Here is a 57,671-nt window from a genome sequence, read left to right as displayed (position 1 = left end):
GCGGCCCGCGACCGCAACGAACAGACGCAGGTCCAGTACCTCGACCCCGGCCAGGACCCGCTGCGCCGCCGCCCCCAGCGCCAGGTGGCCCGGCCCCAGCAGCAGCCCCCGCGCCGCCAGGCACCCCCGCCCGGACCCGGCTACGGCCACCCGCAGCAGCAGCCCCAGCCGCAGCAGTACGCCCCGCAGCCCCAGCGGCCCCAGCCGCCGCAGCGCTACGCCCCGCCCGCGCCGCCGCCCCAGCCGCAGCAGCCCCAGCCGCCGCAGCGCGAGCCCCGGCAGCCGCGGCAGCGCAGCGCCAACCCGATGCGGATCCCCGGGCTCGGCTGCCTGAAGGGCTGCCTCTTCACGATCGTCATCCTCTTCGTCGCGGGCTGGCTGATCTGGGAACTGAGCCCGCTCCAGGAGTGGATCGGCACCGGCAAGGGCTACTGGGACCAGCTCACCGACTGGTTCAGCACCGTGACCGGCTGGTTCGAGAAGCTCGGCGGGAGCGGTTCCGGCACGAACTGACCGGAGCCGATGACTGAACCGATGACCGGAACCACCCCGCGGGGTTGGTGATTTGTCGACATCCGGCAGGTGATTTCGGCTTCCACGGTGAAGGTTGGCTCTCCGGACGCGTAGTTTTAGCGACAACACGCGTCGGTAGGAGCAGCCTTGGCACGGAAGATCGGCAGCCGGTACACCGCCCACCAGATCCTGGGGCGGGGCAGCGCCGGCACGGTGTGGCTGGGTGAGGGGCCGGAAGGTCCCGTCGCCATCAAGCTGCTGCGCGAGGACCTGGCGTCCGACCAGGAACTCGTCGGGCGCTTCGTCCAGGAGCGCACCGCGCTGCTCGGCCTGGAGCACCCGCATGTCGTCTCGGTGCGCGACCTGGTCGTCGACGGCAACGACCTGGCGCTCGTCATGGACCTCGTCCGCGGCACGGACCTGCGCACCCGGCTCGACCGTGACCGGCGCCTGGCCCCCGAGGCGGCCGTCGCGATCGCGGCCGACATCGCCGACGGACTGGCGGCCGCGCACGCCGTCGGCGTCGTGCACCGGGACGTCAAGCCGGAGAACGTCCTCCTGGACATGCAGGGCCCGCTCGGCCCCGGCGGCTCCCACCGCGCGCTGCTGACCGACTTCGGCGTGGCCAAACTCATCGACACCCCGCGCCGCACCAAGGCCACGAAGATCATCGGCACTCCGGACTACCTCGCCCCGGAGATCGTCGAGGGCCTGCCCCCGCGCGCGTCCGTCGACATCTACGCGCTCGCCACCGTCCTCTACGAGCTGCTGGCGGGCTTCACGCCCTTCGGCGGCGGCCACCCGGGCGCGGTCCTGCGCCGGCACGTCACGGAGACGGTCGTCCCGCTGCCCGGCATCCCGGACGAGCTGTGGCAGCTGCTGGTGCAGTGCCTGGCCAAGGCCCCGGCCTCGCGGCTGCGGGCCTCGGAGCTCGGCGCCCGGCTGCGCGAGCTGCTGCCGATGCTGGCGGGCATGCCCCCGCTGGAGGTCGACGAGCCGGACACCGAGTCCGCGGAGGACTCCGACCGCGAGGAACAGCCCACCGGACCTGCCCCGGAGCGGGTCCGGCGGCGGGGCGCGGTCCCCCTGGTGCCGGGCGCGAAGCCGGCCGACTCCAACCGCGACACCCACACCTCGATGCGCGTCCCCGCCCCCGACGAGCTGGCCGGCGGCGCTCACGGCACGGCCAGGGCCCCGCGCACCGCGGGCACCCCCCGCCCCGGCTCGGCCCGCAACCGCGCCGCGGCCCGGCGCCGCCGGGTGGCCCTGGGAGCGGGCGCGGTCGCCCTCGCGGCGGCGATCGGCGTCGGCGCCTGGCTGACCACGTCGGACGACGACGGCGGCGCACCTCCCCAGGACACGAAGAACTCCGCCCCGCAGACGCCCTGAGCAGCCGGCACCGGCCGCCCGGCGATGGCCGCCGGGCGGAGCCGTTACGCTGGAGGGCGTGGCAGTCGTCGACGTATCCGAAGAGCTCAAGTCCCTCTCCTCGACCATGGAGTCGATCGAGGCCGTTCTGGACCTCGACAAGATGAGGGCAGACATCGCCGTGCTCGAGGAGCAGGCGGCCGCGCCGTCCCTCTGGGACAACCCCGATGAGGCGCAGAAGATCACCAGCAAGCTGTCCCACCTCCAGGCCGAGGTGCGCAAGGCCGAGGCCTTGCGCGGTCGCATCGACGACCTGGGCGTCCTCTTCGAGATGGCCGAGGAGGAGGACGACCCGGACACCCGCGCCGAGGCCGAGTCCGAGCTCACGGCCGTGAAGAAGGCGCTGGACGAGATGGAGGTCCGCACCCTCCTCTCCGGTGAGTACGACTCCCGTGAGGCACTGGTGAACATCCGCGCCGAGGCGGGTGGCGTCGACGCCGCCGACTTCGCCGAGAAGCTCCAGCGCATGTACCTGCGCTGGGCCGAGCAGCGCGGCTACAAGACCGAGATCTACGAGACGTCGTACGCGGAAGAGGCCGGCATCAAGTCGACCACCTTCGCCGTCCAGGCGCCCTACGCCTACGGCACGCTCTCCGTCGAGCAGGGCACCCACCGGCTCGTGCGCATCTCGCCCTTCGACAACCAGGGCCGGCGGCAGACGTCCTTCGCGGGCGTCGAGATCCTGCCCGTGGTCGAGCAGACCGACCACATCGAGATCGACGAGTCCGAACTGCGCGTGGACGTGTACCGCTCGTCGGGCCCCGGCGGGCAGGGCGTCAACACCACCGACTCCGCGGTGCGGCTGACCCACCTCCCCACCGGCATCGTCGTCTCCTGCCAGAACGAGCGCTCGCAGATCCAGAACAAGGCGACCGCCATGAACGTTCTCCAGGCGAAGCTGCTGGAGCGGCAGCGCCAGGAGGAGCGGGCCAAGATGGACGCCCTCAAGGACGGCGGCAGCTCCTGGGGCAACCAGATGCGCTCTTACGTCCTGCACCCGTACCAGATGGTCAAGGACCTGCGCACCGAGTTCGAGGTCGGCAACCCCGAGGCCGTGTTCAACGGCGAGATCGACGGCTTTATCGAGGCCGGAATTCGCTGGCGCAAGCAGCAGGAGAAGTAAGTTTGTCGACAAGGCAACTGCCGCCACCAGGGCGGCAGTTGCCTTTTCCGTACCCCCATGTCCGGGTTTTACATCACACTCACAGGCTCAGACTCCCGGCAAAGCTCCCGTAGTTGGACACGGTGGCTGCAAACGGCCTTGACGTGTTCTTGAAAAATGGGAAGGGTAAAGCGCGGCATGCGTGTCTCTGGGGCGCATGTGAACCGGGGGGCCTTCACTGTGGCTTTCCCCGTCGAGCACAGCCCCGAGCGCTGCCTAATGACGATGAGCTACTGGGGGTAGCAACCACATGACGAAGAAGACGCGGATTCGTGTCGCGCGGATCGCCGCCGGTGCCGTGATCGCCGCCGGTGCCTCGCTGACCGCCGCCGGTGCGGCATCCGCTCTCGACCTGGGCGTGAGCGTCGGCCTCGGCGACACCGGCGTCGGGGTCGGCGTGAGCGCCGGCGACGAGGACCCGACGGACCCGCCGACCGAGCTCCCGACGGACCCGCCGACGGACCTCCCGACGGACCCGCCGACGGACCTCCCGACGGACCCGCCGTCGACCGAGGAGCCCACCGACGAGCCGACCGAGCCCACCGACGAGCCGACCGAGCCCACCGAGGACCCGACCGACGTCCCGTCCGACCCCGGCAACGGGAACGGCAACGGCGGCGGCAACGGCAACGGCAACGGGGGCAGCATCGGCGACGGCAACAACGCCGACCCCGACGGCGGCACCTCGCCGCAGGAGGAGGGCTCCTCCTCCCTCACCGAGATCGGCTCGGACTCCACCCCGGCCTCGCAGGCCCAGGCCCAGGGCAACGGCCAGGAGCTCGCCGAGACGGGTGCCGCGCAGACCACCTTCCTGGTGATCGGCGCCGCCACGATGATCGCCGGCGGTGTCGGCTTCCGTCTGCTGCCGCGCCTCGTGGGCGGCCGCGGCGGGGCTGCCGCCTGACGGTAGCCGTGGCCGTACGGACCGTACGGACAGCGCACCACCGAGGGCCCGGAGCGATTCGCTCCGGGCCCTCGGCCATGTCCTGGGGGCTGCGTACCGCCTTACGCGGTCTGGTGCGCCAGCAGGGCCACCGCGGCGATCAGCACCGTCAGCAGCGCGATCAGAGCCATCGGGTTCATGCCCGCGAGGAAGTTCTCCTGCTGCATCCGCTCACGGTTCGCGCGGCACACGGGGCAGCGGCCCTCGTTCACGGGGGACGCGCAGTTTGCGCACACCAGCCGGTCGTACGTCATGCGCTTGCCCTCCTTGCGCCGGTTCCACGTGTCCAACGTCCGTGGGGGTGGGAATGTTCCCCCCTCCACTTTGCCAGGTTCCGGCGGCCGTCGCGCGGCTGCGCATTTTCTGTGGTTGTACGCACAGTCCCCCCGCGCCTCTCGGGGCTCGGTATAAAACGGCACATCCATGGCGCAACCACTGTCGGTGACTGCGATGTCCCACCCGGGTCGCGTATGGTCACGCTCATCTACCCCCGGCGACCCGTGGTGCATCCGTGATCCGATTCGACAATGTCTCCAAGGTCTACCCCAAGCAGACCCGCCCCGCCCTCAGGGATGTATCCCTGGAGGTCGAGAAGGGCGAGTTCGTCTTCCTCGTGGGGTCCTCCGGCTCCGGAAAGTCCACCTTCCTGCGGCTGATCCTCCGCGAGGAGCGGTGCAGCCACGGACAGGTGCACGTTCTGGGCAAGGACCTCGCCCGCCTCTCCAACTGGAAGGTCCCGCAGATGCGGCGCCAGCTGGGGACGGTGTTCCAGGACTTCCGCCTGCTGCCGAACAAGACGGTCGGCGAGAACGTCGCCTTCGCGCAGGAGGTCATCGGCAAGTCCCGCGGCGAGATCCGCAAGTCCGTGCCCCAGGTGCTCGACCTCGTCGGGCTCGGCGGCAAGGAGGACCGCATGCCCGGCGAGCTGTCCGGTGGTGAACAGCAGCGCGTCGCCATCGCGCGGGCCTTCGTCAACCGGCCCAAGCTGCTCATCGCCGACGAGCCCACCGGCAACCTCGACCCGCAGACCTCCGTCGGCATCATGAAGCTGCTCGACCGCATCAACCGGACGGGCACGACCGTGGTGATGGCCACGCACGACCAGAACATCGTGGACCAGATGCGCAAGCGCGTCATCGAACTGGAGAAGGGCCGCCTCGTCCGCGACCAGGCCCGCGGTGTCTACGGCTACCAGCACTGATACCGCACCCGAGATCCACGGAAAGGCATAACCAGTCGCCATGCGCGCCCAGTTCGTCCTGTCGGAGATCGGTGTCGGTCTCCGCCGCAACCTGACGATGACCTTCGCCGTCGTCGTCTCCGTCGCCCTGTCGCTCGCCCTGTTCGGCGGGTCGCTCCTGATGAGCGACCAGGTCAGCACGATGAAGGGCTACTGGTACGACAAGGTCAACGTCTCGATCTTCCTCTGCAACAAGAGCGACGCCGAGTCCGACCCCAACTGCGCCAAGGGCGCGGTGACCGACGACCAGAAGAAGCAGATCAAGGCCGACCTCGACAAGATGGACGTCGTCCAGGCGGTCACGTACGAGACGCAGGACCAGGCGTACAAGCACTACAAGGAGCAGTTCGGCGACTCCCCGCTCGCCAGCTCCCTCACGCCGGACCAGATGCAGGAGTCGTACCGCATCAAGCTGAAGGACCCGGAGAAGTACCAGGTCATCGCCACCGCCTTCAACGGCCGGGACGGCGTGCAGTCCGTGCAGGACCAGAAGGGCATCCTGGACAACCTCTTCAAGCTGCTGAACGGCATGAACTGGGCCGCGCGCGCGGTGATGGCGCTGATGCTGGTCGTCGCGCTGATGCTGATCGTCAACACGGTGCGCGTCTCCGCGTTCAGCCGCCGGCGCGAGACCGGCATCATGCGCCTGGTCGGCGCCTCGGGCTTCTACATCCAGGCGCCGTTCATCATGGAGGCCGCCGTCGCCGGACTCATCGGCGGCACCCTCGCGTGCGGCTTCCTGCTGCTCGCCCGGTACTTCCTCATCGACCACGGACTCGCCCTGGCCGACCAGCTCACGCTGATCAACTTCATCGGCTGGGGCGCGGTGCTGAAGTATCTGCCGCTCATCCTCGCGACGAGCCTTCTGATGCCCGCGTTGGCCGCGTTCTTCGCGCTGCGCAAGTACTTGAAGGTGTGACGCATACCAAGAGGGGCCGTGCGGTCAACCGACCGTACGGCCCTTCCGCTTGTCCTAGACTCACCGGCATGTCAGGTCGTGACCCGTTCTGTCAGCCCCGTCGCATCCGTCGCGGGGCCGCCCTGACCTTGGTGTTCGCGAGCGTGCTCGTCGCCGGAGCGGCCACCGGGGCGTTGCCGCAGAGCCAGGGGAAGTCCGCCCCGGACGAGGCCCGTTCGGCCGGTCCGGCCGGGCGCCACGCGGACGTCGCCCGGGCCGCCGAGGAGGCCATGGCCGACGGCAAGTCCCCGGTCCAGGCCGCGAAGCGCGCCGTCAGCCGCAGCGGCGACCGCTGGGCCGCCGTCTACTCCCCGGGCGAGTACGAGGAGTTCGAGGAGTCCCTCGACGGCCAGTACACCGGCGTCGGCCTGTGGGCCCGCAGCGGACAGGACGGCCGTATCGAGGTGACGAAGGTGCGCCCCGGCTCGCCCGCCGCCACCGCCGGGATCCGCCCCGGAGACCTGCTGCGCAGCGTCGACGGCGAGAAGACCGACGGCCGTCCCGTCACGGAGGTCGTCTCCTTACTGCGCGGGGACGCCACCGACGCCCCCGCCGGCACCGCCGTCCGCCTCGGCCTGGAGCGCGGCACCCGCGCGTGGACCGAGACCCTGCGCCGGGCCCAGCTCTCCACGGACTCGGTGACCGTCCGGGAACTCGACGGCCGGGTGACCGTGATCAAGGTCGCCACCTTCACCAAGGACTCCGGCCACCAGGTCCGCGAAGCCGTACGGCAGTCCCCGCCCGGTGCCGGAATCGTCCTCGACCTGCGCGGTAACTCAGGGGGCCTGGTCGGCGAGGCCGTGACCGCGGCCTCCGCCTTCCTCGACGGCGGCCTGGTCGCCACCTACGACGTCGACGGCGAGCAGCGCGCCCTGCACGCAGAGCCCGGCGGGGACACCGCCAGACCGCTGGTCGCGCTCGTCGACGGCGGGACGATGAGCGCGGCCGAGCTCCTCACCGGCGCCGTACAGGACCGCGGGCGGGCGCTCGTGGTGGGCTCCCGCACCTTCGGCAAGGGCTCGGTCCAGATGCCGAGCCGGCTGCCCGACGGCTCCGTCGCGGAGCTGACCGTCGGGCACTACCGCACCCCCTCCGGCCGCGGGGTCGACGGCCGGGGCATCACGCCCGACCTGGAGACCGGCGAGGACGCCCTCCCCCGGGCCCGGGCCGTACTGCGCGGTCTGGCGAGCCCCTCGTAATCGACTTTCCGCAGGGCCCCTCCGTAGTGCGAAAATGGCGGCACTATGGCTAAGGAAAAAGGGCGCAAGCTGATCGCGCAGAACAAGAAGGCGCGGCACGACTACCTCATCATCGACACCTACGAGGCCGGCCTGGTCCTCACCGGGACCGAGGTGAAGTCCCTGCGCCAGGGACGGGCGTCGCTGGTCGACGGCTTCGTGCAGCTCGACGGGAACGAGGCGTGGCTGCACAACGTGCACGTGCCGGAGTACAGCCAGGGCACGTGGACCAACCACAGCGCCCGGCGCAAGCGGAAGCTGCTGCTGCACCGCGCCGAGATCGACAAGCTGGAGTCGAAGTCGGGCGAGACGGGCCACACCATCGTGCCGCTCGCGCTGTACTTCAAGGACGGCCGGGCCAAGGTCGAGATCGCGCTGGCGAAGGGCAAGAAGGAGTACGACAAGCGTCAGGCGCTGCGGGAGAAGCAGGACCGCCGGGAGACCGACCGCGCGATCGCGGCGGTGAAGCGGAAGCAGCGCGGGGCGTAGGGAATACGCTGGCACCGACCTGCGTTGGTCACGTACGATGGTGCCTGCACCCCACAGCGGGTGCGTGCCCCTCTCCGGAGGGGATTGTCAACACAACATGGGGATGATCGGTTTCGACAGCGGCTGTCGAAGCAGGGGAAGCGTGTCGAGGAAGCGGCAATGATCTCGTAAACCATATGTCGCAAAAAATAATCGCCAATACCAAGCGCGATTCCCAGGCCTTCACCCTCGCTGCCTGATAAGCAGTGAGCGAAGGTCCCTAATGGGTGTCAGCCCGGGAGTGTTCCCGACCCGGATCCTGGCATAAGCTAGGGAACTAAACCATCGAGCCCGGTCACGGGGTTCGATGGGAAATCAAACAGTGACTGGGCCTGTCGACGACTTGTTCGCGTGATCGCCGGGGCCGAGAAAATCGCAGCGAACTGCACACGGAGAAGCCCTGATTCTGCACCGTTGGACGCGGGTTCGATTCCCGCCATCTCCACTCATCCCATGTGGGCGAAGGCCCCGCCGCTTGTGAGCGGCGGGGCCTTTGTCATGCCGTCCGCCGTGACGTGCTCGCCCTTTCCGTCAGCCGGGGCGGCAGCAGCGTCGTCTCCGGTACGGGGACGCCGTGCAGTTTCTGCGTCAGGAGCTCCACGGCGCGGGCGCCCAGCTCGTCGGCCGGCAGGGTCACCGATGTGACCGGGACGGGGGGCGTCGTCGCCAGGTCGTCGGGGCAGACCGCGGTGACGGAGAGGTCGGCGGGGACCCGCAGGCCGAGGTGCTCGAAGGCCGTGATCAGGGGGGCCAGCAGCGGTTCGTTGTGGATGACCACGGCGGTGAGGGGGGGATGCTCGTGGAGCAGCCGTTCGGCGAGCCGGGGGGCCGTGGCGGGGTCGGGGTCGCCCGGGTGGACGGACGTGGTGAGGCCGTGCCGGGCGGCTGCCGCGGTGAAGCCCCGCATGAGGTGGTGGGCGTAGGCCGTCTGGCGGAGGTAGACCTCCGGGGGTGAACCGACGAGGGCGACCGTGCGGTGACCCAGCCCCGCCAGGTGGTCCACACAGGCCTCGCCCGCCGCCCTGAAGTCGAGGTCCACGCAGGTCAGGCCGCGCGGGTTCGCCGGTACGCCGATCAGGACCGACGGGCTGTCCAGGAAGCGGAGCCGGGGGAGGCGGGGGTCGTGGAGTCCGACGTCCGTCAGCAGCAGTCCGGCCACCGGCACCGTGCCGAGGGCGCGGGTCAGGCCCTCCTCGGCCTCCTCCTGGGTGAGGAGCAGGACGTCGTGGTCGTGCGCGCGGGCCGTCGTCACCACCGACACCGCCAGCCGCATCACCACCGGGGTGTGCACGCCGGGGCGGAGCGGCGCCGCCAGGGCCAGGACGTTCTGCCTGCCGCCGGCCGGGACGCGGGCGCCCGTGTGGGGTCGGTAGCCCAGGTCGCGGACGGCCGCCTCGACGCGCCGCCGGGTCTCGTCGGAGATCGGGCGCTTGCCGCTCAGCGCGTAGGAGACGGTGCTGGGGGAGACCCCGGCCCGTCGTGCCACGTCCGTGATCCTGACCATCAGCCGAGCTCCAGCGCGATACGCCCCGTACCGGGCGGGGCCTGGACCTCGCGGTCGCCGGCCGCCAGGCTCCAGGCGGCCGCTGGGGCGCCGCACACCGCCCGCAGGGTGTTCCCCTCGCGGGCGACCGTGAAGGTCACGTCCCCGACCTGCACCGTCACCTCGTCCCCGGGCCGCAGACCGTACGCCCGCAGCGTCACCCCGTCGGCGTGGTCGTAGTCCGGGCGGTCGTCCCGCGCGCCGACCGGGATCACAGCGCCGGGACGCACCAGCAGCGGCGCACTCAGGAAGCCGTGGCGTTCGCGCACCCAGCGCGGGCCGGTCACCGTCCCGCCGGTCAGGAAGTGGGTCCAGGTGCCCTCGGGGACGTAGTACGTGACGTCGCCCTCGTCGCTGAACACCGGGGCGACCAGCAGGTCCGGGCCGAGCATGTACTGCCGTTCCAGGTGCGCGCACCCCGGGTCGTCCGGGAACTCCAGCACCATGGCCCGCATCATGGGCAGGCCTTCGGAGTGGGCCGCGCGGGCCGTCTCGTACAGGTAGGGCATGAGGCGGAGCTTCAGCCGGGTGAAGTGGCGGGCCACGTCCACCGACTCCTCGTCGAACTGCCAGGGGACCCGGTAGGAGCTGCTGCCGTGCAGGCGGCTGTGCGAGGAGAGCAGTCCGAACGCCAGCCAGCGCTTGAACAGGGCCGGGGTCGGGGTGCCCTCGAAGCCGCCGATGTCATGGCTCCAGAAGCCGAAGCCCGACAGGCCCAGCGACAGGCCGCCGCGCAGCGACTCCGCCATCGACTCGTACGTCGCCTCGCAGTCGCCGCCCCAGTGCACGGGGAACTGCTGGCTCCCCGCCGTCGCCGACCGGGCGAAGAGGACGGCCTCCTGCTCGCCCCGGTGCTTGCGCAGCACCTCGAAGACCGTGCGGTTGTACAGGTACGTGTAGTAGTTGTGCATCCGCTCCGGGTCCGAGCCGTCGGACCAGACGACGTCGAGCGGCACCCGTTCGCCGAAGTCGGTCTTGAAGCAGTCGACGCCCTGTCCGAGCAGCGCCTCCAGCTTGGCGGCGTACCAGTCGCGGGCGGCCGGGGAGGTGAAGTCGACCAGGGCCATGCCGGGCTGCCACATGTCCCACTGCCAGACGCTGCCGTCCGGCCGCCTCAGCAGGTGCCCGAGCGCCTTGCCCTCGGCGAACAGCGGGGAGCGCTGGGCGATGTACGGATTGATCCAGACGGAGACACGCAGGTCACGGTCCTTCAGACGGGCCAGCATGCCCTCCGGGTCGGGGAAGACCCGCTCGTCCCACCGGAAGTCGCACCAGTTGTACTCGCGCATCCAGAAGCAGTCGAAGTGGAAGACGGACAACGGCAGTTCCCGCTCCCGCATGCCGTCGATGAAGGACGTCACCGTCTCCTCGTCGTACTTGGTGGTGAAGGACGTCGACAGCCACAGGCCGAACGACCAGGCGGGCGGCAGGGCCGGGCGGCCGGTCAGGGCCGTGTACCTGCGCAGGATGTCCTTCGGGGCCGGGCCGTGGATGACGTAGTACGTCAGCTCCTGCGTCTCCGCGCTGAACTGCACCCGGGAGACCACCTCCGAGGCGACTTCGAAGGACACCTTGCCCGGGTGGTCGACGAAGACGCCGTATCCCGCGTCGGTGAGGAAGAAGGGCACGTTCTTGTAGGCCTGTTCGCTGCACGTGCCGCCGTCGGCCTGCCAGATGTCGACGACCTGGCCGTTCTTCACCAGCGGGCCGAAGCGCTCACCGAGGCCGTAGACGGACGTGCCGACGTTCAGGACCAGCTGCTCGCGCAGGTGGTGGGCGCCCGAGGCGTCCCGCATGATGCCCGCGTTCTTGTGGCCGCTGCTGGTGAGCTTACGGCCGTGCGCGAGGAACTCGACGTGCCACGGCCCGCCGCGGGCCAGCCGGACCGACAGGTCGCCGGAGGTCAGGGTCGCGTGCTCGTCGTCGTACGAGATCTCCGCGGTGGTGTCCGACGCCGTGAGCTCGAACTCGGGGCCGCGGGGCTCGCCGCCGGTGAAGTGGGTGAGGGTCAGGCCGATGACGCCGGGCATGGGGGTGTGTGCCCGGACCGTCAGGACCGGGCCGGTCATCAGGTCGCCGCGGGAGCGGACGGTCCGGGTCGGTGCGTGGATCTCCAGGGCGCCGTCCGACTCGGTGACGTCGAGGGCCTGGGCAGGGTGGGCCGCGGTGACGCCCTCGCGCAGGAGCCAGTAGCCGTCGGTGAACTTCATGTGGGGGTCCCTACTCTCCCGGCGCACGACGTCGAAGCGCTTCGACGATCGAACGTATGCGGGGGGCCTGAGGGCGTCAATGGGGTGTGGGGATAACGGTGAAGCGATTCGAAGCGCCTCGCAGGGACAACACCAGGGCCACGGACGCCGCCGTCACCGGGACCACGTAACCCGCCGTCGGCGAGAAGTGCTCCACCGTCCAGCCGCCGATCGCGCTGCCGCAGGCGATGCCGCCGAGCAGTCCCGCCACCGCGAGGGTCATGCCCTCGTTCAGCCGGCCCTCGGGGGTGCGCTCCTGCACCAGCGTCATGGTGGTGACCATCGTCGGGGCCGTCGCCATCCCGGCGACCAGCAGCGCCGCCGCCAGGGCGAGGAGCGAACCGGTCAGGGCCGCGGCCAGCAGCGGCAGGGCCAGCAGCGCGGCCATCGCCGCCACGCACCGGGGCAGCCGGCCCGCGGCCGGACCGGCGGGCTTCACGGCGCCGTACAGCAGGCCCGCCCCGCAGGAGCCCGCAGCCTGGAGCGCGAGCACGACACCGGCCGCCGACTGCCGCCCCTGCGCGTCGGCGAACGCCAGTGTGACGACCTCCGTCGCGCCGAAGACGGCGCCCATCGCCAGGCAGACCGCGAGCAACGGGGGGATGCCGGGGGCGCGCAGGGGCGCCTTGCCGGGTATGCGCGCGTGGGCCGGGGGCTCCGTCGCACGCCGGGTCGTGAACAGCACCATGCCGGTCAGCAGCAGCACCGCGCCCACGAGCGTGCCCGCCTCGGGGAAGAACGCCCCGCACAGGAAGGCCGCGAGCACCGGGCCCAGCATGAAGCACAGTTCGTCCGCCGCCTGCTCGAAGGAGTTGGCGGTGTGCAGCGCCTTCGGGTCGCCGGCCAGCAGATGCGCCCAGCGGGCCCGGGCCATGCCGCCGGTGTTGGGGGTGGTGGCGGTGGCGGCGTAGGAGGCGAACAGGGTCCAGTCCGGGGCGTCGTGGCGCACGCACAGCAGCAGACAGAGGGAGCCGAGGACGGCGATCACCGTGGCGGGCAGGGCCACCCGGGCCTGGCCGTGCCGGTCGACGAGCCGGGCGGTCCACGGAGCGACCAGGGCGGTCGCGGCGAGCCCCGTCGCCGTGACGGCACCGGCGAGGGCGTACGAACCCCGGCTCCCGGCGATCATCACTACCGCGCTGACGCTGAACATGCCCATCGGCAGCCGGGCGATGAGGTTCCCGGCGGTGAACGCGCGGGTGCCCGGCAGGCGGAACAGGCGGCGGTACGGGAAGAGTTGCGGCATGCGTCCACCGTCGCCCGGGGACGATCAAGCGGTCCAACACCTGTTCCGCGCCCAGTCACGCACCTGGGTTGTGGATCCGGGACGGGGAGGCCGGAAAGGTGTGGCGGAAAACGTTCGCTCCTTGTTCTTCATACAGGAATATGGAGATTTCTCATGCTCCTCATGGCGCAGAGAAAAGATGCTCATTCGGGAAATTCCTTCACTCGTTTGCCGCGCATCCGCCGAAGTGGGCCGACGGTTAGTCGGTACATGACCGAGGCGACCAGGAAAGACGGCTGGGCGGTAACGCTCGGCCCGTACACCTACATTCCCGCTCCAGTGCACTCGTCGGCGACCGTCAACGGGACGCTCACCAAAGGGGGTTGCCCGGTCGCGCTGAAGGTGACCGAGCCGGTGCTGCGTGATTTCATCGACCGCATGAGCGCGCTGGAAAAGGATCTCGCCCGACGATGGATCAGCGCCACGGATTGGCCCGCTTTCGCGCTCGCGGAATAGTCGGGTCCGCCATGTACGACAAGGTAGAGGGCACCGGCCGGCATCGGGCTCCGGCCCGGGATTTCATCACCCCCCTCACACCACCGGACCCCACCTGGGATCCCGCCGAGGAACTGGCGTTCATCCTGGAGGAGGCCCTCGGGGAGCAGGCGGCGAGGATTCCCGCCCCCCGGGACGAGGACCTGGTCCCCGCCGCCGATCCCGAACCGGCCGCCGCCGCGGGCACCCACATGCGGCGGCTCCAGGACATCACCGAGGAACTGCCGCCGGTACGGGAAGTACCCCGGCGGCACCGCAAGGTCCCGGCCCGCAAGGCCCACGGCTTGCTCCGCGCCACCAGCTTTCTCGTCGCCGCCCTGGCGGCCGTCATCGCCTCCGCGGTGAGCCTCCTGAGCGGCATCGTCGCCTACGACCCTCTGCGGCTGGTCGCCGTGTCTCCCGCGGCGGCGGGCCTGCGCACCTGGTGGCCGCTGCTGGTGTACGGGCCCTGGCTGGTGGGCTCCCTGTCCGTCCTGCGCGCCGCGCTGCACCAGCGCCGAGCCGTGCACTCCTGGTGCGTGGTCCTGCTGTTCTCCTCCATCGTCGTGCTGCTGTGCGTCGTCCAGGCGCCCCGGACGATCCTCGGCATCGCGGCGGCCGCCCTGCCCGGTCTCGCCGCCCTGGCGTGCTTCCAGCAGGTCGTCCGCCAGATCACCCTGACCAGGCCGCCGATGCGGTCGGTGCCCCGTCACCGGCTGGGGCAGGCTCCGCCGGATGCGGGTGCGGAGGGCCGGAAGAACGCGGAGGGCCCGATGGGAGCGGACGTTCGGACGGGCGAGGTCGGGACGTCCCTGAACGACACGGGCTCCTGGGCCCGGGAGGGCCGTCCCTGAGGGCCACGCACCCCTGCGCCTCCGGCCGCTGTAGGTTCGCGGCATGTCCGGGCACCTCGATCACCGTCTGCTGCGCGGCTTCGTCGCTGTCGCCGAGGAGTTGCACTTCACGCGTGCCGCGGTGCGGTTGCACGTGGCACAGCAGGCGCTCAGCCGGGACGTGCGGCGACTGGAGCGGGAGCTCGGCACCGAGTTGTTCGTGCGCACCACCCGGCAGGTGACGCTCACCCCCGACGGGGAGCGGCTGCTGCCGTACGCCCGCCGGGTGCTCCAGGCGCAGGACGAACTGCTCGCCGCCTTCGACCAGGCCCGGCCGCTGCTGGTCGACCTCAACTCCCCGGGCCTGGTCACACCGCGCCGGGTGCTGCACGAGGCGCGTGAACTCGCCCCCCGCCACGAACTGATGGCCCGCTACGAGAGCGGCCTGACCGGAGCCGCCGGAGAACTGCTCGCCGGCCGGCTGGACGCGTCGTTCGGACGCTTCGCCGGGCTGGAACCGGTGCTGCGGGCCGGGCTCGACCACCAGCCCGTGCGGCTGGAGCCGATGGCGGTCGTGCTGCCGGACGATCACCGGCTGGCCACGTGGGACGCCGTGCCGCTCGCCGAGCTGGCCGGCGAGAGCGTCTACGCGGGCGCCGGCAACCCGCGCACACCGGAGTGGACCGGCCTCGCACGGCTGCTGTTCGAGGGGCGGGGCATCGACATCGCGCCACCCGCTCCGCTGGCCGTCGGGGACGAGGAGTTCCAGCGGCTCATGGCCAGAACGCGCAACCCGGTCCTGGCCGTCGTGGAGTTCCCGGCGCTCCCGTCGATGGTGGTGCGGCCCCTGGTCGACCCGGTTCCGCTGGCCCCCGTCTCCCTGGTGTGGCGCAAAGGCCTGACTCATCCCGCCTTCGACGCGCTGCGCCGCGCGGCGGCCCGGCTGGCTGCGGAAAAGGGCTGGTTGCGCAGGCCCGCGGGCGCCTGGCTCCCGGCCGGAGACGATGTCCTCATGGCGTCTCACGGTTGACACGATTCGACACGGCGCACACACGGAACCTGCGCGTGCGCTACATTCGATGCCTGAGCACGGTGTGGTAAGAGGGGGCGCTCGGACGGGTGGGGGCCCGATCCGACGGCGGGTGCTCAGGTCGGAAAGCGCACCTGAACCATCCCGTGGGGGGAAGTGCGTGCGCGTGAAACAGTGGCGAGAAGACGCCCAACCAGAGTGGCCCGAGGCCGCTATGGCTACCGGGGAACTCCCGTCGGACAGCGGAGCCCGGGACGGGAGAGCCACTCAGGTCTTCCCCGACCGTGATGTCCGGACGACCGGCCACCGGCTGCCCGCCGGGACGGAGATACTGCGCGGCATTCCGCGCCAGAGCGAGGGCGAGGCCGACTCGCTCGCCCTGCGGCCGGGGAACAGGACATCGGTCCGCGACCCCTGGCAGGAGCAGGAGGAAGCCGGAGCCGAACCGTCGGGGGACACCCCCGACGCCGACGGGCAGACCCACGATCCGCACGAGGTCACCGTCCAGCTCGACGCCGTACAGCTCGGGGACGGCTTCCTGCGGCAGGCCAAGGAGGGCCCGGGCGCCGAGGCCGCCGCCGACCGGCCCGTCTTCGTCGACGAGTCCGGCCGCCGCAGCCGCCGCTACCGCCGGATCGGCATGGCCGTCGCCCTGGCCTGCGGGGCCTACGCCGTCGTCATCGTCGCCACGCTGCTGTCGGGCAACTCCAACGCCCCCTGGCTGCCCGTGCCGGCCAAGGACGACAACCCGCCGGCCGGGCAGGTCGACACCCCGTCGCTGCCCGCCGAGTCGGCACCCACCACGGACCCCGGCGCCACCGCACCGGGCAGCACGCCGGCGACCGGCCAGGCCACGGCACCCGCGCCCGGCCCCAGTGCCGCAGCACCCGAGGCCACCGCCGGCACCGGCCGGCTCGGCACATCCGCCAAGCCCTCGCCGAGCGCGACCCGGACCGTGCCGGCGCCGGGCGGCAAGGCCACCGCCCCGGCCCCCACCAAACCGGCGGACCCGCCGAGCACGCCGGCCACCGACCCGACCCCGACGGTCGAGCCCACGGCCACGCCCACCGAGACGACGGGCACCGGCGGCGACGGCGGCACCGTCGCCGAGGGCCCGGCCGAGCCGCAGCCCGTCGCCGAGGGCCCGGCCGAGCCGCAGCCCGTCGCGGAGACGCCCGCCGCCTAGCCCACCGCGTCCGTGAAAGCGGCGCCCGCCGCCCGGGTGCCGCTCCGCCGTCCTTGTCGGCGGGGCGCCGCTCCACCGTCCTTCTCGGCCGGGCGTCTCTCCCGCAGCGGTCCAGGCCGGTGGGGGGACCCCCGAGCTCTCCGGAGCGGCGAGGGGCACCTCCCGATCACCCGCACCAACCTGCTCCACCCGCTCAACCCGCTCCACCCACTCGTCCCGCTCCCGCAGCGGGACCTCAGGACGCCGCTGAGTGCGCCCACCCTGCGCAGCCGAGACGTCCCCGACCGGCCGGGCCCGACCCACCACACCCACCGTCCGCCCGCCTCCGTCCCCGTACCACCCCATCCCGCACCACCCGGAGTACCACCACCCATGGCATCCCGTACCCGCCGTTCCGGGCCCTCGTCGCGAGCCCGTGGCGGCTCCAGGCGCCGGCGCCTGCCCATGCGTCTGTTGCTGCCTCTGCTCGTGCTCGTCGCGCTCGGCGCGATGCTCATGCTGCGCGGTTACGTGCACAGCGAGATCCTCGCCGACCACCGCGTCGGCCCGCCCGCGGCGAACGACCGCGTCCCGAAGGACATCCTGAAGGGCGGGCCCGTGATCGACACCCGCAACGGGAAGCCCGCCGCTCTGGACCTCCCCGACGGCGAACTGGTCCTGACCTTCGACGACGGCCCCGACCCGATGTGGACGCCCAAGGTGCTCGACGTCCTGAAGAAGCACGACGCCCGGGCCGTCTTCTTCATCACCGGCACCATGGCCTCCCGCCACCCCGACCTCGTCCAGCGCATGGTCGACGAGGGCCACGAGATCGGCCTGCACACCTTCAACCACCCGGACCTGTCGCTGCAGACCAAGAGCCGCGTCGACTGGGAGCTGTCCCAGAACCAGCTCGCCCTGGCCGGGGCGGCCGGTATCCGCACCTCGCTGTTCCGCCCGCCCTACTCGTCGTTCGCCCACAACATGGACAACAACACGTGGCCGGTCACCGAGTACATCGGCAGCAAGGGCTACATCACCATCGTCAACAACACCGACAGCGAGGACTGGCGCCGGCCCGGGGTCAAGAAGATCATCAGCAACGCCACGCCGAAGGGCGGCAAGGGCGCCATCGTGCTGATGCACGACTCCGGCGGTGACCGCTCCCAGACCGTGGCCGCGCTCGACGACTACATCTCGGGGCTCCAGGACAAGGGCTACCGCTTCCACACCCTCACCGGCGCCCTGGACGCACCGAGCGCGCACACCCGCGTCGCCGGGCTGGAGTCGCTGAAGGGCGAGGCGTGGGTCTTCCTGGTGCAGGCCTCCGAGAAGGTGACCGGGGTTCTCGTCGCCGGCCTCGCCGTCGTCGGTGTGCTGGTCTTCGGGCGTCTCGGGCTGATGCTGATCCTCTCCGTGGCGCACGCCCGGCGGGTCCGGCGCCGCGGGTTCAGCTGGGGCGAACCCGTCACGGAACCGGTGTCCGTCCTCGTGCCCGCCTACAACGAGGCCAAGTGCATCGAGCAGACGGTCCGTTCGCTCGTCGCCAGCGACCACCCCATCGAGGTGCTGGTCATCGACGACGGCTCCAGCGACGGCACCGCCCGTATCGTCGAGAACCTGGGCCTGCCCGGTGTGCGTGTCGTCCGCCAGCTCAACGCCGGCAAGCCCGCCGCCCTCAACCGGGGCATCGCCAACGCCAAGTACGACCTGATCGTGATGATGGACGGCGACACCGTCTTCGAACCGACCACCGTCCGCGAACTCGTCCAGCCCTTCGGCGACCCGCGCGTCGGCGCCGTCGCGGGCAACGCCAAGGTCGGCAACCGGGACTCGCTCATCGGCGCGTGGCAGCACATCGAGTACGTGATGGGCTTCAACCTCGACCGCCGCATGTACGACGTGCTGCGCTGCATGCCCACCATCCCCGGCGCGGTCGGGGCGTTCCGGCGCAGCGCACTGGAACGCGTCGGCGGCATGAGCGACGACACGCTCGCCGAGGACACCGACATCACCATGGCCATGCACCGCGACGGCTGGCACGTGGTGTACGCCGAGAAGGCCGTGGCCTGGACCGAGGCCCCGGAGTCCGTCCAGCAGCTGTGGTCCCAGCGCTACCGCTGGTCCTACGGCACCATGCAGGCCATCTGGAAGCACCGCCGGTCCGTCTTCGAACGAGGACCCTCGGGGCGCTTCGGCCGCGTCGGCATGCCGCTCGTGTCCATGTTCATGGTCGTGGCGCCGCTGCTGGCCCCCCTGATCGACGTGTTCCTGCTCTACGGGCTGGTGTTCGGCCCCACCGAGAAGACCATCGGCGCCTGGCTGGGCGTCCTCGCGGTGCAGGGCGTGTGCGCGGCCTACGCGTTCCACCTGGACAAGGAACGCATGACCCACCTGATCTCCCTCCCGCTCCAGCAGCTCCTCTACCGCCAGCTGATGTACGTCGTCCTGCTCCAGTCCTGGATCACCGCCCTCACCGGCGGCCGGCTGCGCTGGCAGAAGCTGCGGCGCACGGGTGCGGTGGGCCTGCCCGGGTCCGGAACCGGCATGCCCCAGCAGATGACGGAGAAGAGGCCGGTCGGATGACCATGCCGGTGACCACCGCGGCCGAGGCCGCTCCTCAGGAACGGACCTCCTCGCAGAAGCCCGGCCGCGACCGGTACTTCGACCTGCTGCGCGCCCTCGCGCTGTTCCGCGTCGTGCTGTACCACCTGACGGGCTGGGCCTGGCTGCCGCTGGTGTTCCCGTCCATGGGCGTGATGTTCGCGCTCGCCGGGAGCCTCATGGCCCGCTCGCTGAAGCGCCCGGCCGTGCAGGTGATCCGCGGCCGGATGCGCCGGCTGCTGCCCCCGCTGTGGCTGCTGGGCGTCGTCGGCGTCACCGGCATGGTCCTGCAGGGCTGGGGTCCGGACGCGGACGGGCACCCCGGCTGGTGGCTGCTCCACCTCACCTTCTGGATCGTCCCGCTCAGCGACCCGCCCTACGCGGAAGGGCTGCCCGGCGTCCACGGCTTCATCGGCGAGAACTGGGCCGCGGACCTCGCGGGCCCGCTCTGGTACATCCGCGCCTACCTCTGGTACGTCCTGCTGTCCCCGCTGCTGCTGAAGGCCCTGCGCGCCCTGCCGGTCGTCACGATCCTCGCGCCGATCGCCCTGGCCGTCGCCTTCGAGCAGGGCTGGCTCATCCTGCCCGGCGAGCGGATCCCCTCGGCGCTCACCGACTTCTCCACCTTCGGCGCCTGCTGGATCCTCGGCATGGCCCACCAGGAGGGCATCCTGCAGCGGCTGCCGCGCTACATCGTGCCGTCCGTCGCCCCCGTCATCGCCCTGGCCGGCCTCTGGTACGCCCTGCACCACGACTTCGGCACCGGGAACGACCTGGACAGCATGCCGCTGGCCCAGGCGCTGTGGTCCTTCGGCACGGTGTTCCTGCTGCTGCACCTCAGCCCGTCCTGGACGGAGTGGCCGCGGCGGCTGCGCCCCTTCGCGGGGACGATCACACTGCTCAACTCCCGGGCCGTGACCATCTACCTGTGGCACAACACCTGCATCCTGATCGCCGCGACCCTGTGGGACCGCCTGTGGGGCTTCCCCCTGCTGGAACAGAACGTGCCCGGCCTGCTGGAGAGCGTCTGGCCGGTGCTGCTCCTGGTGTGGATCCTCATCGGCGGCTGCGTCCTGGCCTTCGGCTGGGCGGAGGACCTGGCGGCCAAGCAGAACCCGCGGCTGTGGCCGACGAAGGAGCCGGGGGTGAGGGCTCGCGGGGCGCGGAGGCGGACGGTACCCGGCAGCTGAGCAGGGCCGCCGGTGTGGAAAACTGCCCGGGTTGCGCTTGTGAACAAAGTGGTCGGCGGGAGCGGTGGGGATGAGTAAGCGGCAGATGCAGAAGATGCTGCGGCTGATGGCGAGCGGGGAACCCGTCGAGCTCACCAGCCCGATGGCGTCCGTGAAGAAGCTCGCCCGGCTGGCCTTCGTCGCCCAGCAGTTCGGGTACGAGTACGCCGACGTCCGGCAGAGCAGCGGCCGCAACGGCGCGCTCACCATGCTGCTCCTGCCCGACCCGAGCCCGCAGGCCCGGGCCCGGGCCGGGCAGAACTGGGCGCAGTACCCCGACGCGGCCGACGGCGTCTCCGTACCGCCCGTCGTGCCGGACGCGTTCGAACTCCTCAAGGCCCGCATCAACTTCGACCTCACCGGCAAGAACGCCGAGAAGCGCATGGGGTACGGGGCCCTGGGCGTCTCCGTCGGCTGTGTGATCCTCGGCTTCCGTTTCGGGGGCGAGTCCGGCGACTTCGTCGTGGCCGGTGTGCTGTGGCTGCTGTTCATGGCGGTGTTCGGCATCGGCCTCGTGGTGACGCGCAAGCGCAACGTCAAGTTCGCGGCCCGGTTGCAGGCGGCCGGTTTCCTGCCGGTGACGGACGAGAACGGCCGGACGCGGTATCTGCCGCCGGGGGCCCAGCTGCCCGGGCAGGGCAATCCGTTCGCGGGCGGACCGTACGGGCAGCAGGCGCCCGGGCCGTACGTCCAGCAGGCCCCGGGCCCGTATGCCCAGCCGGCACCGTACGGCGGTCAGCCCACCCCGGGCCCCTACGGCGGTCAGCCCGCCGCCGGTCCCTACCCGGGTCAGCCCGCCGCCGGTCCCTACCCGGGTCAGCCCGCCGCCGGTCCCTATCCCGGTCAGCCCGCCCCGGGCCCGTACCAGGGCCAGCCCGCCCCCGGCCCCTACGGAACGCAGTCCCCGGGCCCGTACGGACAGCCGTACAGCCAGCAGCAGAACCCGCACTGGCAGCCTCCGCAGCACTGACGGGTCTCCGAAACCCGCCTGAATCTCTCATCCCGCCCGAGCCCGGGGTGAGAGCAAAGTTCCCTCGCGGACACCCGCGGTGCCACAGGCAGGAAACGCGTCCTCCCTACCTTCGGGGTCAGTCACTCGAAGCACGACCGAGCCCCGGAGCACAGTGGAGGCGTCATGACAGGCCCTGGCACGGCACCCGTACCCCCGAGCAAGGGCGGACGCTGGATCCAGCACTGGGATCCGGAGAACGAGACGTTCTGGAAGGAGACGGGCGAGAAGGTCGCCCGGCGGAACCTCTTCTTCTCCGTGCTCTCCGAGCACATCGGATTCTCGATCTGGACCCTGTGGTCCGTCCTGGTCCTCTTCATGGGCCCGGAGTACGGGCTCACCCCGGCCGACAAGTTCATGCTGACCTCGATGGTCACGCTGGTCGGCGCCGTCGTCCGCGTCCCCTACACCTTCGCCGTGGCGATCTTCGGCGGGCGGAACTGGACGATCATCTCCGCGGCCCTCCTGCTGATCCCGACCTGCGCCGCGTTCGCCGTGATGGAGCCGGGGACCTCCTTCTCCACGTTCCTGCTCGTCGGCCTGCTGGCCGGTATCGGCGGCGGCAACTTCGCCTCCTCCATGACCAACATCAACGCCTTCTTCCCGCTGCGGAAGAAGGGCTGGGCCCTCGGCCTCAACGCGGGCGGCGGCAACATCGGCGTACCGGTGATCCAGCTGGCCGCCCTCGCGATCATCGGCGCCGGCGGCGGGCCGCGCGTGCTGCTCGGGATCTACATCCCGCTGATCCTCGTCGCCGCCGTCATGGCCGCGCTCTTCATGGACAACCTCGAGAACGTGAAGAACGACACCGGTGCCGCCAAGGACGCCGCGCGGGACGCCCACACGTGGATCATGTCCTTCCTCTACATCGGCACCTTCGGGTCGTTCATCGGCTACAGCTTCGCTTTCGGGCAGGTCCTCCAGAACCAGTTCGGACGCACCCCGCTGGAGGCGGCGTACGTCACCTTCATCGGTCCGCTCCTCGGCTCGCTGATCCGGCCCCTGGGCGGCTGGCTGGCCGACAAGTACGGCGGCGCGAAGATCAGCCTGTGGAACTACGTCGGCATGGGCGCCGCCACGGCGATCCTGATCGGTGCCTCCATGGAGAAGTCGCTGGCGCTGTTCACCGCGGCGTTCGTGGTGCTGTTCGTGCTCAGCGGGCTCGGCAACGGCTCGACGTTCAAGATGATCCCGGGCATCTTCCAGAACAAGGCTCTGGCCAGGGGGCTGGAGGGTGAAGCGGCCGCTGCCTACGGGCGACGGCTCTCCGGGGCCTCCATGGGGCTGATCGGAGCCGTGGGCGCGCTCGGCGGCGTCGGCATCAACCTCGCCTTCCGCCAGTCCTTCCTCTCCTACGGCTCGGGCACCGGGGCGTTCGTCGCCTTCCTCGCCTTCTACGCGGTCTGCTTCGTGGTCACCTGGGCCGTATACCTTCGCCGTACGGCTCCCCGGGTACCCGTCACCACGGCGACCTCGGAAGCGAAGCCGCAGCTCAGCTACGCCGAGGTGTGACGTAACACCAGCGACATCAAGCCGATCCGGGCCTGTCACGAGCCGTTGACAGGCTCGATCGGCATGTAGGTACGCCGTACCCACGCAGTACGACGACTCGAGTGCGGGACGAGAGCCATGTACGAGGAAGAACAGCGACCGGACCACGGACCCCTGGCGGGGTTCACCGTGGGTGTGACGGCCGCGCGCCGGGCCGATGAACTCGGGGTGCTGCTGCAGCGACGCGGAGCCGCCGTCCTGCACGCCCCTGCCCTGCGCATCGTGCCGCTCGCCGACGACAGTGAACTGCTGGCCGCGACGAAGGAGATCACCGAGCGGGTGCCGGACATCGTCGTGGCCACGACCGCGATCGGCTTCCGCGGCTGGGTCGAGGCCGCCGACGGCTGGGGGCTCGGGGAGGAGCTGCTGGCGCGGCTGGGCGGCGTACGGATCATGGCGCGCGGGCCGAAGGTCAAGGGCGCGGTCCGGGCCGCCGGGCTGACGGAGGAGTGGTCGCCGTCGTCGGAGTCCATGGCGGAGGTGCTGGACCGGCTGCTGGAGGAGGGCGTCGACGGTCTGCGGATCGCCATCCAGCTGCACGGTGAGCCGCTGCCCGGGTTCGTGGAGGCGCTGCGGGAGGGCGGGGCCGAGGTCGTCGGGGTGCCCGTCTACCGCTGGATGCCGCCGGAGGACATCACCCCGGTCGACCGCCTGCTGGACGCGACGGTCGGCCGGGCCCTGGACGCGGTCACCTTCACCAGCGCCCCCGCAGCGGCCTCCCTGCTCTCCCGGGCCGAGGAGCGCGGACTGCTCGACGAGGTCCTGGCGGCGCTCGGCCATGACGTCCTGCCGGCCTGCGTGGGCCCGGTCACCGCCCTGCCCCTGCAGTCCCGCGGCATCGACACGATCCAGCCGGAGCGCTTCCGGCTCGGACCCCTGGTGCAGCTCCTCTGCCAGGAACTCCCCGCGCGGGCCCGCTCCTTCCCCGTCGCCGGGCACCGTGTGGAGATCCGGGGCCACGCCGTCCTGGTCGACGGCCACCTCAAGCTGGTCCCGCCCGCCGGCATGTCCCTCCTGCGCGCCCTCTCCCGGCGCCCCGGTTGGGTCGTGGCCCGCGCGGACCTCCTGCGCGCCCTGCCAGGCTCCGGCCGCGACGAACACGCGGTCGAGACCGCCATGGCCCGCCTCCGCACGGCCCTCGGCACCCCGAAGCTGATCCAGACCGTGGTCAAGCGGGGCTACCGCCTGGCCCTGGACCCGAGCGCGGAGACGAAGTACGCGGACGCGTGATCCCGTCCGGGGGTTGAGCCGAAACGCGCCAGACCCGGCCGCCCGGCCCGAGCGGGATGCCTTGCGCCCAGGGCCCGTCGGAGTGTGAGACGCCGGCCCCGGAGCCCGGCCCGAGCGGGAGGTGGCCCGTCGGAGCACGGCCTCCGGCCCCGGCGTGGCCTGAACGCGCGTCCCCTGCGGGCGGCCGTCGCGACGAGGCGTGTGCGAGGGGTTTCCGGCGTCGTAGCGGGCAGGCACTGTAAGAGGGAGCGGTTTACCGGCCCTCTCACTGGCGTCTCACCCAAGCCCTCGCGACCGGGGTGAACCCTAGGCGGTGACAGGCACATGGCACTGGGTACGGCCACGGCCCCCTACGAGCTGCGCTTCGATGCCGGGCGGACCTGCCTGGACCTGCTCTCCACCACGCACCCGGAGGAGCGGCTCGACTCCGTCGACGTGCTGCGCGCCTGGATCACCGGCTCCGGGCTCGTCCCGGCGGACACCGCCCTGACCCACGCGGACACCGGCTGGCTGCTCTCCTTCCGCGAACTGCGTGCCCAGATCGACCGGTTGGTCCGCTGCCGGCCGAGACCCGGCGTCGCGACGTACGACCTCGCCCTCGCCCGCGTCAACGATCTGGCCCGCACCGCGCCCCCGGCCCCGCGTGCGGTCCGCGGCGAAGACGGCCAGCTGCTGCGGCGGTTGGACGGCCCGCCCGGCTGCGCCGCCCTGCTCGCGGCCGTCGCCCGGGACGCCGTGGACCTGCTGACCGACCCCGTCGCCCGCGCGGCCCTGCGCCAGTGCGAAGGCGACAACTGCCCCATCGTGTACCTCGACACCTCCCGGGGCCGCAGGAGGCGCTGGTGCTCCAGTGAGGTCTGCGGGAACCGCGAAAGGGTCGCCCGGCACCGTCGCCGCGCGGCACTCTCCCGCGCCTGAAACGGAATTGAGTGGTCCGTGCACTCAATTTCCCTGTCCTAAATGCGACTTCTGCGACCGCACTGTCGAAGTGATTTCGATTACATGCCGTTTACCTACGCCACCGTAGGGAAGGCCTGGCTTGATCTTGCCGATGTGGCGGAAATGTAAAGAACGCGGGGTGGGAATGTGGCCCCATGTCCAGCTCGTCACGTCATCCCGAAGAAAACTGTCACGTCTCTTTGAACACCCAACGGCTCGCGTCCGTACGGCTTGTGGAGCGACCGACTGGGGGAACCCCCGGACACCGGAGGTGGGCGTGCGCAAGGATTCCGTCGTGGCCAATGAACGTGCACCGAGGGCCCGACATCGCATGTCCCAGCCCTCGGAACCCGATGAGGAGCTGATGCGTGCGCTCTATCGCGAACACGCCGGACCCCTGCTGGCATACGTCCTGCGTCTGGTCGCCGGAGACCGGCAGCGCGCCGAGGACGTCGTCCAGGAGACGCTCATCCGTGCCTGGAAGAACGCCGGTCAGCTCAACAGAGCGACCGGATCGGTACGCCCCTGGCTGGTGACGGTCGCCCGGCGCATCGTCATCGACGGCCACCGCAGCCGGCAGGCCCGGCCGCAGGAGGTCGACCCGTCGCCGCTGGAGGTCATCCCCGCGGAGGACGAGATCGACAAGGCGCTGTGGCTGATGACTCTCTCGGACGCACTCGACGACCTGACGCCCGCCCACCGGGAGGTGCTCGTCGAGACGTATTTCAAGGGGCGTACCGTCAATGAGGCGGCCGAGACCCTGGGCATACCCAGCGGCACCGTCCGCTCCAGGGTGTTCTACGCCCTGCGTTCCATGAAGCTGGCACTGGAGGAGCGGGGGGTGACGGCGTGATGAGTGTTTACGGGGGTAACCAAGGGTTCGGTACGGGAGGCATGGGTATGTCTGGCCCCATGCAGGAATCTCCGGTGCCGAACGAGCACGAGACCGTCGGCGCCTACGCCCTCGGCATCCTCGACGACGCCGAAGCGACCGCATTCGAAGCCCACCTCGCGACCTGCGAATGGTGCGCCCAGCAGCTCGACGAACTGGCCGGCATGGAGCCGATGCTCGCCGCCCTGGCCGATCTGCCCGGCTCCGGCAGCACCCCCGCGATCGGCGAGTCGCTGTCCGCGAAGCCCCGGCCGCGCCTGGTGGAGAAGCTGGTCGACGAGGTCGCCGACCGCCGCGCCCAGAAGCGCCGCCGCAGCTTCTACATGGTGGCCGCGGCCGGTGCGCTGATCATCGGCGGACCCTTCGTCGCGGTCGCGACGAACGGCGGCGACGGCGGCAGCGGCGGAGCGGAGAACCGACCGCTCGCGGCGAGTCCCGCGAAGGCCGCCTTCGAGGGCATCTCCGACAAGATCACCGCCACCGACCCGAACACCAAGGTCTCTGCGACGGTCGCCGTGCAGAAGAAGGACTGGGGCACGGGCGCGGTCCTGGAGCTGAAGAACGTCAAGGGCCCGCTGAAGTGCGCCCTCGTCGCGGTCGGAAAGAACGGCGAGCGCGAGACCCTGGCCTCCTGGTCCGTCCCGGAGTGGGGCTACGGCATCCCGGACGCCGAGACGGACAAGGCCAAGGAACCCCTCTACGTCCAGGGCGGCGCCGCGTTCGACCCGAACCAGATCGACCACTTCGAGGTCGTGGAGTTCGACGGCAAGCGCCTGGTCGAGGTCGACGCATAGGGCTGTCCGGACGCCCGGCAGGAGCCATTGGGGCAACAGGTCCCGCGCCTGCCCGCCAGCCCGTAGCTTCCAGGGGTCCCCTTCGCGTACGGTTGACGGCTGCCCAGCACGTCAGAAGGGGGCCCGGTGGCCGCTCAGGCTCACAGACAAGACGCGGTCGGTTCGGTGCACGATTCGGTTCGTGACCAGGAGATCCGCGTCGAACAGGAACACCTCGACCGGGTGTACCGGCGCCTTGAGGAGAAGATCCACGAGGCGGAGTTCCTGATGCAGGACGCGGCCCGCCGCGGGCAGGTCGGCACCCCCGGCGCACTCGCCGAGCGGGACGCGCAGGTCTTCCGCGCGGGCATCCACCTCAGCCGGCTCAACAACGAGTTCGAGGACTTCCTCTTCGGCCGGATCGACCTGCTGACCGGCAAGGACGGCAAGAAGGGCCCCGACGGGGCGTACACCGCCGTCGAGCCGGCCGAGGGGGCCGTACGCCCCGACAGCACCGCCGACATCGCCGAGACCCTGCACATCGGCCGCATCGGCGTCCTCGACCAGGACTACGCGCCGCTGGTGATCGACTGGCGGGCCCCGGCCGCCGCCCCCTTCTACCGCTCCACCCCGGTCGACCCCGGCCGGGTCGTCCGCCGCCGTGTCATCCGTTCCAAGGGCCGCCGGGTTCTGGGCGTCGAGGACGACCTGATGCGGCCCGAGCTGACGGCGTACCTCGACGGCGGTGAGCTGCCCGTCATCGGCGACGGCGCCCTGATGGCCGCGCTGGGCCAGGCCCGCAGCCACACCATGCGCGACATCGTCGCCTCCATCCAGGCCGAGCAGGACCTGGTCATCCGCGCCCCCGCCGCCTCCGTGACGTACGTCGAGGGCGGCCCGGGCACCGGCAAGACCGCCGTCGCCCTGCACCGCGCCGCCTACCTCCTCTACCAGGACCGTCGCCGCTACGCCGGGGGCATCCTGATCGTCTCGCCGACCCCGCTGCTCGTCGCCTACACCGAGGGCGTGCTGCCCTCCCTCGGCGAGGAGGGCCAGGTCGCCATCCGCGCCATCGGCTCCCTGGTCGAGGGCAGCGAGGCCACGCTCTACGACTCCCCGTCCGTGGCCCGCGCCAAGGGCTCCTCCCGCATGCTCAAAGTGCTGCGCAAGGCCGCGCGCGGCGCCCTGGAGCTGAACGACCCGCCGGAGCGGCTGCGCGTGGTCGCCTTCGGCCGCCGCCTGGAGCTTCAGGCCCGGGAACTGGACGGCATCCGCCGCTCCGCCCTCGGCGGCACCGCCCCCGTGAACCTGCTGCGCCCCCGCGCCCGCAAGCTCCTCCTCGACGCCCTGTGGGAGCAGTCCGGCGCGGCCGGCCGGCACTCGGACCCCGAACTCGCGGCTGAGCTGCGTTCCTCCTTCGACGAGGACATCACCTCCGAGGACGCCTTCATCGCCTTCCTCGACGCCTGGTGGCCGGAGCTGACCCCGGCGGCCGTCCTGGACGCCATGGCCGACGAACGGCGCCTCGGCCGCTGGGCCCGCCGGATCCTCAACCCCGGCGAGGTCCGCAAGGTCGCCCGTTCCCTCAGGCGCGAGGGCCGCTCGGTGCACGACGTCGCCCTGCTCGACGAGCTCCAGGCCGTCCTCGGCGCCCCGGCCCGCCCCCGCAGGAAGCGCGAACTCGACCCGCTCGACCAGCTCACCGGCCTGGAGGAGCTGATGCCGGTGCGCGAGGAGTCGCAGCGCGAGCGTGCCGAACGCCTCGCGCAGGAGCGCGTCGAGTACGCCCACGTCATCGTCGACGAGGCGCAGGACCTCACCCCGATGCAGTGGCGCATGGTCGGCCGCCGCGGCCGGCACGCCACCTGGACGGTCGTCGGCGACCCCGCCCAGTCCTCCTGGTCCGACCCGGACGAGGCGGCCCAGGCCCGCGACGAGGCCCTCGGCACCCGCCCCCGCCGCCGCTTCGAACTCACGGTGAACTACCGCAACCCGGCCGAGATCGCCGACCTGGCTGCGAAGGTCCTCGCCCTCGCCATGCCCGGCTCCGTGTCACCGAAGGCGGTCCGCTCCACCGGCGTCGAACCCCGCTTCACCGTCGTCGAGGACACGCTCGGCGCGACCGTCCGCGACGAGGCGGCCCGGCTGCTGGACCGCGTCGACGGCACGGTCGGTGTGGTCGTCGCCATGCAGCGCCGCGAGGAGGCCCGCCGCTGGCTCGCCGGTCTCGGCGACCGGGTCGTGGCGCTCGGCAGCCTGGAGGCGAAAGGCCTGGAGTACGACGCGACGGTGGTGGTCTCCCCGGCGGAGATCGCCGACGAGTCTCCGGCCGGCCTGCGCGTCCTCTACGTCGCGCTGACCCGGGCCACCCAGCAGCTCACGGTCGTCTCGGCCGACCGGGACGAGCCCGACGCGGCGGGAATCCCGGACCTGCTCAGGGACTGAGCGGGGATACCCACGTGCCGGCGAAATGAACTCCCGGTACGGGAATGGCCTTACGGGATCTGTTTGTTAGCCTGGATGTGGCACCGGCCCGATCCAAGCCCCCGGGCCCAACCTTCGTCGCTACGAGCGACCACTTGCCGCGAGGCGAGCATGGCGGGCCGGTGCCACTTGACTGAGAAGAGACCCACGTCCACGTGACGTGGGTCTCTTCTTTCTGCCCCATTCCGCGAACAAAACGTTCGCAATCGAGGGCGGCTACCTGCTACTCAGCGGTAGGTGCGACGATCGGACGGCACAACTCAGCGTCAGGTGAAAGCAGAGGAAGTCGGCCATGGCAACGGCGCCCAGCGTCTCCTACTCGATGACGGTCCGGCTGGAGGTGCCCGCGAGCGGAACCGCCGTCTCGCAGCTCACCACCGCCGTGGAGTCCTCCGGAGGCTCGGTGACCGGCCTCGACGTCACCGCATCCGGTCACGAGAAGCTCCGTATCGACGTCACCATCGCGGCCACGTCGACCGCGCACGCGGACGAGATCGTCGAGGAACTCCGCGGCATCGAGGGCGTCACCCTGGGCAAGGTCTCGGACCGGACCTTCCTCATGCACCTCGGCGGCAAGATCGAGATGGCGTCCAAGCACCCCATCCGCAACCGTGACGACCTGTCCATGGTCTACACGCCGGGCGTGGCCCGCGTCTGCATGGCGATCGCCGAGAACCCCGAGGACGCCCGCCGCCTCACCATCAAGCGCAACTCCGTTGCGGTCGTGACGGACGGCTCCGCCGTGCTGGGCCTGGGCAACATCGGCCCGAAGGCCGCGCTGCCCGTCATGGAGGGCAAGGCGGTCCTCTTCAAGCGGTTCGCCGGTATCGACGCCTGGCCGATCTGCCTCGACACCCAGGACAGCGACGCGATCGTCGAGATCGTCAAGGCGATCGCCCCCGGCTTCGCGGGCATCAACCTGGAGGACATCTCCGCCCCGCGCTGCTTCGAGATCGAGGCCCGGCTGCGCGAGGCGCTCGACATCCCCGTCTTCCACGACGACCAGCACGGCACCGCGATCGTCGTCCTCGCCGCGCTCACCAACGCGCTTCGTGTCGCCGGCAAGACCATGGAGAACCTCCGGGTCGTCATGTCCGGCGCGGGCGCGGCCGGTACGGCCATCCTCAAACTGCTGCTCGCCGCGGGCGTCAAGAACGCCGTCGTCGCCGACATCCACGGCGTCGTGCACGCGGGCCGCGAGGACCTCGTGGACGCCGCCCCGGACTCGGCGCTGCGCTGGATCGCCGACAACACCAACCCCGAGGGCCTCACGGGCACGCTCAAGGAGGCCGTGCGCGGCGCGGACGTCTTCATCGGCGTCTCCGCCCCGAACGTCCTCGACGGCGACGACGTGGCCGCCATGGCCGACGGCGCCATCGTGTTCGCGCTCGCGAACCCCGACCCCGAGGTCGACCCGGCAATCGCCCGCCAGACCGCGGCCGTTGTCGCCACGGGCCGCTCGGACTTCCCGAACCAGATCAACAACGTGCTGGTCTTCCCGGGTGTCTTCCGCGGTCTGCTGGACGCGCAGTCCCGCACCGTCAACACCGAGATGATGCTGGCCGCCGCGACGGCTCTGGCGGACGTGGTGACCGAGGACGAGCTGAACCCGAACTACATCATCCCCAGCGTCTTCAACGACAAGGTCGCGGGTGCGGTCGCCGGAGCCGTGCGGGAGGCCGCCAAGGCCGTCGGCGCGACGGCGGGCAGCGCGTCCGGCGTCTGAGGCCGGGTCCGTCCGGGCCCCCACGGGGGCCCGGGAGCCGCCGGCGCCCGGACTGTGAGTAACCCCACGGCGGCCCGGGAACCCGGCGCGTCGCAAGAACCCTGTCAGCAGCGCAGCTATCGTGGCGCCAGGCTCAGGCCCTCTTTTCGTGTGACTCCCCAAGGGTGTTCTCACGACTCCTGCGGGTGCCGGATTGGCTTTCCCGCCGCAGGTAGGGGCAGGATGCGTCCCTGGGCGCGAGGGTCTGACGACGGACCCGGGTCCGGGGACTCATCGAGGACCCTGGCAGCATCGGCTTCGATCTGACGCCTCAACGGCAAGATGAACACGGGAGTAACAACATGAACCGCAGTGAGCTGGTGGCCGCGCTGGCCGACCGCGCCGAGGTGACCCGCAAGGACGCCGACGCCGTCCTGGCCGCGTTCGCCGACGTCGTCGGCGACATCGTCTCCAAGGGCGACGAGAAGGTCACCATCCCCGGCTTCCTGACCTTCGAGCGCACCCACCGTGCCGCTCGCACCGCCCGCAACCCGCAGACCGGCGAGCCCATCCAGATCCCCGCGGGCTACAGCGTCAAGGTCTCCGCGGGCTCGAAGCTCAAGGAAGCGGCCAAGGGCAAGTAACCCTGCCGTTCGCACGCCGACGGTGTGCGAACCACAGTGAGTGACATCAAAGGGGCGGCCACCCGAACCGGGTGGCCGCCCCTTTGGCGTCTTCGCGTGCGCTACCCGAGCGCCTTGCCCGGCAGCTCCACCTTCGCGCCGAGCTCCATGAGCTTCTCCATGAAGTTCTCGTAGCCGCGGTTGATGAGGCCGATGCCGTGGACCCGGGAGGTGCCCTGGGCCGCCAGCGCCGCGATGAGGTACGAGAAGCCGCCACGCAGGTCGGGGATGACGAGATCCGCGCCCTGGAGCCTGGTCGGGCCCGAGACGACCGCGGAGTGGAGGAAGTTGCGCTGGCCGAAGCGGCAGTCGGAGCCGCCCAGGCACTCGCGGTACAGCTGGATGTGCGCGCCCATCTGGTTCAGCGCGGACGTGAAGCCGAGGCGGGACTCGTAGACCGTCTCGTGGACGATGGACAGGCCCGTGGCCTGCGTCAGGGCCACCACCAGCGGCTGCTGCCAGTCGGTCTGGAAGCCGGGGTGGACGTCCGTCTCCAGGGCTATGGACTTCAGCTGTCCGCCCGGGTGCCAGAAGCGGATGCCCTCGTCGTCGATCTCGAAGGCCCCGCCCACCTTCCGGTAGGTGTTCAGGAACGTCATCATCGAGCGCTGCTGCGCGCCGCGGACGTATATGTTCCCCTCGGTCGCCAGCGCCGCCGACGCCCAGGACGCGGCCTCCAGCCGGTCCGACAGGGCGTGGTGGGTGTAGCCGCCGAGCTTGTCGACACCGGTGATGCGGATCGTCCGGTCGGTGTCCATCGCGATGATCGCGCCCATCTTCTGCAGCACGCAGATGAGGTCCTCGATCTCCGGCTCGACGGCCGCGTTGGACAGCTCCGTGACGCCCTCCGCGAGGACGGCCGTCAGCAGCACCTGCTCGGTCGCGCCGACGGACGGGTACGGCAGCCGGATCTTCGTGCCGCGCAGCCGCTGCGGCGCCTCCAGGTACTGGCCGTCGTCCCGCTTCTCGATGCGGGCGCCGAACTGGCGCAGCACGTCGAAGTGGAAGTCGATGGGCCGGCCGCCGATGTCGCAGCCGCCGAGACCGGGGATGAAGGCGTGGCCGAGGCGGTGCAGCAGCGGACCGCAGAACAGGATCGGGATGCGGCTCGAACCGGCATGGGCATCGATGTCAGCGACGTTGGCGCTCTCCACGCGCGTCGGGTCCATCACCAGTTCGCCGGGCTCGTCACCCGGACGGACCGTCACACCGTGCAGTTGCAGCAGACCCCGTACGACCCGAACGTCGCGGATGTCCGGAACATTGCGCAGCCGGCTCGGAGCGCTGCCCAGCAGCGCTGCGACCATGGCCTTCGGTACGAGGTTCTTCGCACCGCGGACACGGATCTCGCCCTCCAGCGGGGTTCCGCCGTGGACAAGCAGGACATCGTCGTTGACGGTCATGAATCTCGCGTTCCATGGAGTCGGGCAGGGGCCAGGAGGGAAAGGGTAATCGCCCACCACCCCCCTTCCGTAAGCCTGAGTGAGACCCAGCCACGTCATAGCTCTGTCACAACACGAACCGTTCCGTGCCGGGCACATGGGGTCACGGCCGGTTTCGTGCGCGTGGGACGCATCAGTGCGCCCTGAGCTGCGTTCCCTCCCTGTGCCGCATTGCCTCCCCAAGCGAAGGGGGAATGCGGGATCATGTCTGCCATGACCGAGGTGTCCTCGCTCACAGGGCGGTTGCTCGTGGCCACCCCCGCCCTGGCGGACCCCAACTTCGACCGCACGGTGGTGCTGCTCCTCGACCACGACGAGGAGGGCTCCCTCGGTGTCGTCCTGAACCGCCCCACCCCGGTGGACGTGGGCGACATCCTGGAGGGCTGGGGAGATCTCGCCGTGGAACCGGGCGTCGTCTTCCAGGGCGGCCCGGTGTCGCTGGACGCGGCCCTCGGGGTCGCGGTCGTTCCCGGCGGTGCCTCCGGCGAGACCACCCCGCTGGGCTGGCGCCGGGTACACGGCGCGATCGGCCTGGTCGACCTGGAGGCCCCGCCCGAGCTGCTGGCCTCCGCCCTCGGCTCCCTGCGCATCTTCGCCGGGTACTCCGGCTGGGGCCCGGGCCAGCTGGAGGACGAGCTGGTGGACGGCGCGTGGTACGTCGTCGAGTCGGAGCCCGGCGATGTCTCGTCCCCGTCTCCCGAGCGGCTCTGGCGCGAGGTGCTGCGCCGCCAGCGCAGCGAGCTGGCGATGGTCGCGACGTACCCGGACGACCCTTCGCTCAACTGATGCGTGTGAGCTTCAGTACCCTTGGCCCTATGAGCACTCTCGAGCCCGAGCGCGGGACTGGTACGGGGACCCTCGTTGAGCCGACGCCGCAGACCTCCCACGGTGACGGTGACCACGAGCGCTTCGCCCATTACGTCCAGAAGGACAAGATCATGGCGAGCGCCCTCGACGGCACCCCCGTCGTGGCGCTGTGCGGCAAGGTCTGGGTGCCGGGCCGCGACCCGAAGAAGTACCCCGTGTGTCCCATGTGCAAGGAGATCTACGAGTCCATGAGCTCCGGGGACGACGACAAGGGCGACAAGTAGGCCCTGCCCGCGGGGCGTGAAGCCCCCAGGGTGCGTTTTGCGCGCCCTGGGGGCTTTTGTGCTGTCCGGGTGTTGCACGGGGTGCGTCTGCCGGTCACAGAGTGGTTGAGACCTCTTGTGGGCGTGTTCATACAGTCCCTAGCCTCCGATGTGTTGTGCACAGCGAAACCGTCATTGCGCATGTTGCAACACTCTCTCGGAGGAGCACTCCATGAAGCTGTCCGTCCGATGTGCCGGGCTCACCGCGCTCGCCGCTCTCCTCGCCACCGCCTGCGCGCCCCAGACCTCCTCGAACTCCTCCTCCGACAAGGACGAGAAGACCGGCACGCTGCGCGTGTGGCTCTTCCAGGAGGTCGGCAACGCCCCCAAGGAGAAGGTCGTCGACTCCGTCGTCGCCGGCTTCGAGAAGGCCCACAAAGGCACGAAGGTCGTCGTCGAGTACATCCCGATCGACACCCGCGCCCAGCGCGTCAAGGCCGCCTTCAACGACCCCGCCTCCGCGCCCGACGTGATGGAGTACGGCAACACCGACACGGCCGGCTACGTGAAGGACGGCGGACTCCTCGACGTCACGAAGGAGTTCGGCGACTGGAGCGAGGCGAAGGACACCGACCCGACGGCGAAGCAGTCGGTGACGGTGGACGGCAAGCTCTACGGCGCCCCCTTCTACGTCGGCGTCCGCGCGCTCTACTACCGCACGGACGTCTTCAAGGAGCTCGGCCTGTCCGTCCCGAAGACCATGGACGAACTCGCCTCCACCGCCCGCGCGATACGCGCCGCCGAGCCCGAGCTGTACGGGCTGGTGGTCGGCGGCGCCTACACCTACGGAGCGATGCCGTTCGTGTGGGCCAACGGCGGTGAACTCGCCAACGGCAAGAGCGGCTCGTACGCGTCCGGTATCGACAGCCCCGAGGCCCGCAAGGGCATCAAGGCGTACACGTCCCTGTTCGGCGACGACAACTGCCCGGCCGCCAAGTGCGCGGGCATGGGGGGCAACGACACGATCTCCGCGTTCGCGGCGGGCAAGGCGGGCATGGCCATCGGCGGCGACTTCAGCCACACCGCCGTCGAGGCCGGCAAGGTCAAGGGCAAGTACGCCGTCGTCCCGCTGCCCGGGGTGAAGTCCGGCTCGATCGCCCCGGCCTTCGCGGGCGGCAACAACATCGGCGTCCTGAAGAGCACGTCCCACCGCACGCTGGCCGTGCAGCTGATGGAGCAGCTCGCCTCGAAGAAGACCCAGGGCGAACTCTTCGACGCGATGGGCTTCCTGCCGACCTTCACGGACGTCCGCCAGCAGGTCGCGCGGCAGGAGCCGTTCGTGAAGCCCTTCGTGCGGACCCTGTCCGCCGGCACCAAGTTCGTCCCCGCGTCACCCGCCTGGGCCCAGATCGACTCCTCCCTCGTCCTGCCGACGATGTTCCAGGAGGTCATCAGCGGCAAGAAGGACGTCGCGAAGGCCTCCGACGACGCCGCCAAGAAGATGAACGACGCGTTCGGCTCCGCCGGGTGAAGCCGATCAACGACCGCGGTTCCGTGAAAACCCCCATGACCACCGCGGCGCCGACCGTGCGGGCCGGCCGGTCCCCGCGTGAGGCCGTCGACGCACCGGGCCGCCGCACCGCACGGGGGGCCGCCCGCCGCACCGGCGGCCGGACGCCCTGGCTGTACCTCGCGCCCGCGCTCGTCGTGCTGGGCGGGCTGCTCGTCTACCCGATCTACCAGCTCGGGCTGATCTCCCTCTTCCAGTACACCCAGGCGCAGGTCAGCGGCGGTGAGCCGGCCACCTTCGAGGGGTTCGGGAACTACACCGAGCTGTTCGGGGACCCGCGGTTCTGGCAGGTGCTGCTCGCCACCGTGCTGTTCGCGGCGGCCTGTGTCGTCTCCACGCTCGCGGTCGGCTGCGCCCTGGCCGTGCTCCTCACCCGTGTGCGGGCCCTGCCGAGGCTCGCGCTGATGCTGGCCGCGCTGGGAGCGTGGGCGACTCCCGCGGTGACCGGCTCGACCGTCTGGCTGTTCCTCTTCGACCCGGACTTCGGCCCCGTCAACCGGATGCTGGGCCTCGGCGACCACTCCTGGACGTATGGCCGAATCAGCGCCTTCTTCCTCGTTCTACTCGAAGTGGTCTGGTGCTCCTTCCCGTTCGTGATGGTGACCGTGTACGCGGGGATCCGCGCCGTACCCGGCGAGGTACTGGAGGCCGCCTCCCTCGACGGCGCCTCGCAGTGGCGCATCTGGCGCTCCGTACTCGCCCCGATGCTCCGGCCGATCCTGGTCGTCGTCACCATCCAGTCGGTCATCTGGGACTTCAAGGTCTTCACCCAGATCTACGTCATGACGGGCGGCGGCGGCATCGCCGGCCAGAACCTGGTCCTGAACGTCTACGCCTACCAGCAGGCCTTCGCGTCCTCGCAGTACGGCCTGGGCTCCGCGATCGGCGTCGTGATGCTGCTGATCCTGCTCGCCGTCACGCTGGTCTACCTGCGGCTGCTGCGCCGGCAAGGGGAGGAACTGTGAACCTTCCACGCGCCCGTGTGCGCCGCCCGGGCCGACTGGCCGCCGAGGCCTCCGCTCTGCTGATCGCGGTCGTCGTCGCCTTCCCCCTCTACTGGATGGTGCTCAGCGCCTTCAAACCGGCCGGGGAGATCGAGTCGAGCGAGCCCAGGCCGTGGACGCTCGCGCCCTCCCTGGATTCCTTCCGGCGCGTCTTCGGGCAGCAGGAATTCGGCCGCTACTTCCTCAACAGCCTTCTCGTCGCGAGCTGTGTCGTGATCGCCTCCGCGCTCATCGCGTTTCTCGCCGCGACCGCCGTCACACGATTCCGCTTCCGCCTCCGGACCACCCTTCTGATCATGTTTCTGGTGGCCCAGATGGTGCCCGTGGAAGCGTTGACGATCCCCTTGTTCTTCCTCATGCGGGACGCCGGTCAGCTGAACACGCTGGGTTCGCTGATCCTGCCCCACATCGCCTTCTCACTGCCCTTCGCGATCTGGATGCTCCGGGGGTTCGTGAAAGCCGTCCCGGAGGCCCTGGAGGAGGCGGCGTACATCGACGGGGCGAGCAGGGCGCGATTCCTCTGGCAGATCCTTTTCCCGCTCGTCCTGCCGGGTCTCGTGGCCACCAGCGTGTTCTCGTTCATCTCCGCATGGAACGACTTCCTGTTCGCCAAGTCGTTCATCATCAGCGACACCTCGCAGTCGACGCTGCCGATGGCCCTGCTCGTCTTCTACAAGCCCGACGACCCGGACTGGGGCGGGGTCATGGCCGCCTCCACGGTGATGACGATCCCGGTCCTGGTCTTCTTCGTACTCGTACAGCGCCGTCTGGTCTCCGGGCTGGGCGGAGCGGTGAAGGACTGACGTGACCGAACTGATTCCGGCGCCCCGCAGTGCCGTCGCCGGTCCCGGCGAGGTGCGGCTGACGCGCCGCTCCCGGGTCCACGCCGGCACCGGGACGGAAGGCGTCGGCCGCTGGCTGAGCGCCGCCCTCCGGCAGGCCACCGGCCTGCCGCTGTGCGAGGGACGGGACCCCGGCGAAGCGGAGGGCGGCATCGGGCTGCGACTCGGCCCCGGGCTCGGCCCCGAGGAGTACCGCCTCGTCAGCGACGGCAACGGCGTCCTCATCGAGGGCGGCAGCGCGGCCGGTGTCTTCTGGGGCGCCCAGACCCTGCGGCAGCTCCTCGGCCCCGACGCGTACCGCAGGGCCCCGCTCGGCCGCGACCGCGCCTGGACCGTGCCGTACCTGACGATCGAGGACGGCCCCCGATTCCGCTGGCGCGGCCTGATGCTCGACGTCGCCCGGCACTTCATGCCCAAAGAAGGGGTCCTGCGTTACCTCGATCTGATGGCGGCCCACAAACTCAACGTCTTCCACTTCCATCTGACGGACGACCAGGGCTGGCGCATCGAGATCGAGCGGCATCCGCGGCTGACGGAGACCGGCTCCTGGCGCAGCCGTACCAAAACCGGCCACCGGGCCTCGCCGTTGTGGGAGGACAAGCCGCACGGCGGCTACTACACCCAGGACGACATCCGGGAGATCGTCGCCTACGCCGCCGAGCGGCATATCACCGTCGTCCCCGAAATCGACGTACCGGGCCACTCGCAGGCCGCCATCGCCGCGTACCCGGAACTCGGCAACACCGACGTCATCGACACCACCTCCCTCTCCGTCTGGGACACCTGGGGAATCAACCCGAACGTACTCGCCCCCACTGACAACACCCTGCGCTTCTACGAGGGCGTCTTCGAGGAAGTACTCGCTCTGTTCCCCTCGGAGTTCGTCCACGTCGGCGGCGACGAATGCCCCAAGGAACAGTGGCGGCGCTCGGAGACGGCCCAGGCGCGCATCAGGGAACTCGGGCTCGCGGACGAGGACGCGCTCCAGTCCTGGTTCATCGGGCACTTCGACACCTGGCTCGCCGAGCGCGGCCGCCGGCTGATCGGCTGGGACGAGATCCTGGAAGGCGGGCTGGCCGAGGGCGCCGCCGTGTCCTCCTGGCGGGGCTACGCGGGAGGCATCGCCGCCGCCCGGGCCGGCCACGACGTCGTCATGTGCCCCGAGCAGCAGGTGTACCTGGACCACCGTCAGGACCCGGGCCCCGAGGAGCCGGTACCGATCGGGTGGGTGCGCACGCTGGAGGACGTCTACCGGTTCGAGCCCGTTCCGCCGGAGTTGACGCCCGAGGAGGCCCGGCACGTGCTGGGCACGCAGGCCAACCTGTGGACCGAGGTGATGGAGGACCACGCGCGCGTGGACTACCAGGCCTTCCCCCGCCTCGCGGCCTTCGCGGAGGTCGCCTGGAGCGCCCTGCCGGCTCCGGCGGCACGGGACTTCGCCGATTTCGAACGCCGGATGACCGCCCACTACGGGCGGCTGGACGCCCTGGGCGTGGCCTACCGGCCACCCACGGGCCCGCTGCCCTGGCAGCAGCGCCCCGGGGTGCTGGGCCGCCCGATCGACGGGCCCCCGCCCAGCCGGTAGGGCCGCCGCCCAGCCGGTAGGGCCGGCGGTCGCGACGCCGGGCGACCGGTCCTGCCGTCCGTCGCGACCGAACAGCTCGAACAGGCCACGGAAAAAGCGCACAAGGGTCACCGAAAGTGCCAATCGGCATGCACTGGGGAACCTGTGCGAAAACGGACCATCTCGCCGGTGAGGTGGGCGAATGCCTCCTAGCGGACCCGTGTCTTCGGCTCTCGCCAAGATGTGCCAGAGTTGCCACGTCCGCCCTGTCAGCACGTACCGTACGGCAGCACAGGTGGGACCAGGTGGGGCAGCGGGAAGGGGCAGCCGGTTTGACCACGCACGCACCGCAGGCGGGGCAGGCCGTCACGCTGCCCACGACGCTGGACGAGGCCGTCGCGGCGCTCACCGCCATGCCCGCCGCCGTGCCCGTCGCGGGCGGCACCGACCTGATGGCCTCCGTCAACTCCGGGCAGCTCAGGCCCGCCGCGCTGGTGGGACTGGGCCGGATCAGCGAGATCCGCGGCTGGCAGTACCTGGACGGTCACGCGCTGCTCGGCGCGGGCCTCACGCACGCGCGCATGGGCCGCCCCGACTTCGCGGCCCTGATCCCGGCGCTCGCCGCCGCCGCGCGCGCCGCCGGCCCGCCGCACATCCGCAACGCGGGCACCCTGGGCGGCAACATCGCCTCGGCCGCCCCCACCGGGGACGCGCTGCCGGTGCTGGCGGCCCTGGAAGCGACCCTGATCATCGCGGGCCCGGGCGGAGCCCGCCGGGAGATCCCGGTCTCGCACCTGCTGGCCGGGATGGACATGCTGCGCGCCGGCGAACTCATCGGCTACGTGCGCGTGCCGCTGCTGCACGCTCCGCAGGTCTTCCTGAAGGCGACCGGCCGGACCGGCCCGGGGCGGGCGGTGGCGTCGGTGGCCCTGGTCCTGGACCCCGCGCGCCGGGGTGTGCGCTGCGCGGTGGGCGCCATAGCGCCGATGGCGCTGCGGCCCCTGGAGGCCGAGCAGTGGGTGGCCGGCCTCATCGACTGGGACAACAACCGGGCGCTCGTCCCGGAGGCGCTGAACGCCTTCGGGGAGTACGTCGCCGCGGCCTGCATCCCCGACGCGGCGCCGGCCGAGGACGGCTCGGTCGCGCAGCTTCCGCCCGCCGTACTGCACCTGCGGCGCACCGTCGCCGCGCTGGCCCGACGAGCACTGGGGAGGGCGCTGTCGTGACCGACGACCAGCACGGAGAGGGCACGCCCCGGGGCGGCAGCCGCTGGGACCCGCTGCCCCAGGGCGAGTACGACGACGGCGCCACCGCCTTCGTCGAACTCCCCGAGGGGGGCGTCGACGCCCTGCTGGCCGCCGACAGCCCGCTGGCCGCGCCCGGCCATGGCTACGTACCGCCGCAGATAACGGTCAACCCGGCCTCCACGGCCGGAACCGACCCGGCCGCCACGGGCGCGTGGCCCGTACCGGGCCCACCGGTCGACGGGCCGCAGTGGCACGACCCGAACGCCGGGCACCCGCAGCACGGACACGAGCACGGCGCGCACCAGCAGCAGGGCCACGACGTGCCCGAACAGCCGTACGGCGGCCCCGACGCGCCGTACGACCCCGGGACGCCCTACGGCTCCGGCGCGACGGCGCCGCAGCACGGCGGCGACGACCGGTTCACGTACAACCCCGGGGCGACCGGGCAGTGGAACTTCGAGGAGACCGCGGCGGCAGGTGCCGCGCCCGGCCATGACGTGACCGGGCAGTGGTCCATCCCCGTCGCCGGGGGCGACCTTCCGGACGAGTCGGGCGAGTTCACCACGTCCTCGCTGGTCGAGCAGTGGGGCGGCACCCCGCCGGCCACGCTGCCCGGCGGCGCGCCCGCGCCCTGGGCGACCCAGGCCGCGGGCCGGCCGTGGGGGCAGGAATCGCAGGACATGGCCGGGCAGGAGGAGGCCCACCCGGGCTACCCCCACGAGCACGGTCACGAGCAGGACCACGGGCAGCAGGACCACGGGCGGCAGGGCGACGCCGGACCGGCCTCCGGATACGCACCGGAGCAGCAGGCCGCCGGGCCGCTGCCGCGGGAGGAGGGCCCGGGCGAGGCCGGACCCGGACACCCGCACGACGCCCACGCGCCGGGAGCCCACGAGGACACCGGCCCCGCGCACCGGCCGGGCGAGGTCGGCCACGCGCCCGAGCCGCCTGCGGTCGCCGGCCACGCGCCGGAGCCGCCCGGCACGGATCACGCGCCTCAGCCGTCGGAGTACGCGCCGGAGGAGCCTGGGGCAGCGGCCGGCCACGCGCCTGAGCCGTCCCGTTTCGCCGACCACGGGACCGACCACGGGACCGACGTCGGGACGGTCGGGACCGACCACGGGGCCGGCCACGGGTTCGAGCCCTCCGACTTCCCCGAGCACGGACCGGAGGCATCCGCCCCCGACGGTCACGCTTTCGGGCAGCGGTTTCCCGGTGCCCCCGGCGGGTTCCCCGGGGAACCCGCGCCCGAGGCACACCCGGAAGCCCCCGCGCCCCCGCAGGACGCCCAGGAAGCCTCACAGCCCGCTCCCGGCCCCGGTGAGCCCTCCGAGGACGCCGAGGACGCCTCCGGGGCCCCAGAGGCCGCCGACGACCCCTCCGAGCCCGCTGCCGGGGCCCTCCCGGCCTCCGCGGACGCCGACGGCGACACCGGCCCGGAGACCGCCGACGGCGAGAGCCAGGACGACCCGGCCCCGGACGAGACCCAGGCTGCCGGGACGGTGGCCGAGCCGGCCGGCGCCGCCCCCCACGACGTATCGCCCGCCGCGCCCCAGGAGGAACACCCCCTCGCCTCCTACGTCCTGAGCGTCAACGGCACCGAACGCCCCGTCGCCGACGCGTGGATCGGCGAGTCCCTGCTGTACGTGCTGCGCGAGCGGCTCGGACTCGCGGGCGCCAAGGACGGCTGCTCGCAGGGCGAGTGCGGTGCGTGCAACGTCCAGGTCGACGGACGGCTCGTGGCGTCCTGCCTGGTCCCGGCCGTGACCGCGGCCGGCAGCGAGGTCCGCACCGTCGAGGGCCTGGCCGAGGACGGACAGCCGTCGGACGTGCAGCGGGCGCTCGCGCGCTGCGGCGCCGTGCAGTGCGGCTTCTGCATCCCGGGCATGGCGATGACCGTGCACGACCTCCTGGAGGGCAACCCGGCGCCCACCGAGCTGGAGACCCGCCAGGCGCTGTGCGGCAACCTGTGCCGCTGCTCCGGCTACCGGGGCGTGGTGGACGCCGTCAAGGAGGTCGTCGCCGAGCGCGAGACCCACTCCGCGCCCGCCGACGGCGACACCGACGAGGCCCGCATCCCGCACCAGGCGGGCCCGGGCGCCGGTGGCGTGAACGCGTCGGCCTTCGGAGCGCCCCCGGAACCGCGCACCCCGCAACCGCACTCTCCAGAACCGCACTCCCCGGCACCGCACGACCAGCCCTACGGCCAGGACGGAGGCCCCGCGTGAGCAACGAAGCAGCCACCGCCCAGGCCGCACAGGCCGCGGAGGCCGCCCCCGCCCCCGAACCGCTTCCGCACGGCATCGGCGCCTCGCTCCCGCCCGCCGACGCCCGTGCCAAGACGGAGGGCACCTTCCCGTACGCCGCCGACCTGTGGGCCGAGGGCCTGCTGTGGGCGGCCGTGCTGCGCTCCCCGCACCCGCACGCGCGCATCCTGTCGGTCGACACCACCCACGCGCGCGAGATGCCCGGCGTCCGCGCCGTCGTCACCCACGAGGACATCCCCGGCAGACCGCTGCACGGCCGCGGCACGGCCGACCGCCCGGTCTTCGCCTCGGAGATCGTGCGCCACCACGGCGAGCCCATCGCCGCCGTCGCCGCCGACCACCCGGACACCGCGCGCATGGCCGCCGCCGCCGTCATCGTCGAGTACGAGGTGCTCGACCCGGTGACCGATCCGGAGCAGGCCTTCGAAGCGGAGCCGCTGCACCCCGACGGCAACCTGATCCGGCACATCCCGCTGCACCACGGCGACCCGGAGGCGGCCGGCGAGATCGTCGTCGAGGGCCTGTACCGCATCGGCCGCCAGGACCCCGCGCCCATCGGCGCCGAGGCCGGCCTGGCCGTACCGCGCCCGGACGGCGGGGTGGAGCTGTACCTCGCCTCCACCGACCCGCACGCCGACCGCGACGCGGCCGCCGCCGCGTTCGGCCTGGAACCCGAGCGCGTCAAGGTCGTCGTGACCGGCGTCCCCGGCGCCACCGCCGACCGCGAGGACCAGGGCTTCCAGCTCCCGCTCGGCCTGCTCGCGCTGCGCACCGGCTGCCCGGTGAAGCTCACCGCCACGCGCGAGGAGTCCTTCCTCGGCCACGTCCACCGGCACCCCACCCTGCTGCGCTACCGCCACCACGCCGACGCCGAGGGCAGACTCGTCAAGGTCGAGGCGCAGATCCTCCTCGACGCGGGGGCCTACGCCGACACCTCCTCCGAGGCCCTGGCCGCCGCCGTCGCGTTCGCCTGCGGCCCCTACGTCGTCCCGAACGCCTTCATCGAGGGCTGGGCCGTACGTACCAACAACCCCCCGTCCGGCCACGTACGCGGCGAAGGCGCCATGCAGGTCTGCGCCGCCTACGAGGCGCAGATGGACAAGATCGCCAAGAAGCTCGGCCTCGACCCGGCGGAAGTGCGGCTGCGCAACGCCCTGGCCACCGGCGACGTGCTGCCGACCGGCCAGACCGTGACCTGCCCGGCCCCGGTCGCCGAACTCCTCCAGGCCGTACGGGACTTCCCGCTGCCGGCGCTGCCCAAGGACGCCCCCGAGGACGAGTGGCTGCTGCCCGGCGGCCCCGAGGGCGCGGGCGAACCGGGCGCGGTGCGCCGGGGCGTCGGCTACGGCGTGGGCATGGTGCACATGCTCGGCGCGGAGGGCGCGGACGAGGTCTCCACGGCGACCGTGAAGGTCCACGACGGCGTCGCCACGGTCCTGTGCGCGGCCGTCGAGACCGGCCAGGGCTTCACGACCCTGGCCCGGCAGATCGTCCAGGAGACGCTCGGCGTGGACGAGGTGCACGTGGCGCCGGTCGACACCGACCAGCCCCAGGCGGGCGCGGGCTGCCGCGGCCGGCACACCTGGGTGTCGGGCGGGGCGGTGGAGCGCGCGGCCAAGATGGTCCGCACCCAGCTCCTCCAGCCGCTCGCCCACAAGTTCGGCATGTCGACGGAGCTGCTCCAGATCACCGACGGCAAGATCACGTCGTATGACGGGGTCCTCTCGACGACCGTCACCGAGGCGCTGGACGGCAAGGAGCTGTGGGCCACCGCCCAGTGCCGCCCGCACCCGACCGAGCCGCTGAACGAGGCCGGGCAGGGCGACGCCTTCGTGGGCCTGGCCTTCTGCGCGGTCCGCGCGGTGGTGGACGTCGACATCGAGATCGGTTCCGTACGGGTCGTCGAACTGGCCGTCGCCCAGGACGTGGGCCGGGTCCTGAACCCCGCCCAGCTGACGGCCAGGATCGAGGCGGGTGTGACCCAGGGCGTGGGCATCGCCCTCACGGAGAACCTCCGCACGCCGCGCGGCATCGTCCGCCACCCCGACCTGACCGGTTACGCCCTCCCGACCGCCCTCGACGCGCCCGACATCCGCATCGTCCGGCTGGTGGAGGAACGGGACGTGGTCGCCCCCTTCGGGGCCAAGGCGGTCAGCGCGGTGCCGGTGGTGACGTCCCCGGCGGCCGTGGCGTCCGCCGTGCGGGCTGCCACGGGCCGCCCTGTGAACCGGCTCCCGATCCGCCCCCAGGCCGCGGTGGTCACCGAACGGGGCTGAGGGGATTCCGCGGAAAGGGAACGCGCGGGGGTGCTCCGAGCGTCTTGTGAGGTGACGCGGCGTGGTCGCCGGGCGCGCGTCGCTGTTCCGGGGCGTTGTCAGTGGTGGGGCGTACTGTTCTGAGCAGTGGGGAACGGCTGCCGGGCTTCGCCGGGCGGTCTGCCGTGCTCCGCCAGGGGACGGTGAGCAAGCACATGCGGGGGAGCCCATGAGTACGACCGACGCCGGTTCCGCGGTGATCACCCTGACAGAGTCCGAGCTGGACCCGTGGGTGACGCACGCGTCCACGCGGCACTGGCTGACCGGCCCCGGACTGCCCGGCGACAGCGGCGTATTGAGCTTCGCGGAGCTGAGCCGCGAGGGCCTGCGCACGGTCGCCGACTCCACGGGCGACCCGGACGACCGCCTTTCGGCGGAGCTGCGCGAGCAGCTGGTCATCGGCGGACTGCTGGGCCCCGCCGGCCTGGAGACGGAGTCGGTCCTGCTCGACGGCGCGACGGGCGAGATCTCGACGACGTACGTCCTGCACGACCGCCCCGACCTGATGGACCGCCGCCCCCTGGCCCCCTCGCTGCGGACGCTGGTCCGCTTCGCGGAGGCCACGGACGAACTGGCGGGCCTGCGCGGCCAGTTCGCCTCCTATGCGGGCCGCTTCGGCCCCAAGGCGGTGGCGGCGGCGTCCCAGCACCTGCTGGCGGTGTTCCGGGACGGCGCGGACGGCGAACCGGCCCCGTTCTGGAAGATGGCGGCACTGATCCGCCCCCTGTCCCTGGTGGCGGGCCGGGGCGGCGTGTCCGGCCTCTCCCTGGACCTCCCGCACCGCCTCCTGGACCAGGAGTTCGGCCCCGGCAAGGTCGCGCGCTTCGAGGACGTCGACTTCCCCGCGACCCTCACGCACGAACCGACCCGCCGCTTCCTGCGCGAGGTGGGCCTGCCGGAGGACGCCCACGTCTTCTCCCTGGACACGGACGTCCCCCTGGCGACGCTCGCCGAGTACTACTCCGACACCGGCGCACCGGCCGAACTCCCCGCCGGTGCCCACCGCCTGATCCGCCTCGGCCACCTGGTCGAGGACAACAGCCTGGTCGTCGACGGCGCGACGGGCGCGGTCCTGAACTGGAGCGAACCCGAGGCGACGCTGTACCCCCTCAACACCGACGTGTCGACCCTCGCCTTCACGCTCTGGCTGCTGCACCGCGAGCGCGCGATAGACGCCCAGTCGTCCCACGAACTGACGACCGACACCTACGACCAGCTGGCCATGACGATGCTCCAGGTCCTGTCGACGGTGGACCCGACGGGTGCGACCGCCGGCGGAACGGTCCGTCACTACTGGACGGACGCGTTCCAGGACGAGGCGGGCGGGGTGCTCTGACGGCCCTGCCGTCAGGCGGACCTGGCGGCGCTGCGTCGGCGCACGGCGAACACCAGGCCGCCGCCGATCACCGCGGCGGCGGCAGCGGCACCGGCGAGGAGCGGGGTGCCGTCGGAGCCAGTGGCGGCGAGGTTGCCGCCGGTGGTGCTGCCGGTCGTGCTGCCCGTGGAACCACCGGCCGAGGTGCCGTCGGAGGCCGTGGCCGAGGGTGAGGCCGTGGCGCCCGTGCCGCCGGCGGCCTGCCCCTCGGGGGCGTTGCCGTCCCCGCCGTCGCCGGTGCCACCGTCCGCGCCGTCCGAGGGGCTCGGCTCCGGCTCGTAGTCGCTCGGCAGGTCGATGCTGATCACGGCGGTGTTGTTGGCCCGGTTCGTGTCGTACTTCGGGGCGATGTCGTAGACGGACGACGCCTTGACCTCGCCCTTGGTGTCCTGCGCGGACTCCTTGATCTTCAGCGTGAACGTGTAGGCGAGGGACTGACCGACGTCGAGGGTCCCGCCCTGCGGCCAGCACACGTACTTGGGCTTGCCCGGGGTTCCCTGCGGCCCGCTCGGCCCGTCGATCCCGAACGGCGCGCAGTCCTTCGGCACCCCCACGGCGACGGTGCCCGGCGGGATCTGCACCAGCAGGCCCGGAAGGTCGTCGCTCTCCTGGTTCTGCACCCAGCCGGGACCGTCGTTGCGCAGGGTCGCCGTGATCGACTGCTCCTCGCCGGCCAGCGCCTCCATCTCCTCACCGACGGCGACGAGATCGGCGGTGTTGTCCGCGGTCAGGGTGAGCCGCCGGTAGCTGTCGTCGTACCCCTCGCCCGGCGCTTCACCGCTCGCGCTCGTGCCGTACTCGACGGCCTCCATCAGAGCGCTGTCCAGCGCCTTGAACCGGACGGGCGTGGTGACGGAGGCACCGGGCTCGACGACCGTGTCGAGTTCACAAACCGCCTGCCGGATCTGCTCTTTGACGGTCGAGTAGGTGCAGCCCTTCACCTGCTCGGGAAAGTCCAGCCCGCGCGTCAGACGCACCCGGAAGGTGACCCCGTCCACGGCGGCCGTGCCCTTGTTCGTGAGGGTGACGGACTTGTCGTACACCTCGCCCGGCTTGGGAGCCGCCGACGGCAGCGCCGACACGACCAGCTCGGGCGCGCCCTCCTCGGCGTGCGCCAAGGGCGCGGCGACAGCGGGACCGGCGACGGCGATCACGGCGGCGGCCAGGACGGCTGCCGGGGGGCGGAGGTGCACGGTGGTTCTCCTCGTCGGGTTTCCTCGTCGGCCCGGAAGGCACGACGACCGGAGCGTGGGCTACCGGTCATGTTCTGGACACGCGAGGGGTGCTCGGGGTTGTGCACGACTTTGCCCGGAGTCTCAGGACGAGGCGGGCGGGGCGGGGTGGCAACCGGGCGTGCGGCGGAGAGCGGTCCAACCGTCCCAGCCGCGCTGCTTCAGCAACTCGATGAGCCGGCGGGCGGCCGGCACGGTGTCGAAGGCGAGCGTGTCCATCAGCTCGACGAACGTCGGCTCGAAACCGGCCGGGCCGCCGAGGTACTCCTCGCCCCGCTCGTCGGCCAGCTCGGTGAGGTAGGCGGCCACCCGGTCGGCCAGCTCGACCAGCGCCGGGTCGTCGTCACCTCGTCCGAGAGCCTCACTCAAGTCCAAGTAGAAAGCGGTGAACTCCGGGTCCCCGATCTGCTCCTGCTTGCGCGCGATCCACTCCGCCACCCGCCCGGGTGAGCGTGCCGCCAGCGGGATCCAGCCGTCCCGTTCGGCCTGGACGATCCGTTCGTCGACGCCGAGCGCCCGCAGCCGGTCGAGGAACCCGACGACCTCGGAGGGGAGGGCCAGACCGTCCCCCGGAGAGAGCCGGGCGATGCGCTCACGGTGCCGCTGCCGCTCCTGGATCTCGGCCTCCAGCCTCCTGTCGATGTCCGCGACGGCCGTGGCGAACTCCTCCTCACCGGCCTGGAGCAGCTCCCGCACCCGCGCGAGGGGGACCCCGGCCTCGGCGAGGGTACGGATCCGCAGCAGCTCCACGACGGCACCGGCGTCGTACCGCCGGTAGCCGGAGTGGTCCCGCTCGGGCTCGGGCAGCAGTCCCTTGGCGTGATAGTGCCGCACAGCGCGGACGGTGACTCCGGCGTACGCCGCCAGCTCGCCGATGGTCAGCATGGAGCCAGTCTGCTCCGGATGATCTCGGCGACGTCAGGGGCATGCGTGAAGACCAGCCGGTGGTCGGCGTCGATCCAGTCGGCGGAGATGTGCGGCTGCTCGTGCATGAGCCGCTCCACACCGGCACGCCACAGGCGGTTGTGCCGAGGGGCGCGCCCTTCGAGGCTGTCGCCGGCGATCGCAGTGGACATGATGGCGTGCACGGGCAGGTCGATCTTCTGATACCGGTCGAGGATCCCGCCGCGGACCACGTCCATCTCCTTGCCCAAGCCGAAGATGTCCTCGGCGGTGAGCGACCCGTGACGTGCCGCCTCGGCCTCCGCGATGGCCCGGAACTCCGTGAGGTCGGCGTCGGTGAGGAACGGCTCCGGCAGCGGATTCGCCCCGTCGATGAGCACGAGCCCGGCGATGGTCCCAGGACACGCGGCCGCATAGTGCACGGCCAGGTCCGCGCCCAGGGAGTAACCCACGAGCACAGGTGACGAGGGCAGGTCGAGGTCCGCCAGCACGGCGACGAGGTCACCCAGGAAGGCATCGAAGGAGTACCGCTCGGCGGGGGAGGCGAGACCGTGCCCCCGGAGATCGAAGGTCACGACATCGTGATCGCGCCGCAGCAGCGAGACCAGCTCGTACAGGTCGGCCTGCGTGCAGTTCAGTCCCGGACACAGCACCAAGGGGCGCCCCCGGCCGTCACGTGACACCGGGATGGAGACACCGTCGTGCCGAACGGTGTAGCACCGGATGCCGCTGTCGCTTCTCACAGTCATGCGGACATGCTGGAGGGCTGACCGTGCGTCAGGGTCAATCCCGGGTGGGGAGGGCGATCCGATCGGCGGGCGTCCGGCGATGGAGGCGGGCGCTTCTGTCCCTGAATCGCCTGTCGGCCGTCTGGCAGGATCGACGCGTGACCAGTGGACCTGGGCGGCCGGACCGCATGAAGTACGTCCTGTTCGACGTCGATGGCACATTGATCGACGCGGTGAGCAACCAGCGCCGGGTCTGGGAAACCTGGGCGGAGCGCTACGGGCTGGACGCGGACGAGGTGTACCGGGTGGCCCTGCGGACACGGCCCATGGAGACGTTCGCCCAGGTCGCTGCCGACCGTGACCCCAGCGAGTGCCTGGCCCTGCTGCATGACTTGGAGGACGAGGACGTCCGGTCCGGCGTCTATACGGCTTTCCACGGCGCGTCGGAGTTGCTGCACGGTCTGCCGCCGGGGGCCTGGGCGCTGGTGACCTCGAACTACGAGCACCGGGTGCGCGGCCGTTTCGAACGGACGGGCCTGCCTGTGCCGGAGGTGATCGTCGACGCGGCCGCTGTGGAGGAGGGCAAGCCCTCGCCGGTGCCTTATCTGCAGGCTGCCGCACGGCTCGGTGCGTTGCCGGCGGACTGCTTGGTCATCGAGGACGCCCCGTCCGGAGTGCGGTCCGGGATACGCGCCGGTATGACGGTGTGGGGCGTGAACGCCGCTGCCGCGGTGGAGGGCGTGCATCGCCACTTCGCCAGTCTGCGCGAAGCGGTCCCGCACATCCTGGCCTGGACGTCCGGGCCGCGAGGGAGTGCCGCTGTCTGAGCCCGCGCTGCTTCGGCGTCACCAGGTCGGCGCCCCGGGGGCCATCCCATCCATGCGCTTGCCCGGTCATCATCGTTGAGGCCGTGGCGGGATTCGAACCCACGTAACTCGCTTTGCAGGCGAGCCCCTGAACCACTCGGGCACACGGCCGTGTTCTCACTCGGTGGAGTGACCGTAAGGCGGGATGGAGCCCGGCTCAAGGGCCTCAGGTGGGCTGCAATGTGACTGCCATACGCAGTTCATGAAGGTGTGGCCGAGAAGTGGGGTCTACGACCAAGGTCTCAGGGCCGAACCGCCTTGAGACAGGTGTCAACGTCGGGTGTGGACCTTACGCTGGCGGGCATGACCGTCCCGAAGCCGCGTGATGCCGATGTCGAGGAAGTCGTTGATCCGCCCTCCGTGGCCGAGCGGGACGAAGGCGTGCTGGGGGCGGCGTACCGGGCGTTGAGTGTCGGGATCGTCTCCGTCGTGCTGCTCATCGCCTTCGAGGCGACCGCCGTGGGGACGGCGATGCCCGTCGCGGCCCGGGAGCTGGACGGGGTGTCGCTGTACGCGTTCGCGTTCTCCGGGTACTTCACGACCAGCCTGTTCGGGATGGTGCTCTCCGGGCAGTGGTCGGACCTGCGTGGCCCCCTCGGGCCGTTGACGACGGGCATCGCCTCCTTCGGCGCCGGGCTGCTGCTGTCCGGCACCGCCGGGTCGATGTGGGTGTTCATCCTGGGCCGGGCCGTGCAGGGACTCGGCGGCGGGCTGGTGATCGTCGCGCTGTACGTGGTCGTCGGGCGGGCCTATCCGGAGCGGTTGCGGCCGGCCATCATGGCCGCGTTCGCCGCGAGCTGGGTGCTCCCGTCGATCGTCGGCCCGCTCGCCGCCGGCTCGGTGACCGAGCAATTGGGGTGGCGGTGGGTGTTCGTCGGGATACCCCTGCTCGTCGTCTTCCCGCTCGCGCTCGCGCTGCCGCAGATACGGCGTCGTGCGTCCGGCCCGGCGGGGCGCACCGCCGCCGAGTCCGCCACGGTGGAAGGTCCCGATGTGCCCGTCCCGGCGGAACGGACCGCCCTCGCCGACCGGCCCGTCACTCCTGATCCGGTGCGGACGACCGACCGGCCTGCTCCGCCGGATCCGGTGAGGGCAACCGACCGCCCCGCCCCGCCGGCCACCCCGCCCGCCTCCTTCGACCGCCGGCGCATCCGGCTCGCCCTGGCCATCTCCCTCGGCGCCGGCCTCCTCCAGTACGCCGCGCAGGACTTGCGTCCCCTCGCGCTCCTGCCGGGTGCGCTCGGCGTGGCGCTGCTCGTGCCCGCCGTGCTCGGGCTGCTGCCGCGCGGTACCTACCGGGCCGTGCGCGGCCTGCCGTCCGTCGTGCTGTTGCGCGGCGTCGCCGCCGGGTCGTTCATCGCCGCCGAGTCGTTCGTGCCGCTGATGCTGGTCACGCAGCGGGGGCTCAGTCCGACGCTGGCCGGATTCTCGCTCGCCGCGGGCGGCGGGACGTGGGCGCTGGGCTCGTGGGTGCAGTCGCGGTCGCGGGTGGAGCCGTACCGGGAGCGGCTGACCACCGTCGGGATGCTGCTGGTGGCCGCGGCCATCGCCACGGCGCCGAGTGTGCTGGTCGACTCCGTGCCCGTCTGGACCGTCGCCGCCGCCTGGGCCTTCGGATGCTTCGGGATGGGGCTCGTGATCTCCTCCACGAGCGTCCTCCTGCTCAAGCTCTCCGCCCCCGAGGAGGCCGGCACCAACTCCGCAGCCCTCCAGATCTCCGACGGCCTCTCCAACGTCGTCCTGCTGTCCGCCGGCGGCGCCGCCTTCGCCGCGCTGGGCGGCGGCACCGTGACCCACTCGGCCACCCACGCCTCCGGCTCCCACCCGGCCGCCTTCGCGGCGGTGTTCCTGCCGATGGCCGGGGTGGCGCTGGCCGGGGCCTGGGTGTCGACGCGGCTGCGGGAGCGACGGCCGTAAAGCGGTCGCCTGCTCCACGACCCGGCCGTAGCCTCTGCGCATGTCCCACCTCGATCTGCCCCTCGACCCCGCCCTGCGGACCGCCCTCGACGACCTCGCCGACGCGCAGGGCCGCACGCCCGAAGAGGTGGCGCTGCACGCCGTACGCGCCTACCTGAGCCAGGAGGGCGCCCGCGTGCGCGCCGTCGCGGAGGGACTCGCGCGCCACCACAGCGACCTGCTGAGGAGGCTCGGCGAATGACGGGGGACACGGGTGACACCCGGTACCTGAGCGTCGACGAGGTCACCGCCATCGCCGAGGTCGCCTTCGGCGGGCGGCCGCCCGAGGCGCGCGCTCCCGGGCTGCTCGCCTCCGCCGTGCACCGCCCCCGCGCCCGGATGTTCGGCACGGCCGCCTACGACGACCTGTACGAGCAGGCGGCCGCCCTGCTGCACGCCCTCGCCGCCAACCACCCCCTCGTCGACGGCAACAAGCGCACCGCCTGGCTCGCCACCGCCACCTTCCTCGCCCTCAACGGCGTCGACCTGGCCGGGACGGACCAGGACACGGCGTACGCGCTGGTCGTCGACGTCGCCTCCGGCACCGAGGCGGAGGTCGGGAGGATCGCGGGGCGGCTGAGGAGGTTGTGACGTCGGTCCCACCCGCAGGTGACCCGGGCCGGTCCGCGCGTTGACCGGCTCGGGGCGCCGGTAGGGTGGCCCGGTTGTCATACGTAGCCGAGCCGTCAGGCTCCCTCGCACGAGCCGCCCGACCCCCAACGGAGACCGTGACTACCACCGCCGGCACCAGTTCCGCCTCGCACCACCTGTCCCCGGCGTTCCCCGGCCGCGCCCCCTGGGGTACCGCCAGCAAGCTGCGCGCCTGGCAGCAGGGCGCGATGGAGAAGTACATCCAGGAGCAGCCCCGGGACTTCCTGGCGGTCGCCACCCCCGGCGCCGGCAAGACGACCTTCGCGCTGACGCTCGCCTCCTGGATGCTGCACCACCACGTCGTGCAGCAGGTGACCGTGGTGGCCCCGACCGAGCACCTGAAGAAGCAGTGGGCTGAGGCCGCCGCCCGCATCGGGATCAAGCTCGACCCGGAGTACAGCGCCGGGCCGCTCGGCCGGGAGTACCACGGCGTCGCCGTGACGTACGCCGGTGTCGGCGTCCGGCCCATGCTGCACCGCAACCGCGTGGAGCAGCGCAAGACGCTCGTCATCCTCGACGAGATCCACCACGCCGGTGACAGCAAGTCCTGGGGCGAGGCCTGCCTGGAGGCCTTCGAGCCCGCGACCCGACGGCTCGCCCTGACCGGTACGCCCTTCCGGTCCGACACCAACCCCATCCCCTTCGTGACGTACGAGGAGGGCAACGACGGCATCCGGCGGTCGGCGGCCGACTACACCTACGGCTACGGCAACGCCCTCGCCGACAACGTCGTGCGGCCCGTCATCTTCCTCTCCTACAGCGGCAACATGCGCTGGCGCACCAAGGCCGGTGACGAGATCGCCGCCCGGCTCGGCGAGCCCATGACCAAGGACGCCATCAGCCAGGCCTGGCGGACCGCGCTCGATCCGCGTGGCGAGTGGATGCCGGCCGTGCTGCGGGCGGCCGACCAGCGGCTGACCGAGGTGCGCAAGGCCATCCCGGACGCGGGTGCGCTCGTCATCGCCGCGGACCAGGACTCCGCCCGCGCCTACGCCAAGCTGATCCGCGAGATCACCGGCAGCAAGGCCACCCTCGTGCTGTCCGACGACGCCGGCGCGTCCAAGAACATCGACGACTTCAGCGGCAACAACGACCGGTGGATGGTCGCCGTGCGGATGGTGTCCGAGGGCGTCGACGTGCCGCGCCTGGCGGTCGGGGTGTACGCCACCACCATCTCCACGCCGCTGTTCTTCGCCCAGGCCGTCGGGCGTTTCGTGCGGTCCCGGCGGCGGGGCGAGACCGCCTCGGTGTTCCTGCCGACCGTGCCCGACCTGCTCTCCTTCGCCAACGAGATGGAGCGCGAGCGCGACCACGTCCTCGACAAGCCCAAGAAGCAGGGCGAGGAGGACCCGTACGCCGAGTCCGAGAAGGAGATGGACGAGGCGAACCGGGAGCAGGACGAGGACACCGGCGAGCAGGAGCAGTTCTCCTTCGAGGCGCTGGAGTCCGAGGCCGTCTTCGACCGGGTCATGTACAACGGCGCCGAGTTCGGCATGCAGGCCCACCCGGGCAGCGAGGAGGAGCAGGACTACCTCGGCATCCCCGGGCTGCTCGAACCCGACCAGGTGCAGCTGCTGTTGCAGAAGCGGCAGGCCCGGCAGATCGCGCACAGCCGCAAGAAGCCGGACGAGGAGGCCGACCTGCTCGAAATGCCCGCCGAGCGGCGGCCGGTGGTCTCCCACAAGGAGATGATGGAGCTGCGCCGGCAGCTCAACACGATGGTCGGCGCCTACGTCCATCAGAGCGGCAAGCCGCACGGAGTGATCCACACCGAGCTGCGGCGCGTGTGCGGGGGGCCTCCGGCGGCCGAGGCGACGGCGGGGCAGCTGCGGCAGCGGATCACCAAGGTGCAGGAGTGGGCTACGCGGATGAAGTGAGGCCCCTCGCCGGTCCTGCCCGGACGGGTTCCGGATGTGTGGGTGTCGTGTGTGCTCCTGGTGCAGAGCGAGTCCCGTGTTGCACGTACCTGGGCAAACGGAGCCACCCGTGCCCGGATTCTGGACGGAGCCTTCCGCTCAGCGAACCTGCTTCGCTACTGTCCCGCTACGCACACGCCCCGTGGCAGCGCCGCCGCGGAGCGCAGCCGTGAAGCGACGCGGCCCGGACAGGCCGGGCCGCCGGCCGATCGGCGGCCTCTGAAGCGCGTTACCGACGGGACTCGGTGACGCATCCGCCGACCGGGGGGCCGCCGACCTCACCACTAAGGAGTGGGCGTCGTGACCGCGGAGACCTCCCAGACGCTCGACCGGGGACTGCGTGTCCTCAAACTGCTCGCCGACACGGATCACGGGCTGACCGTGACCGAGCTGTCCGTCCGGCTCGGCGTGAACCGAACCGTCGTGTACCGGTTGCTCGCCACCTTGGAGCAGCACGCCCTCATACGCCGTGACCTCGGCGGACGTGCCCGGGTCGGGCTCGGGGTGCTGCGTCTGGGACGTCAGGTCCACCCGCTGGTCCGTGAGGCCGCGATGCCGGCACTGCGGTCACTGGCCGAGGACATCGGCGCGACGGCGCACCTGACCCTGGTCGACGGGGCGGACGCGCTGGCCGTGGCCGTGGTGGAGCCGACCTGGACGGATTACCACGTCGCCTACCGGGCCGGATTCCGGCACCCGCTGGGCCGGGGCGCCGCCGGCAAGGCGATCCTCGCGGCCCGCCAGCACCCGATGGCCGACCCCGGCTACATGCTGACCCACGGCGAGCTGGAGGCGGGCGCCTGCGGGGCGGCTGCGCCGCTGCTGGGCGTGACGGGCGTCGAGGGCAGTGTGGGTGTCGTGATGCTGGCGGAGGCGGTTCCGGAACGGGTGGGGCCACGGGTCGTCGACGCGGCCCGGGAGGTCGCGGAGGCGCTGCGCTGACGCACGCCGGGTCGCGGGAGACGGCCCCCGGACGCCCTGGTCCCGGCGGTCTCCCCCTCCCGCGTTAGATTGATCCCGTGTTCTCTCGCCTCACGCGCCCCCAGGCCATCGCCGTCTGCGCCCTGCCCGTCGTGGCCCTGCTCGCGACGGCGGCGCTGGCGCCGTTGCCGTTCTCGGTGGCGCAGCCGGGGCTGACGGCGAACGTGCTGGGCGAGAACAAGGGCACGCAGGTGATCACCGTCTCGGGGGCGCCGGTCCGGGACACCAAGGGCCAGCTGCGGATGACCACCATCGAGGCGACCTCCCCGGACACCCGGGTCTCACTCCCCGACGTCATCGACAGCTGGTTCCGCACCGACCAGGCGGTCATGCCGCGCGACTCCGTCTACCCCAGCGGGGACAACGTCAAGGAGATCGAGCAGCACAACGAGGAGCAGATGAGGGAGTCCCAGGACGCGGCGACGCAGGCCGCGCTCGGGTACCTCGGCCTCGACGACAAGGACGTGAAGGTCAGCCTGAAGCTCGCGGACGTGGGCGGGCCCAGTGCGGGGCTGCTCTTCTCCCTGGGGATCGTCGACAAGCTCGACGGCGACGGCACCGGCGGGGATCTGACCGGCGGCCGGGTCATCGCCGGTACGGGCACGATCGACGCGGCCGGCCGGGTCGGTGCGGTCGGGGGCGTCGCCCTCAAGACCCAGGCCGCGAAGCGGGACGGGGCGACGGTGTTCCTCGTCCCCAAGGCGGAGTGCGGGGACGCGCGTGCCAACCTGCCGAAGGGCCTGCGGCTGATTCCGGTGACCACGCTGAAGAGCACGGTGTCTTCCCTGGTGGCCCTGGAGACGGGCAAGGGCTCCGTGCCGAGCTGCTAGCTAGTGTGCGGTCGCCGTTCCGGGCCGGGCGGCGAGTCTTAACCCCACTTCCACGAGGGTCCAGCCCAGACGCGTACGGAGGTCGGGACGGCGCGCCGGACGGGGCCCGGCCTCGGCGCGGAGTTCGGCGGCGCGGGCGTGGTGCAGGGGGAGATGGATGTCCGGGTGCATGGGTGATGGCCTTTCACGGCGTCGTCTGGCTGGGGAAGACGTGCGTGTGGACGCGTACCGTCTCGGCGTCCGGGGTGCCCTCGGCCAGCGGACGGTAGCTCTGGACGAGTTCGTGCATCTTGCCGACCAGCTCACGGGTGAGTTCGGGAGTGAGCCGCAGCGTGAAATCGCTGAGGTCCGTGGCGCCGTCCCATTCCTCGCCCCACTCGCTCGTGTTGCCGAGCCAGGTCGCGACCTCCCGGGTGTGCACGTTGGCGAGCTCGTACCGGAACAGGGCGACGGCTCCCCGCACGGCTGGGTCCGGGTCCTTGATCAGGGTCTCGTCGAGTTGCACGCCCTGGTCCACCGCCTTCCACCAGCGCTCCCGCCCCTTGCCCCGCTCCGGGTCGTCGGCGACGAAGCCGTGCGCCGCGAGTTGCCGTAGGTGGTAGCTGGTGGCACCGCTCGACTCGCCGAGCTTCTCCGCCAGTCGGGAAGCGGTCGCGGGTCCGCCGCGGCGCAGTGCGATCAGCAGCTGCATCCGCAGGGGATGGGCCAGGCCCCGCAGGGAGCGGGCGTCGAGAAGGCGCGGAGCGGGTTCGTCGGGCATGCATGCAAAGGTAGCGTTGCAAAGCTCTCTTTGCAACGGGTTCTTTGTAGCGGGCGTCGCAACTCACCCCTCCTTGACGAACCCCTCCTCCACCATCCAGTCCAGCGCCACCTGGTGCGGATCCTCCCCGTCGACATCCACCTTCGCGTTCAGCGTCTGCGCCACGGAGTTGTCCAGCCTCGCCGTCACCGGGTTCAGGACCTCCGCGATCGCCGGCCACTCCTTCAGGGACTTCGCGTTGATCATCGGAGCGGCGTTGTAGTTGGGGAAGAACTTCCGGTCGTCGTCCATCACCGCGAGGTTCATGGACTTGATGCGCCCATCGGTCGTGAACACCTCACCGAACGTGCAACTGCCCTTGTCCGTCTGGGTGTAGATGATCCCGGTGTCCATCTGCGTGATGTTCCGCGCCGGGACGTCCATGCCGTAGGCCTTCTGCATGCCCGGCAATCCGTCCGCCCGGT

At 71.5% G+C, this 57,671-nt stretch carries 50 protein-coding genes, 1 tRNA gene and 1 other RNA gene (2 of these 52 cut by a window edge); 41 read left to right on the top strand and 11 right to left on the bottom strand.

Going from position 1 to position 57,671, the window contains the following annotated elements:
* The 4 genes from RFN52_RS15500 to RFN52_RS15485 form a co-directional block, all read left to right on the top strand.
* Window positions 1-513: the end of a serine/threonine-protein kinase gene (locus tag RFN52_RS15500; protein WP_184846961.1), read on the top strand. It extends 1,188 nt beyond the left edge of the window; the window shows 513 of its 1,701 coding nt (coding positions 1,189-1,701); its start codon lies beyond the left edge, outside the window; the stop codon is at window positions 511-513.
* Window positions 514-660: 147 nt separating this feature from the next.
* Window positions 661-1,902, top strand: coding sequence for a serine/threonine-protein kinase (locus RFN52_RS15495; RefSeq protein ID WP_184846959.1), 1,242 nt, complete (start codon window positions 661-663; stop codon window positions 1,900-1,902).
* A gap of 58 nt (window positions 1,903-1,960) precedes the next feature.
* Window positions 1,961-3,064 carry a peptide chain release factor 2 gene (prfB, locus tag RFN52_RS15490; protein ID WP_031108357.1) on the top strand — a complete coding sequence of 368 codons (1,104 nt, stop codon included), beginning with the start codon at window positions 1,961-1,963 and terminating at the stop codon, window positions 3,062-3,064.
* A 289-nt stretch (window positions 3,065-3,353) separates the two neighbouring features.
* The gene (locus RFN52_RS15485) at window positions 3,354-4,007 is read left to right on the top strand and encodes a hypothetical protein (RefSeq protein WP_184846958.1); all 654 of its coding nucleotides are present in this window, start codon (window positions 3,354-3,356) and stop codon (window positions 4,005-4,007) included.
* A 101-nt stretch (window positions 4,008-4,108) separates the two neighbouring features.
* Here the strand turns inward: RFN52_RS15485 and RFN52_RS15480 are convergent, their stop codons facing one another.
* A complete protein-coding gene (locus tag RFN52_RS15480; protein ID WP_062927170.1) occupies window positions 4,109-4,300 on the bottom strand; it encodes a hypothetical protein in 192 nt (63 codons plus the stop codon).
* Between the two features lie 257 nt (window positions 4,301-4,557).
* On the opposite strand from RFN52_RS15480, the gene ftsE reads away from it, so the two are divergent.
* The 5 genes from ftsE (at window position 4,558) to ssrA (ending at window position 8,458) form a co-directional block, all read left to right on the top strand.
* Window positions 4,558-5,247 carry a cell division ATP-binding protein FtsE gene (gene ftsE, locus RFN52_RS15475; protein ID WP_003990615.1) on the top strand — a complete coding sequence of 230 codons (690 nt, stop codon included), beginning with the start codon at window positions 4,558-4,560 and terminating at the stop codon, window positions 5,245-5,247.
* A gap of 40 nt (window positions 5,248-5,287) precedes the next feature.
* Window positions 5,288-6,205, top strand: coding sequence for a permease-like cell division protein FtsX (ftsX, locus tag RFN52_RS15470; protein WP_184846956.1), 918 nt, complete (start codon window positions 5,288-5,290; stop codon window positions 6,203-6,205).
* A 68-nt stretch (window positions 6,206-6,273) separates the two neighbouring features.
* The gene (locus RFN52_RS15465; RefSeq protein WP_184846954.1) at window positions 6,274-7,443 is read left to right on the top strand and encodes a S41 family peptidase; all 1,170 of its coding nucleotides are present in this window, start codon (window positions 6,274-6,276) and stop codon (window positions 7,441-7,443) included.
* A 45-nt stretch (window positions 7,444-7,488) separates the two neighbouring features.
* A complete protein-coding gene (gene smpB / locus RFN52_RS15460; protein WP_184846952.1) occupies window positions 7,489-7,971 on the top strand; it encodes an SsrA-binding protein SmpB in 483 nt (160 codons plus the stop codon).
* 99 nt (window positions 7,972-8,070) lie between these two features.
* Window positions 8,071-8,458, top strand: a transfer-messenger RNA (tmRNA) gene (gene ssrA / locus RFN52_RS15455).
* A 48-nt stretch (window positions 8,459-8,506) separates the two neighbouring features.
* Here ssrA and RFN52_RS15450 read toward each other — a convergent pair.
* The 3 genes from RFN52_RS15450 to RFN52_RS15440 form a co-directional block, all read right to left on the bottom strand.
* Window positions 8,507-9,514: a LacI family DNA-binding transcriptional regulator gene (locus RFN52_RS15450; RefSeq protein WP_184846950.1), complete on the bottom strand. Its 1,008-nt coding sequence runs from the start codon at window positions 9,512-9,514 to the stop codon at window positions 8,507-8,509.
* Window positions 9,514-11,763: an alpha-xylosidase gene (gene yicI, locus RFN52_RS15445; RefSeq protein ID WP_184846948.1), complete on the bottom strand. Its 2,250-nt coding sequence runs from the start codon at window positions 11,761-11,763 to the stop codon at window positions 9,514-9,516. The genes RFN52_RS15450 and yicI overlap by 1 nt, the downstream gene beginning before the upstream one ends.
* A 76-nt stretch (window positions 11,764-11,839) precedes the next feature.
* Window positions 11,840-13,048, bottom strand: coding sequence for an MFS transporter (locus RFN52_RS15440; RefSeq protein WP_184846946.1), 1,209 nt, complete (start codon window positions 13,046-13,048; stop codon window positions 11,840-11,842).
* Window positions 13,049-13,297: 249 nt separating this feature from the next.
* On the opposite strand from RFN52_RS15440, the gene RFN52_RS15435 reads away from it, so the two are divergent.
* The 15 genes from RFN52_RS15435 (at window position 13,298) to RFN52_RS15365 (ending at window position 31,649) form a co-directional block, all read left to right on the top strand.
* Window positions 13,298-13,543: a hypothetical protein gene (locus tag RFN52_RS15435; RefSeq protein ID WP_184846944.1), complete on the top strand. Its 246-nt coding sequence runs from the start codon at window positions 13,298-13,300 to the stop codon at window positions 13,541-13,543.
* An 11-nt stretch (window positions 13,544-13,554) separates the two neighbouring features.
* Window positions 13,555-14,415: a hypothetical protein gene (locus tag RFN52_RS15430; protein WP_311240959.1), complete on the top strand. Its 861-nt coding sequence runs from the start codon at window positions 13,555-13,557 to the stop codon at window positions 14,413-14,415.
* Between the two features lie 43 nt (window positions 14,416-14,458).
* Entirely contained in the window at window positions 14,459-15,424 is a 966-nt protein-coding gene (locus tag RFN52_RS15425) for a LysR family transcriptional regulator (RefSeq protein WP_184846942.1), read from the top strand.
* A 214-nt stretch (window positions 15,425-15,638) separates the two neighbouring features.
* The gene (locus RFN52_RS15420; protein ID WP_311240958.1) at window positions 15,639-16,610 is read left to right on the top strand and encodes a hypothetical protein; all 972 of its coding nucleotides are present in this window, start codon (window positions 15,639-15,641) and stop codon (window positions 16,608-16,610) included.
* Between the two features lie 372 nt (window positions 16,611-16,982).
* On the top strand, window positions 16,983-19,175 hold the full coding sequence (locus RFN52_RS15415) for a bifunctional polysaccharide deacetylase/glycosyltransferase family 2 protein (protein WP_184846939.1): 2,193 nt from the start codon (window positions 16,983-16,985) through the stop codon (window positions 19,173-19,175).
* Window positions 19,176-19,177: 2 nt separating this feature from the next.
* Window positions 19,178-20,383, top strand: coding sequence for an acyltransferase family protein (locus RFN52_RS15410; protein WP_184853903.1), 1,206 nt, complete (start codon window positions 19,178-19,180; stop codon window positions 20,381-20,383).
* Between the two features lie 70 nt (window positions 20,384-20,453).
* Entirely contained in the window at window positions 20,454-21,392 is a 939-nt protein-coding gene (locus tag RFN52_RS15405) for a hypothetical protein (RefSeq protein WP_184846937.1), read from the top strand.
* A gap of 165 nt (window positions 21,393-21,557) precedes the next feature.
* Window positions 21,558-22,943, top strand: coding sequence for a nitrate/nitrite transporter (locus RFN52_RS15400; RefSeq protein WP_184846935.1), 1,386 nt, complete (start codon window positions 21,558-21,560; stop codon window positions 22,941-22,943).
* A 117-nt stretch (window positions 22,944-23,060) separates the two neighbouring features.
* The gene (locus tag RFN52_RS15395) at window positions 23,061-24,212 is read left to right on the top strand and encodes a uroporphyrinogen-III synthase (RefSeq protein WP_184846933.1); all 1,152 of its coding nucleotides are present in this window, start codon (window positions 23,061-23,063) and stop codon (window positions 24,210-24,212) included.
* Window positions 24,213-24,536: 324 nt separating this feature from the next.
* Window positions 24,537-25,130 (top strand): CGNR zinc finger domain-containing protein, encoded by a 594-nt coding sequence (locus RFN52_RS15390; RefSeq protein WP_184846931.1) that lies wholly within the window; start codon window positions 24,537-24,539, stop codon window positions 25,128-25,130.
* Window positions 25,131-25,482: 352 nt separating this feature from the next.
* Window positions 25,483-26,004: a sigma-70 family RNA polymerase sigma factor gene (locus RFN52_RS15385; RefSeq protein WP_010039908.1), complete on the top strand. Its 522-nt coding sequence runs from the start codon at window positions 25,483-25,485 to the stop codon at window positions 26,002-26,004.
* Complete coding sequence (locus RFN52_RS15380; RefSeq protein WP_308431949.1) at window positions 26,004-26,837, top strand: anti-sigma factor family protein; 834 nt, start codon at window positions 26,004-26,006, stop codon at window positions 26,835-26,837. The genes RFN52_RS15385 and RFN52_RS15380 overlap by 1 nt, the downstream gene beginning before the upstream one ends.
* A 126-nt stretch (window positions 26,838-26,963) precedes the next feature.
* Entirely contained in the window at window positions 26,964-29,261 is a 2,298-nt protein-coding gene (locus tag RFN52_RS15375) for a HelD family protein (protein WP_184846927.1), read from the top strand.
* Window positions 29,262-29,592: 331 nt separating this feature from the next.
* Entirely contained in the window at window positions 29,593-31,026 is a 1,434-nt protein-coding gene (locus RFN52_RS15370; RefSeq protein ID WP_184846925.1) for an NAD-dependent malic enzyme, read from the top strand.
* 341 nt (window positions 31,027-31,367) lie between these two features.
* Window positions 31,368-31,649, top strand: a complete 282-nt coding sequence (locus tag RFN52_RS15365; protein ID WP_003990598.1) for an HU family DNA-binding protein — start codon at window positions 31,368-31,370, stop codon at window positions 31,647-31,649.
* 101 nt (window positions 31,650-31,750) lie between these two features.
* Here RFN52_RS15365 and murA read toward each other — a convergent pair whose 3' ends face one another.
* Window positions 31,751-33,091, bottom strand: coding sequence for a UDP-N-acetylglucosamine 1-carboxyvinyltransferase (gene murA / locus RFN52_RS15360; protein ID WP_033308195.1), 1,341 nt, complete (start codon window positions 33,089-33,091; stop codon window positions 31,751-31,753).
* A 252-nt stretch (window positions 33,092-33,343) separates the two neighbouring features.
* Between murA and RFN52_RS15355 the strand changes: the two genes are divergently transcribed.
* The 10 genes from RFN52_RS15355 to RFN52_RS15310 all read left to right on the top strand — a co-directional run bounded on the left by RFN52_RS15355 (window position 33,344) and on the right by RFN52_RS15310 (window position 46,345).
* Window positions 33,344-33,916 carry a YqgE/AlgH family protein gene (locus RFN52_RS15355; protein WP_184846923.1) on the top strand — a complete coding sequence of 191 codons (573 nt, stop codon included), beginning with the start codon at window positions 33,344-33,346 and terminating at the stop codon, window positions 33,914-33,916.
* A gap of 29 nt (window positions 33,917-33,945) precedes the next feature.
* Complete coding sequence (locus RFN52_RS15350; protein WP_033308193.1) at window positions 33,946-34,221, top strand: DUF3039 domain-containing protein; 276 nt, start codon at window positions 33,946-33,948, stop codon at window positions 34,219-34,221.
* Between the two features lie 211 nt (window positions 34,222-34,432).
* Window positions 34,433-35,731, top strand: a complete 1,299-nt coding sequence (locus tag RFN52_RS15345; RefSeq protein ID WP_184846921.1) for an extracellular solute-binding protein — start codon at window positions 34,433-34,435, stop codon at window positions 35,729-35,731.
* Between the two features lie 35 nt (window positions 35,732-35,766).
* A complete protein-coding gene (locus RFN52_RS15340) occupies window positions 35,767-36,735 on the top strand; it encodes a carbohydrate ABC transporter permease (RefSeq protein ID WP_311240957.1) in 969 nt (322 codons plus the stop codon).
* Entirely contained in the window at window positions 36,732-37,577 is an 846-nt protein-coding gene (locus RFN52_RS15335; protein WP_184846919.1) for a carbohydrate ABC transporter permease, read from the top strand. The genes RFN52_RS15340 and RFN52_RS15335 overlap by 4 nt, the downstream gene beginning before the upstream one ends.
* Before the next feature lies 1 nt (window position 37,578).
* Complete coding sequence (locus RFN52_RS15330; protein WP_184846917.1) at window positions 37,579-39,201, top strand: beta-N-acetylhexosaminidase; 1,623 nt, start codon at window positions 37,579-37,581, stop codon at window positions 39,199-39,201.
* Between the two features lie 311 nt (window positions 39,202-39,512).
* On the top strand, window positions 39,513-40,406 hold the full coding sequence (locus RFN52_RS15325) for an FAD binding domain-containing protein (RefSeq protein ID WP_107455252.1): 894 nt from the start codon (window positions 39,513-39,515) through the stop codon (window positions 40,404-40,406).
* Window positions 40,403-42,655 (top strand): 2Fe-2S iron-sulfur cluster-binding protein, encoded by a 2,253-nt coding sequence (locus tag RFN52_RS15320; RefSeq protein ID WP_184846915.1) that lies wholly within the window; start codon window positions 40,403-40,405, stop codon window positions 42,653-42,655. The genes RFN52_RS15325 and RFN52_RS15320 overlap by 4 nt, the downstream gene beginning before the upstream one ends.
* Complete coding sequence (locus RFN52_RS15315) at window positions 42,652-44,970, top strand: xanthine dehydrogenase family protein molybdopterin-binding subunit (protein WP_184846913.1); 2,319 nt, start codon at window positions 42,652-42,654, stop codon at window positions 44,968-44,970. Before RFN52_RS15320 ends, RFN52_RS15315 begins: the two co-directional genes overlap by 4 nt.
* A 208-nt stretch (window positions 44,971-45,178) precedes the next feature.
* Window positions 45,179-46,345: an SUKH-4 family immunity protein gene (locus RFN52_RS15310; protein WP_184846911.1), complete on the top strand. Its 1,167-nt coding sequence runs from the start codon at window positions 45,179-45,181 to the stop codon at window positions 46,343-46,345.
* A gap of 11 nt (window positions 46,346-46,356) precedes the next feature.
* On the opposite strand, the gene RFN52_RS15305 is transcribed toward RFN52_RS15310, so the two are convergent.
* From RFN52_RS15305 to RFN52_RS15295, 3 genes are all read right to left on the bottom strand, one after another.
* Window positions 46,357-47,577, bottom strand: coding sequence for an LAETG motif-containing sortase-dependent surface protein (locus RFN52_RS15305; RefSeq protein WP_184846909.1), 1,221 nt, complete (start codon window positions 47,575-47,577; stop codon window positions 46,357-46,359).
* 123 nt (window positions 47,578-47,700) lie between these two features.
* Complete coding sequence (locus RFN52_RS15300; RefSeq protein WP_184846907.1) at window positions 47,701-48,501, bottom strand: MerR family transcriptional regulator; 801 nt, start codon at window positions 48,499-48,501, stop codon at window positions 47,701-47,703.
* The gene (locus RFN52_RS15295) at window positions 48,495-49,268 is read right to left on the bottom strand and encodes an alpha/beta fold hydrolase (RefSeq protein ID WP_184846905.1); all 774 of its coding nucleotides are present in this window, start codon (window positions 49,266-49,268) and stop codon (window positions 48,495-48,497) included. Before RFN52_RS15295 ends, RFN52_RS15300 begins: the two co-directional genes overlap by 7 nt.
* A 137-nt stretch (window positions 49,269-49,405) precedes the next feature.
* On the opposite strand from RFN52_RS15295, the gene RFN52_RS15290 reads away from it, so the two are divergent.
* A complete protein-coding gene (locus RFN52_RS15290) occupies window positions 49,406-50,074 on the top strand; it encodes an HAD family hydrolase (protein WP_373308481.1) in 669 nt (222 codons plus the stop codon).
* Between the two features lie 78 nt (window positions 50,075-50,152).
* Here RFN52_RS15290 and RFN52_RS15285 read toward each other — a convergent pair.
* Window positions 50,153-50,224 (bottom strand) — tRNA-Cys (locus tag RFN52_RS15285).
* Between the two features lie 192 nt (window positions 50,225-50,416).
* Between RFN52_RS15285 and RFN52_RS15280 the strand changes: the two genes are divergently transcribed.
* The 6 genes from RFN52_RS15280 to RFN52_RS15255 all read left to right on the top strand — a co-directional run bounded on the left by RFN52_RS15280 (window position 50,417) and on the right by RFN52_RS15255 (window position 56,447).
* Window positions 50,417-52,030, top strand: a complete 1,614-nt coding sequence (locus tag RFN52_RS15280) for an MFS transporter (RefSeq protein ID WP_184846903.1) — start codon at window positions 50,417-50,419, stop codon at window positions 52,028-52,030.
* A gap of 40 nt (window positions 52,031-52,070) precedes the next feature.
* On the top strand, window positions 52,071-52,271 hold the full coding sequence (locus RFN52_RS15275; protein ID WP_184846900.1) for a CopG family ribbon-helix-helix protein: 201 nt from the start codon (window positions 52,071-52,073) through the stop codon (window positions 52,269-52,271).
* Window positions 52,268-52,660 carry a type II toxin-antitoxin system death-on-curing family toxin gene (locus RFN52_RS15270; RefSeq protein WP_184846898.1) on the top strand — a complete coding sequence of 131 codons (393 nt, stop codon included), beginning with the start codon at window positions 52,268-52,270 and terminating at the stop codon, window positions 52,658-52,660. Before RFN52_RS15275 ends, RFN52_RS15270 begins: the two co-directional genes overlap by 4 nt.
* Before the next feature lie 137 nt (window positions 52,661-52,797).
* On the top strand, window positions 52,798-54,597 hold the full coding sequence (locus RFN52_RS15265; protein WP_107455243.1) for a DEAD/DEAH box helicase: 1,800 nt from the start codon (window positions 52,798-52,800) through the stop codon (window positions 54,595-54,597).
* Between the two features lie 339 nt (window positions 54,598-54,936).
* The gene (locus tag RFN52_RS15260; RefSeq protein ID WP_184846896.1) at window positions 54,937-55,578 is read left to right on the top strand and encodes an IclR family transcriptional regulator; all 642 of its coding nucleotides are present in this window, start codon (window positions 54,937-54,939) and stop codon (window positions 55,576-55,578) included.
* Window positions 55,579-55,655: 77 nt separating this feature from the next.
* A complete protein-coding gene (locus RFN52_RS15255) occupies window positions 55,656-56,447 on the top strand; it encodes a S16 family serine protease (protein ID WP_184846894.1) in 792 nt (263 codons plus the stop codon).
* Window positions 56,448-56,631: 184 nt separating this feature from the next.
* Here the strand turns inward: RFN52_RS15255 and RFN52_RS15250 are convergent, their stop codons facing one another.
* Window positions 56,632-57,207, bottom strand: coding sequence for an ArsR/SmtB family transcription factor (locus RFN52_RS15250; protein WP_184846892.1), 576 nt, complete (start codon window positions 57,205-57,207; stop codon window positions 56,632-56,634).
* Window positions 57,208-57,270: 63 nt separating this feature from the next.
* Window positions 57,271-57,671 carry the end of a glycine betaine ABC transporter substrate-binding protein gene (locus tag RFN52_RS15245; RefSeq protein WP_184846890.1) on the bottom strand. The gene runs 565 nt beyond the window's last position, so only the last 401 of its 966 coding nucleotides appear in the window; its start codon lies beyond the right edge, outside the window — the gene reads right to left on this strand; its stop codon occupies window positions 57,271-57,273.

Source organism: Streptomyces collinus (assembly GCF_031348265.1).
GTDB lineage: Bacteria > Actinomycetota > Actinomycetes > Streptomycetales > Streptomycetaceae > Streptomyces > Streptomyces collinus.
This window is presented reverse-complemented; position numbering and strand designations above follow the sequence as displayed.

Coding starts and splice junctions, on each gene's coding strand:
- RFN52_RS15485 (WP_184846958.1), top strand. CDS start 3,354: ATGACGAAGAAGACGCGGATTCGTGTCGCGCGGATCGCCGCCGGTGCC.
- RFN52_RS15480 (WP_062927170.1), bottom strand. CDS start 4,300: ATGACGTACGACCGGCTGGTGTGCGCAAACTGCGCGTCCCCCGTGAAC.
- ftsX (WP_184846956.1), top strand. CDS start 5,288: ATGCGCGCCCAGTTCGTCCTGTCGGAGATCGGTGTCGGTCTCCGCCGC.
- RFN52_RS15465 (WP_184846954.1), top strand. CDS start 6,274: ATGTCAGGTCGTGACCCGTTCTGTCAGCCCCGTCGCATCCGTCGCGGG.
- smpB (WP_184846952.1), top strand. CDS start 7,489: ATGGCTAAGGAAAAAGGGCGCAAGCTGATCGCGCAGAACAAGAAGGCG.
- RFN52_RS15450 (WP_184846950.1), bottom strand. CDS start 9,514: ATGGTCAGGATCACGGACGTGGCACGACGGGCCGGGGTCTCCCCCAGC.
- yicI (WP_184846948.1), bottom strand. CDS start 11,763: ATGAAGTTCACCGACGGCTACTGGCTCCTGCGCGAGGGCGTCACCGCG.
- RFN52_RS15440 (WP_184846946.1), bottom strand. CDS start 13,048: ATGCCGCAACTCTTCCCGTACCGCCGCCTGTTCCGCCTGCCGGGCACC.
- RFN52_RS15435 (WP_184846944.1), top strand. CDS start 13,298: ATGACCGAGGCGACCAGGAAAGACGGCTGGGCGGTAACGCTCGGCCCG.
- RFN52_RS15430 (WP_311240959.1), top strand. CDS start 13,555: ATGTACGACAAGGTAGAGGGCACCGGCCGGCATCGGGCTCCGGCCCGG.
- RFN52_RS15425 (WP_184846942.1), top strand. CDS start 14,459: ATGTCCGGGCACCTCGATCACCGTCTGCTGCGCGGCTTCGTCGCTGTC.
- RFN52_RS15420 (WP_311240958.1), top strand. CDS start 15,639: ATGGCTACCGGGGAACTCCCGTCGGACAGCGGAGCCCGGGACGGGAGA.
- RFN52_RS15415 (WP_184846939.1), top strand. CDS start 16,983: ATGGCATCCCGTACCCGCCGTTCCGGGCCCTCGTCGCGAGCCCGTGGC.
- RFN52_RS15410 (WP_184853903.1), top strand. CDS start 19,178: ATGCCGGTGACCACCGCGGCCGAGGCCGCTCCTCAGGAACGGACCTCC.
- RFN52_RS15405 (WP_184846937.1), top strand. CDS start 20,454: ATGAGTAAGCGGCAGATGCAGAAGATGCTGCGGCTGATGGCGAGCGGG.
- RFN52_RS15400 (WP_184846935.1), top strand. CDS start 21,558: ATGACAGGCCCTGGCACGGCACCCGTACCCCCGAGCAAGGGCGGACGC.
- RFN52_RS15395 (WP_184846933.1), top strand. CDS start 23,061: ATGTACGAGGAAGAACAGCGACCGGACCACGGACCCCTGGCGGGGTTC.
- RFN52_RS15390 (WP_184846931.1), top strand. CDS start 24,537: ATGGCACTGGGTACGGCCACGGCCCCCTACGAGCTGCGCTTCGATGCC.
- RFN52_RS15385 (WP_010039908.1), top strand. CDS start 25,483: ATGTCCCAGCCCTCGGAACCCGATGAGGAGCTGATGCGTGCGCTCTAT.
- RFN52_RS15380 (WP_308431949.1), top strand. CDS start 26,004: ATGAGTGTTTACGGGGGTAACCAAGGGTTCGGTACGGGAGGCATGGGT.
- RFN52_RS15370 (WP_184846925.1), top strand. CDS start 29,593: ATGGCAACGGCGCCCAGCGTCTCCTACTCGATGACGGTCCGGCTGGAG.
- RFN52_RS15365 (WP_003990598.1), top strand. CDS start 31,368: ATGAACCGCAGTGAGCTGGTGGCCGCGCTGGCCGACCGCGCCGAGGTG.
- murA (WP_033308195.1), bottom strand. CDS start 33,091: ATGACCGTCAACGACGATGTCCTGCTTGTCCACGGCGGAACCCCGCTG.
- RFN52_RS15355 (WP_184846923.1), top strand. CDS start 33,344: ATGACCGAGGTGTCCTCGCTCACAGGGCGGTTGCTCGTGGCCACCCCC.
- RFN52_RS15350 (WP_033308193.1), top strand. CDS start 33,946: ATGAGCACTCTCGAGCCCGAGCGCGGGACTGGTACGGGGACCCTCGTT.
- RFN52_RS15345 (WP_184846921.1), top strand. CDS start 34,433: ATGAAGCTGTCCGTCCGATGTGCCGGGCTCACCGCGCTCGCCGCTCTC.
- RFN52_RS15340 (WP_311240957.1), top strand. CDS start 35,767: ATGACCACCGCGGCGCCGACCGTGCGGGCCGGCCGGTCCCCGCGTGAG.
- RFN52_RS15310 (WP_184846911.1), top strand. CDS start 45,179: ATGAGTACGACCGACGCCGGTTCCGCGGTGATCACCCTGACAGAGTCC.
- RFN52_RS15300 (WP_184846907.1), bottom strand. CDS start 48,501: ATGCTGACCATCGGCGAGCTGGCGGCGTACGCCGGAGTCACCGTCCGC.
- RFN52_RS15295 (WP_184846905.1), bottom strand. CDS start 49,268: ATGACTGTGAGAAGCGACAGCGGCATCCGGTGCTACACCGTTCGGCAC.
- RFN52_RS15280 (WP_184846903.1), top strand. CDS start 50,417: ATGACCGTCCCGAAGCCGCGTGATGCCGATGTCGAGGAAGTCGTTGAT.
- RFN52_RS15275 (WP_184846900.1), top strand. CDS start 52,071: ATGTCCCACCTCGATCTGCCCCTCGACCCCGCCCTGCGGACCGCCCTC.
- RFN52_RS15270 (WP_184846898.1), top strand. CDS start 52,268: ATGACGGGGGACACGGGTGACACCCGGTACCTGAGCGTCGACGAGGTC.
- RFN52_RS15250 (WP_184846892.1), bottom strand. CDS start 57,207: ATGCCCGACGAACCCGCTCCGCGCCTTCTCGACGCCCGCTCCCTGCGG.